General features: G+C 36.4%; 47 protein-coding genes (1 of these 47 running past the window's edge). 37 read left to right on the forward strand and 10 right to left on the reverse strand.

Annotation, left to right across the window (positions count from 1 at the left end; translation table 11 throughout):
- Positions 1-357: 357 nt before the first annotated feature.
- From U8D43_RS06700 to U8D43_RS06720, 5 genes are all read left to right on the forward strand, one after another.
- Positions 358-621 carry a hypothetical protein gene (locus U8D43_RS06700; protein ID WP_335870405.1) on the forward strand — a complete coding sequence of 88 codons (264 nt, stop codon included), beginning with the start codon at positions 358-360 and terminating at the stop codon, positions 619-621.
- Positions 622-680: 59 nt separating this feature from the next.
- Complete coding sequence (locus U8D43_RS06705) at positions 681-815, forward strand: hypothetical protein (RefSeq protein ID WP_335870406.1); 135 nt, start codon at positions 681-683, stop codon at positions 813-815.
- A gap of 236 nt (positions 816-1,051) precedes the next feature.
- A complete protein-coding gene (locus U8D43_RS06710) occupies positions 1,052-1,318 on the forward strand; it encodes a phosphocarrier protein HPr (RefSeq protein WP_335870407.1) in 267 nt (88 codons plus the stop codon).
- The gene (ptsP, locus tag U8D43_RS06715; RefSeq protein WP_335870408.1) at positions 1,318-3,039 is read left to right on the forward strand and encodes a phosphoenolpyruvate--protein phosphotransferase; all 1,722 of its coding nucleotides are present in this window, start codon (positions 1,318-1,320) and stop codon (positions 3,037-3,039) included. Before U8D43_RS06710 ends, ptsP begins: the two co-directional genes overlap by 1 nt.
- Positions 3,040-3,549: 510 nt before the next feature.
- A complete protein-coding gene (locus U8D43_RS06720) occupies positions 3,550-4,419 on the forward strand; it encodes an NAD(P)-dependent oxidoreductase (RefSeq protein WP_335870409.1) in 870 nt (289 codons plus the stop codon).
- A gap of 187 nt (positions 4,420-4,606) precedes the next feature.
- Here U8D43_RS06720 and U8D43_RS06725 read toward each other — a convergent pair whose 3' ends face one another.
- A complete protein-coding gene (locus U8D43_RS06725) occupies positions 4,607-5,761 on the reverse strand; it encodes an aminotransferase A (RefSeq protein ID WP_335870410.1) in 1,155 nt (384 codons plus the stop codon).
- 109 nt (positions 5,762-5,870) lie between these two features.
- On the opposite strand from U8D43_RS06725, the gene corA reads away from it, so the two are divergent.
- Together corA and U8D43_RS06735 are read left to right on the forward strand one after the other, a co-directional pair.
- Complete coding sequence (corA, locus tag U8D43_RS06730; RefSeq protein WP_335870411.1) at positions 5,871-6,860, forward strand: magnesium/cobalt transporter CorA; 990 nt, start codon at positions 5,871-5,873, stop codon at positions 6,858-6,860.
- A 303-nt stretch (positions 6,861-7,163) separates the two neighbouring features.
- Entirely contained in the window at positions 7,164-8,069 is a 906-nt protein-coding gene (locus U8D43_RS06735) for a chemotaxis protein (RefSeq protein WP_335870412.1), read from the forward strand.
- 324 nt (positions 8,070-8,393) lie between these two features.
- Here the strand turns inward: U8D43_RS06735 and U8D43_RS06740 are convergent, their stop codons facing one another.
- Positions 8,394-8,813, reverse strand: coding sequence for a YkyB family protein (locus U8D43_RS06740; RefSeq protein WP_335870560.1), 420 nt, complete (start codon positions 8,811-8,813; stop codon positions 8,394-8,396).
- Between the two features lie 451 nt (positions 8,814-9,264).
- On the opposite strand from U8D43_RS06740, the gene U8D43_RS06745 reads away from it, so the two are divergent.
- Complete coding sequence (locus tag U8D43_RS06745; protein ID WP_335870413.1) at positions 9,265-10,782, forward strand: Ppx/GppA phosphatase family protein; 1,518 nt, start codon at positions 9,265-9,267, stop codon at positions 10,780-10,782.
- Positions 10,783-10,835: 53 nt separating this feature from the next.
- Entirely contained in the window at positions 10,836-12,962 is a 2,127-nt protein-coding gene (locus U8D43_RS06750; protein ID WP_335870414.1) for an RNA degradosome polyphosphate kinase, read from the forward strand.
- A 119-nt stretch (positions 12,963-13,081) separates the two neighbouring features.
- Here U8D43_RS06750 and U8D43_RS06755 read toward each other — a convergent pair whose 3' ends face one another.
- Positions 13,082-13,315, reverse strand: coding sequence for a hypothetical protein (locus U8D43_RS06755; RefSeq protein ID WP_335870415.1), 234 nt, complete (start codon positions 13,313-13,315; stop codon positions 13,082-13,084).
- Positions 13,316-13,883: 568 nt separating this feature from the next.
- Here U8D43_RS06755 and U8D43_RS06760 point away from each other — a divergent pair.
- The 4 genes from U8D43_RS06760 (at position 13,884) to U8D43_RS06775 (ending at position 17,921) form a co-directional block, all read left to right on the forward strand.
- Entirely contained in the window at positions 13,884-15,980 is a 2,097-nt protein-coding gene (locus tag U8D43_RS06760) for a sensor domain-containing protein (RefSeq protein ID WP_335870416.1), read from the forward strand.
- Positions 15,981-16,376: 396 nt separating this feature from the next.
- Positions 16,377-16,592 (forward strand): hypothetical protein, encoded by a 216-nt coding sequence (locus tag U8D43_RS06765; protein ID WP_335870417.1) that lies wholly within the window; start codon positions 16,377-16,379, stop codon positions 16,590-16,592.
- Positions 16,593-16,829: 237 nt separating this feature from the next.
- The gene (gene fadH / locus U8D43_RS06770) at positions 16,830-17,594 is read left to right on the forward strand and encodes a 2,4-dienoyl-CoA reductase (protein WP_335870418.1); all 765 of its coding nucleotides are present in this window, start codon (positions 16,830-16,832) and stop codon (positions 17,592-17,594) included.
- Positions 17,595-17,675: 81 nt separating this feature from the next.
- Complete coding sequence (locus tag U8D43_RS06775) at positions 17,676-17,921, forward strand: hypothetical protein (RefSeq protein ID WP_335870419.1); 246 nt, start codon at positions 17,676-17,678, stop codon at positions 17,919-17,921.
- 387 nt (positions 17,922-18,308) lie between these two features.
- Here the strand turns inward: U8D43_RS06775 and U8D43_RS06780 are convergent, their stop codons facing one another.
- Positions 18,309-18,548, reverse strand: a complete 240-nt coding sequence (locus U8D43_RS06780; protein WP_335870420.1) for a glutaredoxin family protein — start codon at positions 18,546-18,548, stop codon at positions 18,309-18,311.
- 435 nt (positions 18,549-18,983) lie between these two features.
- On the opposite strand from U8D43_RS06780, the gene U8D43_RS06785 reads away from it, so the two are divergent.
- The 13 genes from U8D43_RS06785 to U8D43_RS06845 all read left to right on the forward strand — a co-directional run bounded on the left by U8D43_RS06785 (position 18,984) and on the right by U8D43_RS06845 (position 36,455).
- Positions 18,984-19,232 (forward strand): YkuJ family protein, encoded by a 249-nt coding sequence (locus U8D43_RS06785; RefSeq protein WP_335870421.1) that lies wholly within the window; start codon positions 18,984-18,986, stop codon positions 19,230-19,232.
- Positions 19,233-20,026: 794 nt separating this feature from the next.
- Positions 20,027-20,470, forward strand: coding sequence for a cyclic-di-AMP-binding protein CbpB (cbpB, locus tag U8D43_RS06790; RefSeq protein ID WP_335870422.1), 444 nt, complete (start codon positions 20,027-20,029; stop codon positions 20,468-20,470).
- A gap of 537 nt (positions 20,471-21,007) precedes the next feature.
- Positions 21,008-21,895: a transcriptional regulator CcpC gene (gene ccpC, locus U8D43_RS06795; protein WP_335870423.1), complete on the forward strand. Its 888-nt coding sequence runs from the start codon at positions 21,008-21,010 to the stop codon at positions 21,893-21,895.
- 82 nt (positions 21,896-21,977) lie between these two features.
- A complete protein-coding gene (gene dapD / locus U8D43_RS06800; protein WP_335870424.1) occupies positions 21,978-22,688 on the forward strand; it encodes a 2,3,4,5-tetrahydropyridine-2,6-dicarboxylate N-acetyltransferase in 711 nt (236 codons plus the stop codon).
- 207 nt (positions 22,689-22,895) lie between these two features.
- On the forward strand, positions 22,896-24,011 hold the full coding sequence (locus tag U8D43_RS06805) for an N-acetyldiaminopimelate deacetylase (protein WP_335870425.1): 1,116 nt from the start codon (positions 22,896-22,898) through the stop codon (positions 24,009-24,011).
- Positions 24,012-24,235: 224 nt separating this feature from the next.
- Positions 24,236-26,653: a DUF8725 domain-containing protein gene (locus tag U8D43_RS06810; RefSeq protein ID WP_335870426.1), complete on the forward strand. Its 2,418-nt coding sequence runs from the start codon at positions 24,236-24,238 to the stop codon at positions 26,651-26,653.
- Positions 26,653-27,588: an ABC transporter ATP-binding protein gene (locus U8D43_RS06815; RefSeq protein WP_335870427.1), complete on the forward strand. Its 936-nt coding sequence runs from the start codon at positions 26,653-26,655 to the stop codon at positions 27,586-27,588. The genes U8D43_RS06810 and U8D43_RS06815 overlap by 1 nt, the downstream gene beginning before the upstream one ends.
- A complete protein-coding gene (locus U8D43_RS06820) occupies positions 27,585-28,415 on the forward strand; it encodes an ABC transporter permease (RefSeq protein ID WP_335870428.1) in 831 nt (276 codons plus the stop codon). Before U8D43_RS06815 ends, U8D43_RS06820 begins: the two co-directional genes overlap by 4 nt.
- Positions 28,416-28,538: 123 nt before the next feature.
- On the forward strand, positions 28,539-30,065 hold the full coding sequence (locus U8D43_RS06825) for a DUF8809 domain-containing protein (protein ID WP_335870429.1): 1,527 nt from the start codon (positions 28,539-28,541) through the stop codon (positions 30,063-30,065).
- Between the two features lie 4 nt (positions 30,066-30,069).
- Complete coding sequence (locus U8D43_RS06830) at positions 30,070-31,068, forward strand: AAA family ATPase (protein WP_335870430.1); 999 nt, start codon at positions 30,070-30,072, stop codon at positions 31,066-31,068.
- A complete protein-coding gene (locus U8D43_RS06835; RefSeq protein WP_335870431.1) occupies positions 31,065-31,928 on the forward strand; it encodes a DUF58 domain-containing protein in 864 nt (287 codons plus the stop codon). The genes U8D43_RS06830 and U8D43_RS06835 overlap by 4 nt, the downstream gene beginning before the upstream one ends.
- Before the next feature lie 14 nt (positions 31,929-31,942).
- Positions 31,943-33,700 (forward strand): vWA domain-containing protein, encoded by a 1,758-nt coding sequence (locus U8D43_RS06840; RefSeq protein ID WP_335870432.1) that lies wholly within the window; start codon positions 31,943-31,945, stop codon positions 33,698-33,700.
- A complete protein-coding gene (locus tag U8D43_RS06845; protein ID WP_335870433.1) occupies positions 33,690-36,455 on the forward strand; it encodes a VWA domain-containing protein in 2,766 nt (921 codons plus the stop codon). The genes U8D43_RS06840 and U8D43_RS06845 overlap by 11 nt, the downstream gene beginning before the upstream one ends.
- A 50-nt stretch (positions 36,456-36,505) precedes the next feature.
- Here U8D43_RS06845 and U8D43_RS06850 read toward each other — a convergent pair whose 3' ends face one another.
- Positions 36,506-37,345, reverse strand: coding sequence for a mechanosensitive ion channel family protein (locus tag U8D43_RS06850; RefSeq protein ID WP_335870434.1), 840 nt, complete (start codon positions 37,343-37,345; stop codon positions 36,506-36,508).
- 552 nt (positions 37,346-37,897) lie between these two features.
- Here U8D43_RS06850 and U8D43_RS06855 point away from each other — a divergent pair.
- Positions 37,898-38,440 carry a peroxiredoxin gene (locus U8D43_RS06855; RefSeq protein ID WP_335870435.1) on the forward strand — a complete coding sequence of 181 codons (543 nt, stop codon included), beginning with the start codon at positions 37,898-37,900 and terminating at the stop codon, positions 38,438-38,440.
- Positions 38,441-38,645: 205 nt separating this feature from the next.
- The gene (locus tag U8D43_RS06860) at positions 38,646-39,101 is read left to right on the forward strand and encodes a TlpA family protein disulfide reductase (protein WP_335870436.1); all 456 of its coding nucleotides are present in this window, start codon (positions 38,646-38,648) and stop codon (positions 39,099-39,101) included.
- 135 nt (positions 39,102-39,236) lie between these two features.
- On the opposite strand, the gene U8D43_RS06865 is transcribed toward U8D43_RS06860, so the two are convergent.
- Together U8D43_RS06865 and U8D43_RS06870 are read right to left on the reverse strand one after the other, a co-directional pair.
- Positions 39,237-39,428, reverse strand: a complete 192-nt coding sequence (locus U8D43_RS06865) for a hypothetical protein (protein WP_335870437.1) — start codon at positions 39,426-39,428, stop codon at positions 39,237-39,239.
- A 176-nt stretch (positions 39,429-39,604) separates the two neighbouring features.
- Positions 39,605-41,269 (reverse strand): DUF3981 domain-containing protein, encoded by a 1,665-nt coding sequence (locus tag U8D43_RS06870; RefSeq protein WP_335870438.1) that lies wholly within the window; start codon positions 41,267-41,269, stop codon positions 39,605-39,607.
- Between the two features lie 489 nt (positions 41,270-41,758).
- Here U8D43_RS06870 and U8D43_RS06875 point away from each other — a divergent pair, with 489 nt between their 5' ends.
- The 5 genes from U8D43_RS06875 (at position 41,759) to U8D43_RS06895 (ending at position 49,222) form a co-directional block, all read left to right on the forward strand.
- The gene (locus U8D43_RS06875) at positions 41,759-43,513 is read left to right on the forward strand and encodes an ABC transporter ATP-binding protein (RefSeq protein ID WP_335870439.1); all 1,755 of its coding nucleotides are present in this window, start codon (positions 41,759-41,761) and stop codon (positions 43,511-43,513) included.
- A gap of 4 nt (positions 43,514-43,517) precedes the next feature.
- Positions 43,518-45,338, forward strand: a complete 1,821-nt coding sequence (locus tag U8D43_RS06880; protein WP_335870440.1) for an ABC transporter ATP-binding protein — start codon at positions 43,518-43,520, stop codon at positions 45,336-45,338.
- Between the two features lie 756 nt (positions 45,339-46,094).
- Complete coding sequence (locus U8D43_RS06885; RefSeq protein ID WP_335870441.1) at positions 46,095-47,426, forward strand: cytochrome ubiquinol oxidase subunit I; 1,332 nt, start codon at positions 46,095-46,097, stop codon at positions 47,424-47,426.
- Positions 47,427-47,478: 52 nt separating this feature from the next.
- Positions 47,479-48,492 carry a cytochrome d ubiquinol oxidase subunit II gene (locus tag U8D43_RS06890; RefSeq protein WP_335870442.1) on the forward strand — a complete coding sequence of 338 codons (1,014 nt, stop codon included), beginning with the start codon at positions 47,479-47,481 and terminating at the stop codon, positions 48,490-48,492.
- Between the two features lie 73 nt (positions 48,493-48,565).
- The gene (locus U8D43_RS06895; RefSeq protein WP_335870443.1) at positions 48,566-49,222 is read left to right on the forward strand and encodes a potassium channel family protein; all 657 of its coding nucleotides are present in this window, start codon (positions 48,566-48,568) and stop codon (positions 49,220-49,222) included.
- Between the two features lie 499 nt (positions 49,223-49,721).
- Here U8D43_RS06895 and rnjA read toward each other — a convergent pair whose 3' ends face one another.
- A complete protein-coding gene (rnjA, locus tag U8D43_RS06900) occupies positions 49,722-51,389 on the reverse strand; it encodes a ribonuclease J1 (RefSeq protein ID WP_335870444.1) in 1,668 nt (555 codons plus the stop codon).
- Between the two features lie 7 nt (positions 51,390-51,396).
- Positions 51,397-51,603, reverse strand: coding sequence for a DNA-dependent RNA polymerase subunit epsilon (locus tag U8D43_RS06905; RefSeq protein ID WP_335870445.1), 207 nt, complete (start codon positions 51,601-51,603; stop codon positions 51,397-51,399).
- A 501-nt stretch (positions 51,604-52,104) separates the two neighbouring features.
- On the opposite strand from U8D43_RS06905, the gene U8D43_RS06910 reads away from it, so the two are divergent.
- The gene (locus U8D43_RS06910) at positions 52,105-52,878 is read left to right on the forward strand and encodes a Cof-type HAD-IIB family hydrolase (RefSeq protein ID WP_335870446.1); all 774 of its coding nucleotides are present in this window, start codon (positions 52,105-52,107) and stop codon (positions 52,876-52,878) included.
- Between the two features lie 525 nt (positions 52,879-53,403).
- Here the strand turns inward: U8D43_RS06910 and def are convergent.
- Positions 53,404-53,958 carry a peptide deformylase gene (gene def / locus U8D43_RS06915; protein WP_335870447.1) on the reverse strand — a complete coding sequence of 185 codons (555 nt, stop codon included), beginning with the start codon at positions 53,956-53,958 and terminating at the stop codon, positions 53,404-53,406.
- 853 nt (positions 53,959-54,811) lie between these two features.
- On the opposite strand from def, the gene U8D43_RS06920 reads away from it, so the two are divergent.
- The 3 genes from U8D43_RS06920 to U8D43_RS06930 form a co-directional block, all read left to right on the forward strand.
- Positions 54,812-55,468, forward strand: a complete 657-nt coding sequence (locus tag U8D43_RS06920) for a YkyA family protein (protein WP_335870448.1) — start codon at positions 54,812-54,814, stop codon at positions 55,466-55,468.
- Between the two features lie 652 nt (positions 55,469-56,120).
- Positions 56,121-57,236 (forward strand): pyruvate dehydrogenase (acetyl-transferring) E1 component subunit alpha, encoded by a 1,116-nt coding sequence (gene pdhA, locus U8D43_RS06925; protein WP_335870449.1) that lies wholly within the window; start codon positions 56,121-56,123, stop codon positions 57,234-57,236.
- Positions 57,237-57,239: 3 nt separating this feature from the next.
- On the forward strand, positions 57,240-57,671 hold the beginning of the coding sequence (locus U8D43_RS06930; RefSeq protein WP_335870450.1) for an alpha-ketoacid dehydrogenase subunit beta. Its footprint extends 546 nt past the window's final position; only the first 432 of its 978 coding nucleotides appear in the window; it begins with the start codon at positions 57,240-57,242; its stop codon lies off the right edge, out of view.

Below are 57,671 nucleotides of genomic sequence, written 5' to 3' on the forward strand. Positions count from 1 at the left end.
GCATTCAAATAAAAAGAATGAGTAACAGTGCGGAGCCATACTTCGCTCACAACTGAACTCATTCCCTTGTCCGGTTTTTAGGTTTTGAGAAAAAGAGAGTTGGATTTTCTCTATATAATCACTGTAAATGACGAGGAGCCAAAATTTATCGACCGTCGTTGGATGAATATCACGAGTTTATTTACGTGTTGGCATGATTCTAGTGTCTAATGATGGTAGAGTTTCAATCGTTTCTCAATGACTCTCTTCAATGTTCATTAACAAGAGAGTCACGGAAAAATAGTTCCCCTTTTTGTTCTACTCTAGTAATTCCACTCATATTAATTACTAGATAAAAGAAAGCAAGGGGTGGAAGAAGTGAAGAGTGAGATTGAACAGGCTTTAAGAATAAAAAGCTCAGCCCTAGATGTGATCGAAGTACTTGTAAAAGAAGACCATCCTGCAACACAAGAACAATTAAAGTATGCACTTGAGCTGATGTCGCGATGTTTGTGTGATTTAGTCAATGTATACACGCATGTAAGTGAAGATCATCATGCGGTATTAAAAGGAGCTATCACCAAATCAAAAATTTGCTCCAATCTTATCAACCTCAATTTGAAGGTAACAAAAAAGGTGTAGCGAATGCGCTATACTTTTTTGTAAAGATAAGAAAGTATAAAAATTTTGGAGTTAGATGAGTGTCTAGCTCCAGGCGCCATCAGCTCTACGGTCATAAGCCAATCCGCCCAAAAGGTCAAAGGGCGACCTTTCAGTCGGCTCGTCTTATGCTTGTCGCTGATAAGCGGGCGCCTTGCGCTTTTCTTATTGAGTAGTCAAATATATGGGGAATAGAAAAGTAAGCGATTACAAAAGTGAAATATGTAAACATAAGATGACAACTTTGCGAAATACTAAAAAAAAGCGGGTTTTCTAATTGAATAACAGATAAAAGCATGATATTGTTTTTAATTGAAAAGTACTTCACAAAGTCAGATTAATGAAGAGAGTGTAGAGTCGCTTTTTTAATTTACATGACGTAGTGAAGGATAAAAAAGGAGAGATATTTAATATGACTCAAAAACAATTTACAATTACAGCTGATACAGGCATTCATGCACGTCCCGCAACACTATTAGTTCAAACTGCAAGTAAGTTTGATTCTGAAGTTCACTTAGAGTATAAAGGCAAAAAAGTAAACTTGAAATCCATTATGGGTGTTATGTCTCTTGGGGTTGGAAAAGGCGGAGAAATCACAATTATTACTGAAGGAAATGATGAGCAGGAGGCATTAAATAGTCTAGATGAGACGTTGCGCAAAGAAGGTTTGGCAGAGTAATGTCAACAGTTTTAAAAGGAATTGCCGCTTCTAGCGGGATAGCAATAGCTAAAGCATATCGTCTAGTCGAGCCAAATCTATCTTTTGAAAAAAAGACAGTTGAAAACCCAACAAATGAGGTTGCTCGATTTCAAGAAGCTATATCCACCTCAAAATCAGAGCTAGAAGCCATCAAAGAGGCTGCTAGAATTGATCTTGGAGAGGATAAAGCAGCAATCTTTGAAGCACACTTGCTCGTCTTAAGTGACCCAGAGTTGATTGGACCGATTGAAGATCAAATTAAAAGCCAAAGTATGAACGCGGAAAGTTCATTGAAGGAAACAGCAGATATGTTTATATCTATGTTTGAAAGCATGGATAATGAATACATGAAAGAACGTGCTGCAGATATTCGTGATGTGACGAAGCGTGTTCTCTCTCACTTATTGGGCGTTCAGATTGTCAATCCAAGCATGATTTCCGAAGAAGTGATTGTTGTTGCACAAGATTTAACACCATCGGATACCGCTCAATTAAACAAAAAATTTGTAAAAGGGTTTACAACGGATATCGGTGGACGAACATCTCACTCTGCTATCATGGCTCGTTCATTGGAAATTCCAGCCGTAGTTGGAACAAAAAACGCAACCTCTGAAATCCAAAATGGAGACATCATTATCATCGATGGTTTAAATGGGGAAGTACATATCAACCCGACGGCTGAAATTGTTTCAAAATATGAAGAGATGAACGAAGTATATGAAGGACAAAAAGCAGAGTGGGCGAAGCTGGTCAATGAAAAGACTATTACTGCTGACGGTCATCATGTTGAACTTGCAGCAAATATTGGTACACCGAATGACTTAGAAGGAGTTCAAAACAACGGTGGAGAAGCTGTTGGTTTGTATAGAACTGAATTTCTCTACATGGGTCGTGAAGAGCTACCAACAGAAGACGAACAATTTGAATCCTACAAGGCTGTTCTCGAAGGCATGGCAGGAAAACCGGTTGTGGTCAGAACGTTAGATATTGGTGGAGATAAAGAACTCTCTTATCTAAATTTACCACATGAGATGAATCCTTTCTTAGGCTATCGTGCCATTCGTTTATGTTTAGATCAACAAGATATATTCCGTACACAGCTAAGAGCTTTGTTACGCGCAAGTATTTATGGGAATCTTAAAATCATGTTCCCAATGATTTCAAACTTAGATGAATTTAGACAAGCAAAAGGAATTCTGCAAGAGGAACAACAAAAATTGGTATCTGAAGGGGTTCAAGTTGCAGAAGCAATCGAAGTAGGCATTATGGTAGAAATACCATCTACTGCTGTAATGGCAGATCTCTTTGCTAAAGAAGTCGATTTTTTCAGCATAGGTACCAATGATTTAATCCAATACACGATGGCTGCTGACCGAATGAATGAGCGTATATCTTATTTATATCAACCATACAACCCAGCTATTCTTCGTTTAGTGAAAATGGTCATTGACGCTGCTCATAAAGAGGGGAAATGGACTGGAATGTGTGGAGAAATGGCTGGCGATGAAATTGCCATACCACTTCTACTTGGTCTCGGATTAGATGAATTCTCTATGAGTGCAACTTCTATTTTAAAAGCTCGCTCACAACTACGTGATCTTTCTAAAGTGGAAATGGAAGCTTTGGCTCAGAATGCGTTACAAATGCATACTAATGACGAAGTGATTGCTGAAGTTAAACGTGTGCTTGAAATGGTGTAATAATAACCTAAATATTCGATTAGGAATATTAAGAGCTGAACATGGAAAGTTAAGGCCGAATGGACTAGATCCAGTCGGTCTTACTTTTTGGGCCTTTACCGAAACTTTGTTGCTTTTACCACAAGGTTCTTTTCGTATACATTGTGGCTCTTTCATCTGATTTTTGACTAAGTCTTTCATTCACTGTTGATTTCCATCAAAAACAGACGAAATGATTTTCGGAGCTTTGAGTAAAGCGGGATATAAAGATCCTAGACATAAAAGAAATAATTAATGATTTATTCGGTTTAGGAAGAGAAAAAGAGGGTATTCTATAATTAAGCATAAAATTGGAGATTTTCACGAATCCCCCCTTTTTCCTTCTGTTGAACCTGAGATATCAGGTTCTTTTTTGGTGTATAATAAAGCAGAATAAACGACTAAGATAAGGTCTATATAGCGGTCGAACATTTGCCTGCCACAACTTAGTATTATGCTTTGTCATTTCATTAGTCAGGAAGGATTGTTTTTATGAAGGTGAAAATTGGGTTTATTGGTCTTGGTGTGATGGGAACAAGTATGGCTAGGAATTTATTAAAAGCGGATTATTCAGTGACCGTATTTACTCGAACAAAAGTGAAAGCTGTTCATATTCTAGAAGAGGGAGCGGAATGGGCTGAAACTCCCAATCAAGTGGTTGAAGTGGCCGATGTTGTTATTACGATGCTTGGATTCCCTACGGATGTGCGCGAAATCTATTTAAGTGAAAATGGTCTCATTCCTAATGGTAGAAGGGGTCAAGTGTTTATTGATATGACCACATCAGAGCCTGCCCTTGCTAAAAAGCTTTATACAGAAGGTGAAAAGTATGGGATACATATAGTAGATGCTCCTGTTTCGGGTGGAGATATAGGAGCTAGAAAAGGGACACTCTCTATTATGGTTGGTGGAGAGGAAGAGGTATTTCGCCAAATTTTACCCATTCTTACTGAAATGGGAGAAAAGATTATCTATCAAGGTTCGGCTGGTGCTGGTCAACACACGAAAATGTGTAACCAAATTGCTATTTGTACTAATATGATAGGTGTTTGCGAGGCATTAGTGTACGGAAACAAAGCGGGTTTAGACTTAGATAGAGTGCTTGAAAGTATCTCTACGGGTGCAGCTGGAAGTTGGTCATTATCGAATTTAGCCCCAAGAATACTGAATCAGGATTTTGAACCAGGATTTTATATTAAACATTTTTTGAAAGATTTGCGAATCGCTCTGTATGAAATCAAAATGATGGATATTGAACTGCCAGGATTATCATTAGCAATCGAACTTTATGAAGACCTTTCGAATCAGGGAGAAGAAAATAGTGGAACTCAGGCTCTCTATAAATTTTGGGGAAAAGAATGATTGATAATCCGTAATATAAATGATCCAATTAGTGGAAATGTATTCCTCTAATGAAAATGAGATGAATTATTATCATGAAATTTTTGTTATTACTACTCTGATGGTGTCTAGAATACCAAATGTTTCTATCGAATAGTAAAAATAAACGCAAGAGTGAGATGGTAAATTAAAGCAGTGAGGTATATACTCACTGCTTTAATTTGTTTAAGAAGTCGTGTAGCCGGTTGAGACCTTCTTCTAAGGATTCCATTGAACAAGCAAAACTTAAACGGAAATATCCCTCCCCGTACTGAGGAAAGGCACTTCCCGGGACAACGGCAACTTTTGCCTCCCGAGCAAGTTGTAATGAAAACTGCAATGAGTTTAGTTCAAGGAAGGCTGGTATTTTTACGAAAAAATAAAAAGCACCATCGGGTAATATCGTCTCAAGTTCCATGTCAATTAATCGCTGATAAACATAATCACGACGCAAGCGATACGTGTTTCGCATCTGGTGACTGTCAGCTTGATTTGAGGATAAAGCCTTCAATGCTGCTTTTTGAGAAATTGATGACGCACACGAAACATTGTACTGATGAACTTTTAGAATATGTTTAGTGATCTTTTCTGGTGCTAAAACGAAACCAATTCGCCAACCGGTCATACTATGTGATTTTGATAACCCATTAATGACAATGGTCTGTTCCTTCAAAAACGAAGCAATGGATACATGAGCAGTATCATAAGATAGCGTACTATATATTTCATCTGCCAAAATAAAGATATCACGCCCTTTCAATAAGTCTGCTATGTCTATTAATTCTTGTCTAGATAGACTCACTCCGGTTGGGTTAGAAGGATAAGGAAGAACTACACAGCGAGTTTTCTCTGTTAAGGATTTTTCAATTAATGATGCTGTTAATTTAAATGAATGTTTACTTGTATCTACGTAAACAGGCGTTGCTTCGCATAATCGGATTAAAGGCTCATAACCTGGATAGACGGGTCCTGGGAGAACCACTTCCGTACCAGGCGACAAAATTGTTCGAAAACTAGCGTCTATTGCTTGTGAGGCTCCTGATGTGACAATGATTTCATCAGGAGAATAGTTAAGCTGGTATTTGTCACAAAAATAATCAACTGCTTTATTTCTTAAGTCTAAGTATCCAGCGTTATGCGTATAGGTAGTATCATTATTTTGAATGGCAGAAATTCCAGCGGCCTTCACTTCTTCAGGTGTGGGGAAGTCTGGTTGTCCAATTGAAAAAGAGATCATACCCTCCATATTTGCAACGAGATTAAAGAATTGGCGAATACCGGAAAGTTCGATTGATTGAACTTGTGAGTTGATAAGGTGTTCCATTAAATTCATCCTTTCAAAGATCATTAGTACTATTTTAACGTAAACAGGGTTAAGAGGAGAAGAGATGGGATAAATATAATTAACCTTCCATTAAGGAGATAAATAAAAAATGATTAGAACTTGTGTAATCAAAAAGAACGGTAAGGCAATAAAGGAGGTCCCGTTACATGCCGTCAATGATGAGGATGTAGCATGGTATTGGGTTGATTTTACCTCTCCTACAACTCAAGAGATAAAAGAATTGTCTCGCTTTTTTCAATTTCACCCTTTAGCGATTGAAGACTGTATCGAAGATTTTAGTCCACGACCGAAAATCGATTTTTACGATCAGTATAATTTCTTATTGCTACATGGAGTGAATCAATCAACATTAGGTGCATTTGAAGTGAATATATTTGTTAACGAACGATTTATCGTCACATTTCATAAAAAGCCAGTAAATGAAGTAAGCAATCTATGGAATCAATTAGAACATGAAGTTTACAAATACTCTCCATATAACATTATGCATTCAATCATTGATAAGTTGGTAGATGATTATTTTTCGCCTGTTTACAAAATAGAGGATCGTCTAAATGCGATAGAAGATCATACTGATGAAAATGCCTCATATGACTTAATGGATGATTTATTTGATGTACGTCATGAAATGTCTAAGCTTCGCCGCTCCCTTATTCCGATGAGAGATTTAGTTTACCGAATATTAAATTCTGAACGTCTTCGTTTTTTAAAAGATGAAGAATTATATTTTAATGATGTTTATGATCACCTTATCAAACTGGTGGAGATGGTAGAATCCTATCGAGAATTTTCTTCGGATATTCGTGATAACTATTTATCAATTAATTCAGACAAAATGAACAATATTATGATGACTTTAACTGTTATGACGACCATTTTTATGCCTCTTACTTTTATTGTAGGGGTTTATGGGATGAACTTTGTCTATATGCCTGAATTAAATACACGGTATGGGTATTTTTTTGTTTGGGGCTTAATGATAGGAATTGCCATTTTAATGTTTAGTTTATTTATGAAAGTGGGCTGGCTACGATTTGGTCGCTCAAGGAAACAAAAAAGAAGGTCTATTAAGCTTTAATGTAAAAAAAGTGATTGTGAAAACTGGTTGTTTTCACAAATGATGTTGCTTTAGTTGCTGAATAAGTACTGTGAAAAAGAAGGGTTTAAGGTGTTTTTCATATTTGAGTGGGCGAATTCAACGGCTGACTCTTTCCTTTTTTGCACAAATTTAAGTGCATTTTTAAGACCAGTAATAACACACTTCTTCAGGGAAGAAACAGATCTGATTGTTTGTTTTTTTTATTAATACCAGAAAAGATGTCTATAGTGCTGTCAATACGTGCTATATTATAAGAAATTAGAGAGAAAGTAGGGAAAATAAATGTCTCATGATAAAGGAATTCTCCTAGAATCTGGCACGAACGAATTAGAAATTGTTGAATTTGAAGTGAATGATAATAAATTTGGTATCAATGTTATTAAAGTGAAAGAAATTATCCAGCCGTTGCCGGTAACAAAAATTCCTCATTCACATTCGTACGTTGAAGGAATTATACAATTGCGAGGCGAGGTTCTTCCGGTCATTGATATGGAAAAGGTTCTTGGGTTAGAGAGAGCTGAAAAGCAAGAACAACAAAAATATATTGTTGCACAATTCAATCAACAAAAAGTGGTGTTTCATGTTCATAATGTCACTCAAATCCATCGAATTTCTTGGAAAGATATTGAGAAACCATCTGATATGTACCATGCTGGAAATACGAAAATAATTGGTGTAGTCAATCAAAATGAGGAGATGATTCTGTTATTAGATTTTGAAAGTATTTTAGTAGAAATCAATCCTGAGTCAGGTATACATATAAATCAAGTGAAAAAACTAGGATCTCGTGAACGATCAAATAAAAAATTGGTAATAGCTGAAGATTCCCCTTTGCTAAGGAAATTACTTCACGACACTCTTAATGAAGCGGGATATATGAATCTTGAGTTTTTTGAAAACGGTCAAGATGCACTCAATTATTTAGAATCTCGTACTTCAGAACCTGGAGATATTGCTGAGAAAGTCCAAATTGTCATTACAGATATCGAAATGCCGCAAATGGATGGTCATCATTTGACAAAGAGAATAAAAGAAAATAATGATTTAGCAAAATTACCAATCATCATTTTTTCATCATTAATTACAGAGGACCTTCGCCACAAAGGGGAAATAGTGGGGGCGCAAGAACAAATCAGTAAACCAGAGATCGAGAGATTAGTCTTGAAAATTGATGAATTAATATTGTAAATAAACGTGATTTCGTATCCCTTTTGCTGGTAATGCTTAAAATATGAGATAATCACGATATTCAGGATTAAGAGATAGGTGTGGGATGGAAAAATGTACAGAAATCTATTCAATCACTAGGTTGAATAGCAATTCGAAAAGTAAATTAAATAAAAAAGGAGTGTACATAGTTTTTTACTTGCACACTCCTTTTATTATTTGGCGGTTTTCGCAAAGGAGTAAATTCCTTTGCTGATATGACATCGTGCCCCTGTTCTAGCGAGAAAACCTTACTGCTAGTTTATTCTTTGTGACAGAATCAACAAAGCTAATAAAAAGAACTTTTTAAAAAAAGCTATCGCCTAATTTTTTGAAAATAGGTTTTTCGTAACCTTTGTTCGCCCGTGGAATATGAGTGGTTTCTTCCTTCAATCCTGTATAATTTTGTAGGGTCTTTTTAGCATCAGTTAGACTCATACGACATTTTGGATTTCGAGTGTGCTCATCAAGATGGCCTAAATGAGGCAATGAATTGAAATCTTCTTTAGAAGGAGGAATGTGAAAAGTATACTCGCCACATCTTACTAAAACATCAGATTGTTGGCGACTGAATTTAGGGTTCTGAGAGAAGTGGAGACCAATTTTCGAGGCGCAGCCTTCTTTAAGCATTTTATGAATAGCTTGTTTTTTTAATGCATATAAAAATTTAGGATTAGGAGCGGTTTTTGCATGTCGATTGACCGTGAAAATAGACTGTGCAATCATTAGTTTTGTTTGTGATTTAGTATGGGGAATTAAATCAGAATTTTTCAAATTGTTGACTCCTTTCTCAAATTATCATTACCTATTATACCATTTTTCTGATAATAAAAAAAGATTCGTGGAAAAGCCTTTTTTAATCCTCGGAAATCGGGGTATAGTAAAAGTAAACATCGGTTTGTAAAGCCATTTTGAAAACTTAATGGCTACAGCATCTTTACAGCTAAAGCGTGGTCTATCTTTGGTAGAAAACGCATTTTAGTTTTTATGAAAGTCTCTATTGTGATACTTTGTGGCTGTGTCCTGAAGAAAGAATAGAATTTCTCTTTTTTTCACTCATCGTGTGTAAAAAATGATTTTGAAGGGAACCCGGAAGTCTACCCATAACGAGATTTATGGACAGATGCGAAAACAACCTGAAGAAAAGATGGAAAATACAAAAATAGGATGATGAGAGTTGAATAAATCAGCAATTGTAGATATTGGGTCAAATACTATCAGATTAGTGATTTATGAATATAGTCCAAATGGCAGCCTAAAAGAAAAAGAGAATGTGAAAGCTGTGGCTCGCCTCAGAACCTACTTAGACGAACAAAACAACTTAACGGAAAAAGGGAAATCGGTTCTCATATCTATTTTATTCAGTTTTAAGGATGTCATTCAATTTCATGGAGTAGAAACAGTCCGTTGTGTGGCTACTGCAACTATACGTCAAGCCGTGAACGCTGATGAAATTGTGAAAGAAATAAGAAGGAAGACGGGTTTCACTATTGAAATTCTTTCAGAGGAAGAGGAGGCTTATTTTGGATTTAAAGCAGCCGTCCATTCTACTTCTATGGTCGAGGGAATTAGTATTGACATTGGTGGAGGGAGTACTGAAATTACATATTTTAAAGACAAAGTGCTCGTTCATACACATAGTTATCCCTTTGGGGTTGTTTCATTAAAACATCAGTTTATTAAAGGTAACCAGATTGGGCACTCAGAAAGAGAATGTCTTCAAGATTTTTTGATTTCACAATTTAATCAACTTCCATGGTTGAGGGACGCTAATGTGAAAATAGTGGCCATCGGTGGAAGTGCTAGAAATGTAGCCCAAATTGATCAGCAAAAAAAGAATTATCCCATTGCTGGTGTACATCAATACGAGATGAATCTTGAAGATATTGGAACGATTAGAGATGAGATATGCTCGCTCACTTATGACGAAATTGAAAAAATAGAAGGTTTGACAAGAGATCGAGCAGACATTATTATTCCAGCCATTGAAGTTTTTTATCAACTTTTTTCATATAGTAGCGCAACCAGTTTTTTATTCAGTCGAAACGGACTTCGTGATGGACTATTAATTGAAGAAAATGAAGACAATATTTCAAATGATAAAATCGAGGAATCTAGTATAAAGGAGCTGGCATATGAATATAGTTTAGATTACAAACACGGTGAGCAAATGGTTTTTTTAACAAGAAAACTGTGGGAAGAACTTGCAAAAGAAGGATATTGGGACTGGGATGAAGAAGACAGTAACATCCTTCAAAGAGCAGCATTTTTATATTACTTAGGCGAGTATATTGATTCTGATTCAAGCTCACAGCATACTTTCTATATCTTAGCCAATAGAAGCATTAACGGTTTTTCTCATAAAAAAAGAGTACAACTTGCATTATTATCCTCTTTTAAAAATAAGTCCACTTTAAAACAATATTTAGAGCCGTTTGAAAAATGGTTTGAGAAAGATGAAATAAAAAAATTAAAAGGGTATGGACCTATATTAAAAACAGCTTATAGTTTAAATGCCACCAAACGAAATGTTGTTAAGGACTTGTGTATCAAGAAAACACTGGAAGGCGACATGCTTTTAACCATTTACACCAAGGGGGATTTATTGGCGGAAAAATACCAATTCGAAAAACAAAAACGTCATTTAGAGAAGTTTCTGAAATGTAGTATTACTCTCGATGTTATCACTACTTAGCATTCTTGGAATATCAATGGAGTTAATCCCAATTTGATAAAGAAGGTGAAAAAATGGAAACGGAAAAACTTACTCCTATCAATCTATATGATTTTTCTTTACCAGAATATTATAATAATAGAGAATTAAGTTGGCTTGCTTTTAATGAAAGAGTGTTGGAGGAAGCATTAGACGAGCATAATCCCCTTCTTGAAAAAATGAAGTTTTTAGCCATTTTTAGTAGTAATTTAGATGAGTTTTTTATGGTTAGAGTGGCTGGTCTCAAAGATCAAGTCAAGGCAAATTTTTATAAACCCGAAAATAAAGCAGGCTTGACACCGAAACAACAACTCGAAACAATCAGTGAAAAGAATCATGAGTTAGTTCAATTGCAAAATGAAACGTTTACTATGGAAATTATGTCTTCATTGCAAAAAGAGGGCGTCTTTTTAATAAAGAAAGAAGAGTTAAACGGTCGTCAAAAAGAGTATGTGAGAACATATTTTGAAGAACAAATCTATCCGGTTCTTACACCAATGGCAGTTGATGCTTATCGACCTTTTCCTATGCTTTTAAATAAAAGCTTAAATATTGTGGTTATTTTAAAAGACAAAAATGCCAATCATGTTGAAAAGCTCCCTCAGTCAAAGGTAGCGATTGTTCAAGTACCTTCTGTATTGAAACGATATGTTCGTCTCCCTTCAGAGGATGGAAGAAACTTTTACATTTTGCTTGAGGATGTGATACAAGAACAAATTTCACTTGTTTTTAACGGCTTTGAGGTTCTGTCTACCTGCCCTTTCCGTATTACACGGAATGCAGATATGACGATACATGAAGAAGGAGCTCGTGATCTTTTATTAGAGATTGAAAAAGAACTTAAAAAAAGAAAATGGGGCTCTGCTGTTCGACTAGAAGTGAGCGAGGAGATTGACTCAAAGGTTCTTGGCTATTTACTTGAAGAATTAGAGGTACACAAAGATGATGTATATGAAATTAATGGTCCGCTAGACTTAACGTTCTTGTTTTCCTTTCTAAAAGAACTAATGCCTCAGAGGGAACATTTAGCCTACCAAGCGTTTATTCCACAACCTCCTATGGATTTGTCTTCACATGAAGACTTATTCGAAAAATGTTTACTCGAAGATTTACTCTTTCACCACCCCTATGAATCGTTTGAACCAATAGTAGATTTTGTTGCAGATGCAGCAAATGATCCTGATGTATTGGCGATTAAACAAACCTTATACAGAGTAAGTGGTGATTCTCCTGTTATTGAAGCACTGAAGAGAGCGGCTGAAAATGGCAAACAAGTGACCGTACTGGTTGAATTAAAAGCTCGATTTGATGAAGAAAATAATGTTCAATGGGCGAAAGAACTAGAAAAAGCAGGATGTCATGTAATTTATGGTATGACGTATCTAAAAACACATAGTAAAATCACTTTAGTAGTAAGAAGAAAAAACGGACATATTGAACGATTCGTTCACCTAGGTACAGGTAATTATAATGATCAAACGGCAAAACTATATACAGATATTGGTTTGATTACTTCGAAGAGGAAATTCGGTATCGATGCTACAAATTTTTTTAATTACTTAAGCGGGTTTAGTGAAAAGCCGTCTTTCCATCACTTGGTTGTCGCTCCTTTTGACATTCGAAATGAATTTATCAATTTAATTGACGCAGAAATTGAAGTTCATCATAAGTATGGAAATGGTCGGATTGTGTGTAAAATGAATTCACTAACGGATAAAGTGCTTATTATGAAACTATATGAAGCATCCTCAGTTGGTGTAAAGGTTGATTTAATAATAAGAGGTATTTGTTGTTTGCGTCCAGGTATCACCAATGTTAGTGAAAATATCCGGGTCATAAGTATTGTCGGTCGATTTCTAGAACACAGTAGAATTTATTACTTTCACCATAATGGTGAAGGGAAAATGTATTTATCCTCAGCCGATATGATGACACGAAATATGGTAAAACGAGTTGAAATTTTATTTCCTATATTTGATGGAAGATTAAAAAAACGACTAAAAAACTTATTAGAATTAGAACTGAGAAATAATGTGAAATCAAGAGAGCAAGACGCAACTGGTAAATATTATTACGTGAAACGAAGCAAAGGCGAAGAAGCTGTCGATAGCCAATTTGAAACATCAAAGGAATCGTATCAATTATTGGAAGATGAAGAATAAGGAAAGTGAAGTACACCGAAAGCTTGACATGAAAACCTCTAAAAAATTCAAGATTTCTTACGTTTATTAAAAGGGCTCTCGTTGGAGGGCCCTTTTTAAATTCAAAAACAAAGAGGTTACTATGGTCTACCACCGTAGGGAGACGGGTAGTAGGGAGGTGGGTAGTAAGGAGGGTAAGGAGGTGGATAGTATGGATAGGGAGGGCAACATGGTCGATTGAATAAAAATGGACTAACAGCTAATCCACCTAAAAATCCTAGAGCACCAAATGCTAACGGGAAAAACCTTTGATCATTAGGATGGGGCCCGGGCTGACGATAGTGAACTGGATAATTTGGAAAGCGACGATACATAAAAGCAGACTACCTCCTTTCTTTATAGTAACAGTGTATGGCTGGCAAACGTGCTTGCGCCTGTCCGAGATCATGATGGGCAAAGATTCAAGTTATTCAATCTAATCCTCGCTGGTACTACATTCTAGTAGGGACAAAATAAATTTGTAGACGAAAAGGTGACCTAAATCCATCCTTTATATGAAAAAAACTACTGCGAAAATCCACAAACTATGCGAAAACAACCTTATGGAAACAGTTATAATAGCAGAAAAGCATTCTGAAACGTCTGCCTATGTTCTCTATTCAGGGGGAATAAAGCGAAAATAAAATAAATGAATATAAATAAATTTGTGAAAGGATCTAGAGGAAATGTGTAGGGTGTTATAAAAAATAGAAAAGAGTAGATGAATTAATGAAGAATAATCAAAAATGATGTCGGTATTTGCCAGAAAAACACACAATGCATAAATGATTTTTGGTAAAATAGAAGATAAGAAAGAATAATTTAAATTTTGCATAGTTATCATTGATCAATGGTTTTAATATAAAATTGATTTTATTTTTAGAAAGGTAATGGTTTTAGCTTATGGATGAACAACTGCTAGAAAAAAAAGAAACAACTTTTACATCATCGCACCTTGAAAGCATCCTTTACCAAATGATTAACGATCATATATCTGATATGGTTTTTATTATGAAAGTAGAGTCTGGACCTACATATCGGTATGTGTATGCGAACACAAGGGGTTTACAAGCGGCTGGAATTGATGAGACCGCTTTAGGTCAGTTGATGAATAAACAATTATCTAGTGAATTATATGAAATCCTTCACAAAATGTATGATAATGTTCTTCATAGCAAGAAGAAAAGGGTATTTTTTGATGAAGTATACAGCCATGAAAAGGACCAAATAACTTACAATGAATCCGTTCTGACTCCAATATTTACCGATAAAGGTAAGGTTGATTACATTGTTTCAATTACAAGAGACTTCACGGCTCTTGTGCAAGAAAAGCAAAAACTTGAAGAAAGTAACCAAAAATTCCATTCTTTAATCGAACATAACTTGGATGCTATTATTTCTCTAGACCAAGTTGGAGTAGTAATAAGTGCAAATTCTTCAGCTATTCAACTGTTTGAATCTTCACCAAAAAAGATGTCTGAAATGAACATTTTTGATTTTTTTCAAAAGCAAGATAGATCGTTAGTTCTAAAAACAATCTCTGAGACGTTAAAAGGCAAGGCAAGGGAGATTAAATCGTGCACAATATTAAATAGGCGAGGTATCAGCATGACCATTCATGCAAAGTTCATTCCTATTATTATTGAAGATGATGTTTGTGGTATTTATATGATTGCGCGTGACTTGACACAGCAATGGGAAAACCTTGAGAAAATAAAATACCTATCTGTTCATGACCAATTAACTGGTTTATGGAATCGGCGAGCTCTTCTTGAGCATATCGATGTATCTATTTTGGAGAATAAAGATGAAAAAAGTGAGTTATCAGTGTTGTATATTGACCTAGATCGTTTCAAATTTTTTAATGATACACTAGGTCATCACTCAGGTGATCTAATTCTAGTCAGCCTTGCAGAACGCTTGAGCTCGCTAACAAGTGGCAGTGCTCAGCTTTATCGTCAAGGTGGTGATGAATTTATCTTCTTTTTGAAAAATCACACAAAGCAAGAGACGGACCGATTTGCTCAGAAAATAGTGAATCTCTTTAATCATCCTCTGTTAATAAAGGGGCAAGAATACTATATGACGCCATCGATTGGCATCAGTATGTACCCCACTAATGGATTAAATGCAGAAAGTTTAATAAAAAATGCAGATCAAGCTCTATTTCAAGTGAAGGAAAGAGGTCGTGCCCACTATCGTTTTTATCAAAGTAAGATGCATGATGTTTTTCCAAATAATATCTTAATGGAAGCCCATTTAAAAAGAGCGATTGAAAAAAATGAATTGAAACTACATTATCAACCTCAAATAAATCTTATAACAGGGGAAATAAATAGTTTGGAAGGGTTATTGCGTTGGAATAATCAAAAATTTGGTGTAGTATCACCAGGTTTGTTCATTCAATTAGCAGAAGAAACGGGCCTTATTTTACCAATTGGAGAATGGGTCATTAACCATGCATGTGCTCAACTCGGACACTGGATAAAGAAAGGGATAAACAATCTCCGAGTTGCGATTAATATTTCCCCGAAGCAGTTTGGGCAAGAGCAATTACCAGAAATTATTCAAAAAGCTTTATTGGAAAATAACGTTCCAGCTCACTGTCTTGAAATTGAAATTACTGAAGGCGCTTTGTTTGACCCTCGTGAAACCCTGTCAATGCTGCAAAGGTTAAAAGAGTTAGGTATTATCATATCGGTCGATGATTTTGGAACAGGTTATTCATCATTAAATTATTTGAAAAGGTTCCCGATTGACATATTGAAGATTGATCAATCTTTTGTAAAAGACATGATTCATGGTTCCAAGGACGCAGCTATTGCACAAACCATCATCAAACTTGCTCATAGTTTAGGAATGGAAGTTGTAGCAGAAGGTGTAGAACATGAGGAGCAAGCGAATTTGCTAAAAGAGTCGCATTGTGAGAAAGCACAAGGTTTTTTATATAGCCAAGCTGTTAGTGCAGAGGAAATCGAGAAATATTTACTTGTAAGGTGATCAGAAAATCGTTTCTTCAGAAAGACAACTCTTTTGTTTAGAGAGTTGTCTTTTAAAGAAGGCTGTATTCGCAAAGTTTGTGGCTTTTCATATCCATTAAAAATCTAGGATATAACTTTGTTTAGGGCGTCATATCGTATGTTTTGACTGAAATAAACAGGGTAATGGAATATTTAGTCAAAAAAACCAGGTGAATTAGCTACAATGTATACCAAAAAAGCCTAAAAGAAAGAGGTATGAAGGATGTCAAGTATAATATTTCTTCAACTAGTAGCAAATTAGACAAAAGTAAATGAAATTGTAATATACCATTCTTTATAGTATGATTAATTTCAATTTCATAAATAAAATAAATTGGAATATAGATATAATCATAATGTAATAAGGGGGGAGAACGTGAAGAATAATCATTTTGAAATGGTCATCCTTCCAACAGATTACGGTGATATTAAAGTGTTTATTTATGGTTTCCAGCCGTTTGGAGCATGGGGCCATGTTGTAGCGCAATATAAAGGAAGCACCGTTACTTCAAAGGGATACAATCGCAGACGGACTATAATTAGATCATTATCGATGCTGCATCATTCCCTTGTGAATGAAGGCGAAGTTTGAACACCTGTTTTCAAAAGGTGTTTTTTATTTTGTCTGAAACGTAGATGTAATTCTTTTTTGGACTTAAAAGAAGGACGAATCCGTCATTCAATAGACAAAGATTCTAGTTTTATTGAACCTAAAATTTTAGTAATAGAAAAAAATAAATAAGTTTCGATAGAAGGAGTGTTGTATGCAGGAAATCTGTGGTAAAATAATGACTGAATATTCATTCATTAATTCAGGAGGAGATTTTTGATGGAGGATAAAGTTGTTATTGTTACAGGTGGATCAAGTGGAATGGGAAAGTATATGGCCAAGAAATTTGCTGATGAAAATTGGAATGTATTAATTACGGGTCGAAACAAAGAAAGATTAGAAGAAGCAAGGAATGAAATTCAAAAAGATAAAGGCAGAATAGAAGTGTTTCAAATGGATGTGCGCGAAGAAGAACATATTGATGGAATGGTCCAATACGCTCACGAAACTTTCGGGCGAATTGATTCTTTAGTGAATAATGCAGCTGGAAACTTTATTTGTCCAGCAGATAAATTATCATTTAATGGTTGGAATTCTGTCATCAATATCGTTTTGAATGGTACTTTTTATTGTTCAAGTAAGGTAGGACAATACTGGATTGAGAAAGGAATTAAAGGCAGTATCATCAATATGGTGGCAACTTACGCATGGAATGCAGGAGCGGGAGTGGCACATTCTGCAGCTGCAAAAGCAGGTGTATTGTCTTTGACAAGAACACTTGCAGTGGAGTGGGGTCATCAGTATGGAATACGAGTCAATGCTATCGCTCCTGGGCCGATCGAAAAAACAGGTGGGGCAGAAAAACTATGGGTATCAGAAGAAGCTGCCAAAAGAACGATTGATAGTGTCCCACTAAAACGACTTGGTCAACCGGAAGAAATTGCAGAACTAGCCTTTTTTCTTTTATCTGATAAAGCGGGTTATATTAATGGTGACTGTATTACTATGGACGGGGGTCAATGGTTAAATCGCTTTCCATTTTAAGCTGATTACTTAGATTAATCGGAGATATTGGATTGAATGTATAACCTTTTGTTTTATGAGGCATCGTAAGAGAAACCGGATTTGAAAGGTGATATGATGAGTACGTTTATAATGGTTCTTTCACTTATTGTGGTCGTTCTTTTATTGGTTTCACTTGGGTATACTTTTTTTGTTGCGAAAACACAAAAAGAGTTAAAAGGGGAACAGGATATCTCAATCTCTGATGAAGTAAAGAGGCACCCTTATATGGGAAATCCAATATTTTTAGCCATGGGGATTGCTGCTATCCTAATTGTTCTCTACATTATTTATATGATGGTTCAATAAGGACTCCTAACTGTGGAGTCCTTTTTGTAAGGTTGATTTCGCACAGTTTGTGACTTTTTTTCAGTTTATTATCTATGATAAAGCTTTGTTTTGGGGCATAATTTCTCTATTTTTGATGGAAACCAACATCGAGATGAAGGGAATAATCAAAACTTAATTGAAATTACCTCAATGTAAACGTAAGGTTGATTTCGCCAAGTTTGTTGCTTTTCGAACCAGTCTATAAACGCTGATATTGCTTTGTTTCGAGAATAATTTCGTCTATTTTTGATAGAAATCAACAGTGAAATGGGCGATTTCCATCGAAAATCAGATGAAATAGCCACAATGTATACGTAAAGAGCCGTAAAAGAGAGCTTGAAATAAAAAAATAGAAAGGAAAAAATTTTATTCTTCAAGTTCAAGTGCTGTGTTAAGTGCGTCCAAGTTAAAACCAGTGATTGTAGTTTGGTTCACGATTACAGTAGGTGTCGAATATGATTGATATTTTTCGATTAATTCTTTTTTTGCGTTAGCATCTTTTTTTATGTTTTTTTCAATATAGGTAATATTTCTATCTTGTAAAAAAAGTTTCACGATTTCACATGGAGGGCAATCAGGCTGTGTGTAGAGAATAATTTGATTCAATTCTTTTCCCTTCTTTCCGATTTTCTATGGGTGAATACAGGTGAAATAACCGAAGCTGTGCTATTATTATAAAGGGAGATTTCTTATTTGAGAAGTGCATTGCTTTTACAATTGGTCTCTTTTCGTAACCTTTATGGCTAGTTACATTAAAAATGTGAGATAATTGTCGATTTAGTCGTACTCTGCACGTGAAATGCTTATGAAAAACTACAAAGTCTATCTTTATCACCAACTACGGAGTAATGCAATCAGCGACATTTTTTACGAAAACAGCCTACTTTTAGAAGAATCAAAACATTTCTTATTAAGAGGAAGCCCTGTTATAAACAATGAAGGTATGATATAGTGTCTAAGGCTTATCTATTGTTTAAAGGATAAAAAAAACGTAAACGTAAATGCTAAAATAAGATTTAAGAAACGAAAGGAGATAGGATTATGTCTCAATTAATGGGAATTATTCAAAGATTAAAAACGATGCAAGAAACACAAGAAAACGGTGAAGTTCCTCAACGTTTCTTCGAAATCAATGGTAAAAAACTATGTCAAGTGAAGTATTTCCCAACAACGGATACTTTTGAATTAGAAGTCTACTTAGCAGATAAGAAATCTAATAAGTATCCATTTGATGATATCGATATTACGGCAATAGAAATTTTTGAACTTTTACAAGAAGAAAGTAGCTAAAGAGCCTTGGGCTCTTTAGCTATTTTTTACATGGGAAGAGATTTTTGGGGAGTTAGAAATGTGTCCAGCTGCAGGCACCATCGGCACGAGGTCATAAGCCAATCCGTCCAAAAGGTCAAAGAGCAACCTTTCCGCCGGCTCGTCTTATGCATGTTGCCGATGAACGGTGCCTTCCGCCTTTCATGTGTCCAGCTGCAGGCACCACCGGCACGAGGTCATAAGCCAATCCGTCCAAAAGGTCAAAGAGCAACCTTTCCGCCGGCTCGTCTTATGCATGTTGCCGATGAACGGTGCCTTCCGCCTTTCTTTAAAGTGCTTGATGGCATCCAGTATCTTCAGGAAAACATAAACAGAATTCTGCTGAGCACAGTATAGTAGTGAATGAAGATTGGTAAAATAAAAAGGCTATCTTCGCAAAGTTTGTTGCTTTTCCTATCAATTCTTCACCTATTATATAGCTTTGTTTCGGGCATCATTTCTTCTATATTTGATAGAAATCAACATTAAAATGGAGAATTTAGTCAAAAATAAGATGAAATAGCCTCAAGGTATACGAAAAAAAATAAAAAAAATCTCGAAATCAGAAATTAAGAATGATAATGTTCCCCCTTAACCTAGTTGTTTTACTTTTCCATATTGTCGTAATAAAGTAGGTCTCGAAAAAAAGAGAGATTTCATGTCAGGAATTCGACAATAATTAAAAAATAATCAAAACCATCCTATGATACAAAGTAAACAATCGTATGCTACAATTAGGGAGGAATATGAATTATTTGGAATAGGGAGAATGAAAAATGATTTCATTACAAAACAAAGAGTTATTGGAAACATCTATTGAAAAGTTTATTATTTCTTCTCAAAAAGTTGCTCATGTTCAGCTCGGAAACTCGATAGAACACGCGTTATTAATTTTAACCAAAAGTGGTTATTCCGCAATTCCTGTATTAGATGCACGCTTTCATTTTCATGGGTTAATTAGTTCTGCACTCATTACGGACAGTATTTTAGGCTTAGAAAGAATTGAATTTGAAAAACTTAATGAAAAAAAAGTAGAAGATGTAATGAAAAGTGAAGTTCCCACTATTAAAATCCACACGAAATTTGAGCAAGCTCTAACCCTATTGATTGATCATCCTTTTCTGTGCGTAATAGATCAAGAAGGTTACTTCGAAGGGATTTTAACAAGAAGAAGTATGTTAAAAGAATTAACGAGACATGTTCATTTTTACAAAAGGTAGCCTATAAAGCAGTTAGTAATCAGGTTTAAAAAGTAGTGATATCAGCTCCCTTTTGGGGGCTTTCCTTTTGATTAAAATAATTCCGCAAATACACTCGATCGAAAAAATGGGAGAAGACCTTTTTAACATGTGGAACAACTAAAGTTTGTTACAGTATTATTAATGAAGGCTGTTTCGCAGAGATTGGTGCTTTTCGAACCAGTCTATAAATTGTTAGATAGCTTTGCATCAGGTATCCTTTCCTCTATTTTTGATGAATATACACGACAAAAATGAAGGATTGAATCTAAATTTAGGTGAAATATCAGCAATGTATACGAAAAGAGCCATAATGAAAGTATAACTTTTTACAATGCTTTTGTGGTTAGCTTCAAGCGCCATTGGTACGAGGTGATCAGCCAAGCTCTGTTATAAAGTAACGAGCGCCTCAGGCTAGTTATCGTCTTATGCAAGCCGCCGATAAGCGGATGAATGGTGCATTCTTTGTGACAAAAGAACTTGGCGCTAAACTAGAAAAATAGATCAAAGGAGATCGTTATGGCATTTTCAGAATATCAACTACTTACGGTGTTAGCTCAAGAGATGAATATGAGAAAAGCTGCTGAACGGCTGTTTGTGTCACAACCTGCCTTATCGCAAAGACTACAAACGATTGAAAAGGATTGGGGAACCAAGCTGTTTCTCCGTTCTCAAAAAGGGTTAACTTTAACGCCGTCTGGAGAATTAGTCATTTCACTCGCTAGTGAGATGCTTGAAAGAGAAGAGCGCGTACGCGAAGAAATACAAGCATTAGATTCAAAAATACATGGTACCTTAAAGATAGCTTGTGCATCCATCGTTGGCCAAAACTGGTTGCCGCAAGTATTAAAAAAATACGTAGAAAAATACCCTGAAGCAAAAATCTCTTTAATGACGGGATGGAGCTCAGAAATTCTCAAAGCAATCTACGAAAATGACGTCCATATTGGAATTATTCGGGGAACTCCTGATTGGAAAGGTCCAAAAATCCACCTCTTTAAAGACCAATTATTCCTGGTCGACAAGGAAATTAACGAAGTGAATCAAGTCTTGAAAACAGAACGACCATTTATTCAATTCAAAAGTGACTCAAACTACTATCAGGAAATCCAAGATTGGTGGCACAGACAATTTAAAACGACCCCAAAGCGCACAATTATTGTGGATCAAATTGAAACATGCAAACAAATGACTTTCAATGGTATTGGCTATGCTATTTTACCTGCTATTACAGTGAATTCCACTCAAGAAGATATCTTTAAAATACCGTTGACAGATGAACAAAACAGGCCGATTCAACGCAATACATGGTTATTAGGATATGATTCAGCTTTCGAATTAAGACAAGTTAATGCATTTGTTGAGATCGTTCAAGAGTACATCGAATGCGATCCAACCCTTCAATAATACCTTGTTCATTTTGCTTTGTTTTGATAAAGTGAATTTAAACATTTTAAATAGTGTAATTATACTAAGGAGGTCTTTCATTATGACCATGATGAATGCAAATGAAATTATTTCTTTCATTCAAAATAGCAAAAAAGCGACGCCAGTCAAAGTGTACCTAAAAGGAGACTTGGAAAGTATTTGCTTTGATAAAGATGTTCAGGCTTTTATTAATAAAGATAATGGGGTCGTGTTCGGAGAATGGACATCCATTCAACAGACACTCGCAGAAAACAAAGAGAAAATTGAAGATTTTGTCGTCGAGGCTGATCGTCGAAATTCTGCCATTCCACTTCTGGATATGAAAAACGTTAAAGCCCGTATAGAGCCAGGAGCTATTATTAGGGATCAAGTCGAAATTGGTGATAATGCTGTCATAATGATGGGGGCGATGATAAACATCGGTTCTGTTATTGGCTCTGGTACAATGATCGATATGAATGTTGTACTTGGGGGGCGCGCTACTGTTGGTAAGAACTGTCATATCGGAGCAGGAGCGGTTTTAGCTGGAGTGATTGAACCACCTTCTGCCCAACCTGTTGTCGTGGAAGATGAAGTGGTTATTGGAGCTAATGCGGTTATCCTTGAAGGGGTTACTATAGGGAAAGGCTCTGTTGTCGCAGCTGGGGCAGTAGTGGTTGAAAATGTACCACCCTATACCGTGGTTGCTGGAACGCCTGCAAAGGTCATTAAGAAAATTGATGAAAAAACAAAATCCAAGACCGAAATAAAACATGAATTACGTCAATTATAGGATGTGTTGCGCGGGGAATATTTCCTGCGTTTTCCTTTTAGTTTTAGGCTTTTTCGTATATTTTGTTGCAAGATTATCTGATTTTAGGATCAGTCCTTCATTTTATTGTTGATCTTCATCAAAAATAGAAATTACATTATTTTTTTAACAAAATATATCAAGAAAATAACTATGATTTTCCTACTTAGAATGGGGATGTTAATGGATATGAATAGCCAATTTATTCATATTAGAAGAGACTTGCATAAAATTCCAGAAAAGGGATTTCGAGAATATAAAACACAAGCTTATTTGTTAAACTATTTAGGCTCGTTGCCACAAGAACGAATAGAAATCAAAAAGTGGAAAACCGGACTTTTAGTCAAAGTGAGAGGTAGTGAAGGGGCTAAATCGATCGGCTATCGAGCTGACATGGATGGATTGCCAATTGAAGAGGCTACGAACCTAGATTTTCAATCCGATCATCCAGGATATATGCACGCTTGTGGTCATGATTTTCATATGAGCATAGCCTTAGGTGTTTTAACACATTTTGTGAATTTTCCTATCCATCATCATATGATATTTCTCTTTCAACCGGCTGAAGAAGGACCAGGTGGAGCAGAGCCGCTTTTGAATAGTGAAGAATTTAAAGAATGGATGCCTGATATCATTATGGCACTTCATATTGCCCCGGAGTATCCAGTTGGAACTGTTGCAGTCAGAGAAGGCTTACTTTTTGCAAATACGTCAGAGCTTTTTATTGATTTTAAAGGAAAAGGGGGACATGCGGCATACCCTCACCAAACAAAAGATATGATTTTAGCCTCCTCAACTTTAGTAACTCAACTCCAATCCATCGTTTCAAGAAATATTGATCCATTGGAAAGTGTTGTAGTAACAATTGGAAAAATGACAGCTGGAACTGTTCAAAATGTGATTGCTGAAAATGCAAGGCTAGAAGGAACTATTCGTACTCTAGCACCTCATACGATGACGAAAGTTAAAAATAGAATTGAATCCCTTGTTAAAGGAATCGAGCTTGCTTTTGAATGCAGTGTATCCATCGATTACGGAAGTAATTATTATCAAGTATTTAACGAAGAGAAGAACACAAGTCACTTTATGGAGTTTGTTGAATCCTACAAAGAGGCTTCGTTAGTCATTTGCCAAGAAGCTATGACGGGTGAAGACTTCGGCTACATGCTGAAAGAAATTCCAGGATTCATGTTTTGGCTAGGTGTAGATACACCATATGGACTTCATCATTCTAGATTAAATCCCAAAGAAGAAGCCATTGATTTTGCTATTGGCCTTCTAACTGAATATATTGAATCTATATAAGTAATTAAAAAATTAAGTCTATTTAAAGACTTAATTTTTTTGTGCTTTTTTTCTTTTTGATGGCAACCTCGGATGAAGTGAAATTCCTTTTTTTATACCATTTTAAAAAATCAGAAAAATGAATTGATTTTATGGTAAGTTAGTGTAAAAATACACATAGTGAGTTCCTTTTATTGTTAGAACTTACAAAAGAATACTTGTAGTAAATACAGGGAGGACAAACAATGAAGAAACTGGGATTGGTTATGAAAATTCTATTGCTTATGATTGCATTAGGTGTGATGAGTACAAATACGATTCATGCAAAGAGTGCTTTAAAAGTAAAAATAGAGAGTGGGATCGATGGGAAAGTCCAAATGGGAAAAGGCTTTCCAATCCAAGTAACGATTGAAAATACCGGAAAAAATTATATTGGGGATCTGGTGATTGATTTTTCGCCAGATTATCAAGCTGCAGGAGGAAAAGCCTTTTCCTTGAATGTACCGGCAAACAGTACGAAAACGTATCAATTTTCACTCCCTGGTTTTTCTGATTCATCGAATATGAGTTTTCAAGGAAACAAGAAAAAACAAATGGTCTATTTATTTGATGGAGATTGGGAAAAGGGGAAAGAAGTTGATTTTAGTGGTGATAAGATCCTTACTCCTCATATGGTCAATCCTAACCAATCCATCACAGGGATACTAAGCGAAAATCCCGATGACCTTGAGCAAATCAAAATAAGTAAATTACAAACTGGAGCTTACATAGAAACCGTCATTTTAACAGAAAAAAACATGCCCTCAGAAGCTGCTGGGTTAGAAGTCATCGACCTACTTGTTATCGACGACTTCTCCTTAACAACTCTAAGTTTGGATCAACAAGAGGCTGTCCTTGAATGGACGGAACAAGGTGGAAAGATCTTAATTGGTGCTATGGAAAATAGTGACCAAAAGTTAGGCTCATTGGCAGCATTCCTTCCAATGAATATGAGCAAAGAAGAAAAGATTAGTAGTCTGGAATTTTTGAAGAAAAACAAGGAAAGTGCTTTGGATTTCTCCACCTTACCGATTTTGACAGGAGAACAAAAAGAAGGAACGACTACTATTATTGAAGTTGAAGGGTTTCCGGTGGTGACGAAAAACACCATAAGACAAGGAGAAGTATGGCAAACCGCCTTTTCGTATGGAGCTGAACCACTGGCATCTTGGAAGGATTTCAATCTATGGTTCTCGTGGTTGATCGAAGAAATGGAATTGCCTCAAGGGTATGGTACTAGCTCGAAATACGGAACAAGAATGTATGAGCAAATGTATTATGAGTTTGCAAATACTAGCAATTTATTTAAAGCAAGTGAAGTGTCGACTTCAGTACTTATTGGCATTTTAGTTCTGTATTTATTGCTCGTAGCTCCCCTATTATATTTCGTTTTGAAAAAATGGGATAAACGAGAATATGCTTGGGGGATCATACCTCTCATTGCGATATTGGCTTCAGTTGGAATTTTTATTACAGGGGCTAAGGATCGTCTCGGAAAGCCCCAAACATCATCAATGGAAGTTTATGAAGTTCAAGAGGATCAAAGTTTAATAGGGGTGAAAGCACAATCACTATTATCTAATACAGGTGGTGATTTTACACTCTCCTATAAAACGAATGAATTTAATGCTTTTCCTGCCATGAATGCTTACGATAATACAGCAAACTTTTATCAGTATGCCACGATAGAGGATCAGAATAACCAATCTACGGCCACTTTTTCAGGTGTAGAATTTTGGTCAACTCGGACAGTTTTTGGGTACGCAAAAAAAGATTCGGTAGGAAAGTTTGAGCAAAATTTAACTTTAAGGGATAAACAATTACAAGGGACAATCACAAATCATTTCCCATTCGATTTTCAGGAGCTTTATGTCTGGTCTGCTTCACAAGAATATAAATTAGGACCAATAAAAGCTGGAGAAACGATTGAAGTACAAGTAAACATAAAAGGAAATCATTTAAGCTCACCTTCAAAGGGCAGTTCAAAGAGTTTTTCTTCGTATCCACAAGATCAAGATATCGCGAAATTGAAGCAGCAACAAATGGAAAGCATGGTTGGAACCTTATTCACTGTGAAGAAAAATGGAAATAATCCAGTCATAGCAGGATACTCGGACCAGGCTGTAGTAGAGGCAATGATTCATGAAAAGGAAGAGAAGTTGAATAATTACTCTTTGATTTACCAGCCATTCAAGATTGAGAGTAATTTCAAGGGTACGTTTAAACTAAAAAGTGACGATCTTTTAGCAGAATTAAAGGTGATCGATGGCTTTATTATGGAAGAATTGAGAGAGCAGAGTTTCACTGAGTATGTTGTAGAGGCAGGTAGCTATGAACTAGTCCTGACGCTTCCCCAACCACTGAATAGTTCGAATGCTAATTTTAATGAAATAAAGGCTGCAGCGATTAATATGTCTCCTGGATTCAATTACTATATTAAGAATGCCAAAAATGGAGATAAGCAGTTACTCACACCCTCCTCTTCAGGCGTTATAACCTTGAGTGAGAATGTGAATGAATTTATTACGTCAACTGGAGAAATCAGGTTTACTATTGAAACGAATAACTCAAACTCTGATTTTTTCAGACTTCCTGATTTCACGGTTAAAGGAGAGGTGAAATGATGATTCATATTCAAAATTTAACAAAGAAATATGGAAGCTTTACTGCTCTTGATTCGCTAAACTTAACACTTGAAAAAGGAACCGTTTTTGGTTTTGTCGGACAAAATGGTGCTGGGAAGTCAACGACGTTCTCTATTTTAGCCACCCTGCTTTCACCGACCTCGGGTACAGCCTATATCAATGGCTTTAATATTGCGAAAGAACCAGAAAAAGTTAGAAGGCAAATTGGCTATATGCCCGATTTTTTTGGCGTGTATGACCAGTTAAAAGCAGATGAGTATCTAGATTTTTATGGAGCCAGCTATGGGATTTCTACTGAGGAGAGAAAAAAGTTAATACCTCAGCTTCTAGAACTCGTTAATTTATCACACAAGAGTGATTCATATGTTGACTTTCTTTCACGGGGTATGAAACAAAGACTTTGTTTAGCAAGGTCCTTAATTCATGATCCAGAAGTGTTAATCCTAGATGAACCTGCTTCAGGACTTGATCCACGTGCTCGTGTAGAAATGAGGGAGATTTTAAAAGAGCTCAAAAATATGGGCAAGACCATCATGATCTCTTCACATATTCTTCCTGAGCTGGCTGAAATGTGTGATGAAATCGGTGTGATTAATGAAGGTCAGCTTGTCGCTCACGGGTCTGTAGCGGAAATCCAATTTAAATTACAAGCAGATAAAATGATTATTACAAAGGTGAGAGGCCTAATAGAGAGTGCTATTTCTTATTTTGAAGATGACCCGCTTATCAGTGGAATTGAAAGTGACGCTGAAACTAAAACCATCTCCTTCTTATATAAAGGCGGGGAAGCAGATCAAGTTGAACTCCTTCGTAAAGCGGTTCAAAATAATATTCCGATTCTGTCATTCAAAGAAGTTGAGACGAATTTGGAAGATATCTTTATGGAAATTACGAAAGGAGTGGAACTTACATGAAGAACGTTTTCATCAATCCTGTCTTAAATAAAGAATTTAAATTGCGCTTTCGTTCATTGAAAACGTTTATGGGCTTAATGTTCTATCTGCTTGCAATTGGGGTTATTGTGATTGGCTTTATTTTACTGACTTCTTGGCAATCAGGAGCAACCTATTTCCGTCCAGAAGAAAGCAGAGGTATGTTTATGATGCTTTCGTTTATTCAGTTATCAATGGTTCTGTTTATTACTCCCGGATTGACTGCAGGTGTAATTAGTGGAGAGCGAGAGAAGCAAACTTTGAATATATTACTGACAACGATTCAAAGTTCTACAAGTATTATATTAGGAAAACTCTTTTCATCCGTTTCCTATTTAATTTTATTAATTATCGCAAGTTTGCCAATTTATAGCTTTGTGTTTTTGTTTGGAGGAGTTTCACCAATGAAACTTCTTCAAATAATGAGTTTCTATCTATTTACAGTATTTGCTTTTGGCTCAATTGGCATTATGTTTTCCACGCTGTTCCGAAAAACGATTATATCCATGGTCACTACGTACGGAATCTCCCTGTTTTTAACAGCGGGTACATTTTTCTTCTTTACGATTGCGATGCAATTTAGCTATGGAAACTCGGGAGGGCAAAGTCCATTCACCTACTATATGGCGATGCTAAATCCACTATTTGTGCTATTTAGTCTACTAGAGCCTTTTCCAATGGAGGAAATTAAGCAAATGACTGGAATTGAATTTCCGCTTTTGCTGTCGTATATGATTGCGTATAGCATCCTAATTATTTTGTGTATAGGTGTGAGTATCAGGAAGTTAAGGCCTAGAATGAAAAAATAATGGAAGGTTTTCAATAGCTTGAGGTTATTGAAAATCTTCTTGTTTACTACACAGGGAATCCCATAGTGTTTAAAATGGCAAAGTGACATTACTAATCGAAATGATGGCAAAGGGTGTGGGTAGATGCAGGAGCAAAAACAATTTCTATCGTTACTAAAATCGGTCAAATCTAATCTACGTCAGCAAATGATTGTTAAAGGAATACAGCACTTTATTTTAATCGGCTCTCTTTTCCTTGTTGGCTTTATTGTGGTGGTAAGGATGGTTGTTTTTCCCTATTGGTCAGTTTACGCAACGCTCATCTTACTCCTAACGGCGGTAATCTTTTTTGTCTTTTACTGGAAAAAAAGACCCACTAACCATTCAGCTGCACATGTTTTTGATGAATTCATCAAAGAGGATCGTGCTAAAACAGCACTGTCATATTTACATAGTCAACATCCTTTTGCCGCCCTACAATTGAATGAAACCATTTATAGTATGAAGCAAAATGAGGAGAGAGTGCGTAAGAGAAAAAAGAATTGGTTGTTTCCACAGTATTTCGTTCCAAGCATCCTTTTTACAGGGATGATTCTTTTACTATTGCTGTCACCAAACGAAAAAATGAAGGAAGCAGAAAGAATTCAAGAAGAAAAAGAAATAGTGAACGATATTCAGGATAAAGTGGAAAAGTTAGCAGAAAAAAATACGGGTGAAGCGAAAAAAGAAATCGATGAAACAAAAAATGCGTTAAAAGAAGTGAAAAGTGCAGAAGAAGCGCTTGAAGCCATTTTAAAGAAGCAGAAAGAGATCTCCCTTACACAAGAACCCTTAAAGGAGAAAAAGGAAGAATTAAACAATATACAAAGTGGATTAAATGAAAAAGGGATGAATGAATTGTCCAATGCATTAAATGAAGAAAACAAAGAAAAGATATCAGTTTCTTTAAATAAACTCCAAAATCAGAAGCTTACTGATGAAATGAAAAAAACACTAGGATTAAATGAGGAAATACCAGAGTTATCAGACGAAGTTCTAAAAGAATTAGAGAAAAAATTTAGTGACCTAGTAGACAATACCCTCATCCTTTCGCAATTAAATGTCCTTCAACAAGGACTTTCTCAGCAAAGTACAGCCCTACAGAATTATCTTCAAAAGAACCAATTATCAATCAGTGAAGACTTAGCGGCACTAATAAAGAGTTCATCTGATGGAGTACAACAAAAGGATTCAAACATAAGCAACACGGAGTCTGGAAATGATCCAACTAAAGAGGGGGATGACACCGAGGAGCAAGGACAGGGGCAAGGACAAGGACAAGGACAAGGACAAGGACAAGGACAAGGACAAGGACAAGGAGGAAGTAGTTCTTCGGGTTCAGAGGGGAGTGGAGCAGGATTTGGATCAGGACCAATGGAACTTACAATTCCCAAATATTTAGACAGCGAAGGGAATCTACAAATTGAAAACGGTCCCTTATCAGGTGAGTCAGGAGGAGAAAGAACGGAAAGTGAAGGCCCAATCCTACAAGGTCAGTTAAGGTCCTACGAAGAGGTATATAGCCAATATGAACAAAGTTATCGCAAAAGTGTAGATCGTTACCAACTTCCTCAAACACTAGAAAGTCTAGTAGGGCGATATTTTACTGAAATTGATCCAAATGGAGAGTGATGACATGAATCAGACTGCAGTTGAGTATGAAGAAGTTGTTCAAAAGCTTCGTGATGTGAAGAATGAAATCTCTAGATATATAGTAGGTCAAGAACAGGTGATTGAGGAATTACTATGGAGTATTTTCTCGGGAGGTCATGCTATCCTCGAAGGATTACCAGGACTCGGGAAAACAGCCCTCATTAAAACCGTTGCACAAGTATTAGATCTATCTTTTTCCCGAATTCAATTTACTCCAGATCTGATGCCGTCAGATATTACAGGGACACTGATGCTTCAACCTGATGAACTTGGAAAACAACAGTTTCATTTTTTTCATGGACCTATCTTTTCTCAAATCGTATTAGCCGATGAAATTAATCGGGCTACCCCGAAAACGCAAAGTGCCTTACTCGAAGCAATGGCGGAGAAAACGGTGACGATTATGGGGGACACCAGGCAAGTTGAAACACCGTTTTTTGTGTTAGCCACACAAAATCCGATTGACTTGGAAGGGACCTACCCTTTACCAGAAGCACAAATGGATCGTTTTTTAAGTAAAATTATCGTTCACTATCCGACGAAAGCAGAATTAATGGAGATTGTGAAGCGAACGGAGGGAGAGGAACCTCTGCTTAACAAAATCATGTCTTCAGGAGATGTGTTAAAGGCTCAATCTATGATGAAGGACATTATGATTGCTGATGAAGTGTTAGAAACAGCTGTCCAATTGATTTCGATGACTCACCCTGAAAATGAAGAGTCGCCGGAGGATGTGAAGAAGTATATTCATTATGGTAGTGGTCCGCGTGGATTACAAGCTCTGATTAGACTAGCGAAAACGAGAGCATTAATGAACGGTCGCTTTCATGTCTCTGTCGGAGATATAAAAAAAGTTGCCCCTTGTGTCTTACGTCATCGCCTTTTTCTTAATTTTGAAGGAGAAGCCGCAGGGATAAAATCGGATGATCTTCTCTCGGTCATCATATCTGAAGTGAAGCATGGGAGAGAAGTTAACCGATGATTATGCCTTCAGTTCTACTACGATTATCCCGTTATCGGTTGTCCACTCCGAAAACCTACAATGGTATTCATCAAGGGTCCCGTCAGTCATTGAAAAAAGGTCATTCATTGGAGTTTTCTGACCATAAAATGTACCAAGCTGGAGATGACCTTCGACAAATCGATTGGAATATCTATGCTCGTACAAACCGGCATTACGTAAAGACGTTTCTTGATGAACAATCGATTCATATAAGCATTTATTTAGATTCGTCTCCTTCCATGACGGTTTGGAAGGAAAAATGGGAAAAAGCAAAAGACCTTGCCGCAGCTTTTGCCTTTATCTCCCTAAACAATGGTGATTCAATTACGTGCATTCCTGTAGGCACGAATGAATTTGTTCCTATAAAAAGAAAAGGAATCACAATGAATAACCAAACGGTTATGGATATTTGTAGGCTTCCACATCCAAAGTCTGCTTTTCCTTTTTCAAAGGGATTTTCAACTCAAGTTCAAAAGAAATCCCATATATCTATACTGATTTCGGATGGACTAGAACCATTATCCCACTACAAGGAAGTATTAAAACGTGTTCGTTTGAAAAGCAGAAAGGTTTTATTCTTGCAACTCTTAAGTGAAAAAGAAGATAATCCTCATCTTGGGAAAGATGTTAAGTGGATTGATAGTGAGACAAGGGAGGAAATGAATGTTACGTTAGCTAAGAAAACGGTAGAATTATATGGGGAAACCTTGCAACGGCATTGTTCTTCTCTTCAGTCAATCAGTAAAAATCTTCAATGTTTTTATGTAAGGAGTTCTGTAGAGAAGTCGCTTGAGGAAATCATCCTTGGTGAGTGTAGGAAGGTCGGTTGGGTTTCATGAGGGAGGAATAAGTTGTGACGGTTTTATCTCCGGTGTATGGGTGGTTTAGTGCTCTTTTAATCGCTACCATCTTGTTGTATTTTTTTCGAAAACAATATGAAGAGCAGCTCTATTCCTCGACCTTTTTATGGAAACAGGCGATGAAGGAAGTTGAAGCTTCTACGTGGTTACATAAGCTACAGAATCATCTGTTATTATGGTTACAGTTGCTAATTATGACACTATTAATTTTATCTTTAATGAAACCTATTTTCTTCACTCAAGAAATAGAGGGAGATCATGTTATTTTTATAATTGATACTTCTGCGTCAATGGCTGTTACAAAAGAAGGAATGAATCGTTTACAGCTAGCTAGAAAGCAAATAAATGGCAAATTAGATGAGCTGAAAAATCAAAAGATCACGATTATTGAAGCATCTGAAGCTACAAATATACTAGTAAAAGCTGAAAAAGACGTAAGAAAAGCAAAAGATGTTATTGAAGAGTTAGAATTATCATACAAACATGAAGACTTAGATCAAGCGATAAGTCTAGCTATCGCAATGGCAAAAAAAGAGTCTTCCTCCATTTATGTTTATTCACATGCCCTCAATGAGGAACGTGTGCCGCTTTTACCAGACAACAGTACATTTCATGCAGTTAATCTTCACGAAAATCCGGAAAATGTTTCAATCACCTCATTCGGTTTGCAAGAAAGGGATAGCATAATGACAGCGGTTGCGGTGATAAAAAACGAAGCAAATAGTGAGAAAACAGTGCCCTTTCAAATTACCGCCAATGGAGAAGTAGTATATGAGGAAACGATTACGATAGCAGCTCAAAAAGAGAAAATACTAAATATACCTTCTTTGCCTACTGCAGATTATTATGTTGCTATTATTGACATTCCAGATGAATATGATTTAGATCAATTTCTATATACTGTAGCAACATCTTCAAATCCTCCGATTTATGCAATTGGAGAGGTCTCTCCTTTCTGGATTAAAGGTTTTACAGCAATTGGTGCAGAAGTAATTCAAGTTTCTTCAAGCGAGGAACTGAACAACCAGGAAGCGAAAATTGTGTTAGTTGACCGCGAGCAAGCTGCGGACTATAAAAATGTTCCGCTTTTTGTGATAGCAGATAGTGTAGAGGTTCAATCACTAGGAGCACCTATCACTTCTTCTAACGATAAACTCATTCAATATGTTGATATGAGTGAAATCTTTGTAGCTGGGACGGGTACCTTTTATGATGCTGATTTTGATAGTCTTGTAAACAGTGGTTCGACTGCATTGATACAAAAATCAAGTGGAGTGACACCGGTTATTTCTGTGAATTTTCCTTTGCATCAAAGCGATTGGCCACTACATCCAAGCTTCCCGATTTTTCTTTATCAAACCTATCAATGGTTAGGGGAACAGACTAGATTTTTAGGAGCCTTTCATTCAGGTGAACAAACTTATCTTAATGTAAGCAATGAAGGAAATACGCTATGGGATATTTTTAATATAGAGAATAAACTAATTTCAACATGGGATAGCTCGAAAGAATTTCTAGCTCCCGCCCTTCCTGGAGTATATAGGATTGTACAAAATAACTACTCACTCTTTTTATCTGTAACCTTAGACAAGGGGGAACGAGATATAGCGGGTCAACCCTCATTTATGATAAATGGTACACAAACAAATGAGCTAAATAGTAGTGGAAATAGGGATGTCGGAGTGTGGCTTGTTTTATTTTCCATTCTCATTTTAGTCTTTGAATGGGAGGTTTTTAGGCGTGGAAATTGAGTTACAGCAATCTCTAAACCTGTTCTTAATTATCCCTGTGGGGTTCATTCTCATTTATTGGGTAAGACAATCGAAAGAAAAGAAGTTACCCATCATTTTTCGTTCCATCACGATAGTCCTATTAGTATTTTCCTTAGCAATGCCAACTCTTTTACAGGCTGAATCTGGAGAAAATGTGATTTTTCTAGTTGATCAATCCGCGAGTATGAAAAATTCACATGATAAAGTAATAGACTTTCTTCACAAAAGCATTGAAAACAAAGGGTCGGATGATTCCTATTCCATAATTAAATTCGGGAAATCTTCAGTGCTCGATGTAAGTGAAACAAAGGATGCAAAGTTTGTACTGAATAGTCAATCTGAAAATATTCGCCATCAAACGAATTTAGAAGATGGTCTTCATTTTGCGTCTTCGTTATTGGGGAATAAGCAAACAGGCAGAATTGTGGTGTTGTCAGATGACAAAGAGACTACGGGGCATAGTCAAAATAAGATTCCGCTCTTGATTGAACAAAATACTAGTGTAGATTATTTCCTCTACGAAAATAATCAAGTTGAAGACAGTGGACTTGGAACCGTTTCGCATCCTCGAACGGCACTACTTGGTGAAACGGTTGAACTAAACGTCCCTATTGAGAGCACAATTTCACAAAATGTCGAAATAACAGTGCAAGCTAATAATCAAATCGTATTATCGGAAAAGGTAATGGTGAAAGAAGGAGTGAACGCCCAGTCTTTTCAGCATGTCCCGCTTGAGGAAGGACAAATTCACTATAAAGTGTCAATCAATCCCGAACGAGACGAGATTATTGAAAACAATCAAAGTGAGTCAATTATTACCGTCAAAGGGGAACCTAACATACTAGTAGTTTCTGGTGAAAAGGAAATGCAACTAACAAATTTGTTAGAGAAAAATCAATTTTTGGTTAATCAACTTCAACCACAACAGTTTCCTACAAAATTATCTTCACTATTAAGCTATGATAGCATTGTATTCGATAATGTTACAGGTACATATTTTTCGCAAGCTCAAATGGAATTGGTAGAAAGAGCGGTAAAGGATTTTGGTGTAGGGTTCTTGATGATTGGCGGGAAAGATAGCTTTGGATTAGGAGGTTATTTTAAAACACCTATTGAAAAAATATTGCCAGTTGATATGGACATTAAAGGAGAGAAAGAGCTTCCATCACTGGGGTTAGTTATTGTCGTTGATCGATCAGGTTCGATGTCTGGCAACAAACTCAGTCTTGCAAAAGAAGCAGCTGCAAGGTCAGTCGAGCTACTTCGTGAGAAAGATACGCTTGGGTTTATCGCCTTCGATGATAAACCATGGGAAATTGTTGAAACAAGTCCAATTAAAGACAAAGCTGCAGTAATTGAAAAAATTCGCTCCGTCACATCAGGTGGAGGAACAGAAATCTACTCCTCCTTAGAGCTTGCATATGAAAAGTTAACTGAACAAAATCTTCAACGAAAACATATTATTTTGTTAACTGATGGACAATCAGCTACTCATTCAGATTATGATTCTTTAATTGAAGAAGGTTATGAAAACAAGATCACACTCTCAACGGTATCTATTGGGACAGATGCTGATAAACAACTGTTAGAGAACTTAGCTTTGGTTGGAGAAGGACGGTATTATGATGTAACAGAAGCTTCGGTTATTCCGAGCATTCTTTCCCGAGAAACAGTCATGGCGACGAGAACGTATATAGAAGATACACCCTTTTATCCGAGCGTAACTCGTGATTCCATGATAGAAAACTTGTTTGGTGAAGGAATTCCTGAAATGAATGCATATATTGCTACAACACCTAAACAGGCTAGTAGAACCTCTATATTGAGCGAAAAAGAGGATCCTATTTTATCCTATTGGCAATACGGTTTAGGTACGACGTTTGCTTTTACTTCTGATTCTGCCGGAGAATGGGCTGGGGATTGGGCACGCTGGAAGAATTGGCCACGATTTTGGAATAATGTCATGACAGCATCATTTCCGTCTTATGAAGAAAAATCATTCGGGTTAGTGGTTGGACAAGAAGGAGAAAAGACGAAAGTAAAAGTGTCGTTGGAGAATGAAGGCGTGACGACCTTAACACCGAAAATCATTGCAGAAAATGGAGAAGAAATTCTTACAGACTCTAAAATTAGCGCTCCTGGGGAGTATGAGATAGAGCTAGAAGCTGAACCAGGGCTGTATTATTTCCAAATGAGAGAGGGCGATCAATTACATTATCAGACTGGTTTTTCAGTTCCATACTCAGAAGAATATCGTCTATTTCCAGATGAATTGGGGAATCTAGCAAAATTAGCATCGGCTACAGGTGGGAAGAAACTGATTGATACCGAAGACGTTTTTCGGGATCTTGAGACCCCTTCTTTTGAGGAAAAACCTATTAGCTCTTGGTTTGTTTTAATGGCGATGCTCTTGTTTTTTTTAGAGATTGTCTATCGAAGAGTAGGGTTTTCATTTCTGAAAAAACTAAGGTTTAGGGAGAAAAAACTTGTTGATTCTAAAAATACAGAACAGGTGGAGCAACTTATGCTTCGTAAATCGACAGTTGAGAAAAGGGTTAAGAACAAATCTCCCCGAGAATCTTTAATTAATAGAAAATTAGAGAAGGAGCCCTTTATAGTTCCGTCAGAAGGTGTAAAAAAGGAAGTCGATACAGGATCAATTGAGAGAGTAAAGGAAGAAAAGGACGATCGGATTCGTCGGTTACTCATAGCAAAACAACGAAGAAAGAAGTAGGAAGCAAAAAAGAAGCTACTCATTTGAGTAGCTTCTTAGCGGTTTTTGAGTTATTTCTTCTCGATATATGTTTGGTGAGGGAAAGGAATTTCGATGCCATGATCGTCTAGTGTATTTTTCAGACGTTTCTTTAACTCACGTTCAACACTCCATTGCTCCATATTCTTTGTTTTTGCAAGAATACGAATGACCACATCAGAAGAAGCTAAATCTTGAACTCCTAGTACATTTGGTCCCTCAACGATATTTTCATTTTCTTTAGCGAAAGTATTACAAGCATCTTGAATGATCGAAATAGCGTGATCAATATTATCATCATAGGAGATACCAATGTCAACAAGCGCTCGCATATTCCCCCGAGAATGGTTGCTAACCGATGTAATTTCACGATTAGGCACGTAATGAAGTGTTCCATCGAAACCACGAATTTGCGTAGTTCTTAACCCAACTTGCTCTACAATACCAGAGAAGCTTCCGGTAGTGACATAGTCACCAACATCTAGTTGTTTTTCTAAGAGAATAAAAAATCCTGTTACTACATCACTTACTAAGCCTTGTGCACCAAACCCAATCGCTAATCCAACGACACCGGCACCAGCGAGGATTGCAGTTACTTCGATTCCAAAAATCTGTAGGATTGTGACGAAAAACACAAAAATTAGTATGTAGTTTAAAATGTTTTTCATAAGCCCTCTAAGCGTGAGGGATCGACCTTTTGAAATCGTATTGGACTGTTCATATTTAGTAAATAACCGATCGATTAATTTATTGCCAATTCCTTTAATAATTAGAAAACCAATAATTAAGGCGAAAAATTGGAGAACCCCAATCCCTATTGTCATAAGTAAGCTTTCCCAGTCATAATCTTCCCAAAAATTTATTTCATTCATCTACTACTCAATCCTTTCTCTCTTTCGCTAGTCCTCTTTTGTAACCTTTTGATTCTCCTCATTAATTTATCTAAGGCTCTTTTCGTTTGCATTGTTACTTTTAACTTTAATAATCCATGAAATTCTCCATTTTTGTATGAATTTCGTTCAAAATAGACGAAAAGATGACCCGAAACAAAACTATATCATAGATTAACCACTGACTAGAAGAGTCACAAACTTTGTAAAACATCTATTAATTTCAAACTTTCTCATACCCTCCAATGGATGTAAAGGTTGCGAATAGATGCATTATATTTTATTCCCAATCGAAAGAATGATAAACTTACTCTTAGTGATTGGAAAAAACTAATTGAGAGTAATTTATTCAGCAATTGGGAAAAACAAAGTAGGAGAGTATTTGTTATTCAATAATCATTTTTTATTTATATTTATTTTAAATAAGAGTTGACGTGAATAGCTAGTTATTTTATAATTATTCTTGTTGAAAAGAAAGTAAATGAGAAATGAGTATCTATTTTCTCATTTTAACTTATTTGGAGGGATTACACTATGGCAGAACGTATGGTAGGAAAACAAGCTCCACGATTTGAAATGGATGCAGTACTTGCAAACAAAGAATTTGGCAATGTAAGTTTGGAAGAAAATATGAAAAATGACAAATGGACAGTATTATTCTTCTATCCAATGGACTTCACTTTCGTATGTCCAACAGAGATTACTGCAATGTCTGATCGTTATGACGAATTTGAGGACTTGGATGCAGAAATCGTAGGTGTGTCGACAGATACGATTCACACTCATTTGGCTTGGATTAACACAGATCGTAAAGAAAACGGATTAGGTGAATTAAGATATCCGCTTGCTGCTGATACGAATCATGTTGTTTCACGTGACTATGGTGTGTTAATTGAAGAAGAGGGTGTAGCTCTTCGTGGATTATTCATTATTAATCCTGAAGGTGAACTACAGTATCAAACGGTTTTCCATAACAACATCGGTCGTGATGTAGAAGAAACACTTCGTGTTCTTCAAGCTCTTCAAACAGGTGGACTTTGCCCAGCCAACTGGAAACCAGGACAAGCTACACTTTAATTTATCTATCTGAAGACCTAGCGATTCGTTAGGTCTTTTTTAAAAGGAAACGGTGGCCGTAGGGACACCGGATGAAGTTTTTCGTATATATTTTACTAATTATTCAAAATAAAACATCCTATACGAAATGATCACTATATTATAGAAGTCAAGTTTATCCGTCCTTGTAAATAACAGTCTAGGATAATTTAGAGGAGGAATATTCATGAGATTAAGAACCCCGATGCCAGAATTAACTGGTGCAACAGAATGGTTGAATGGTGAAGTAAGTAAAGCAGAGGTTGTCGGCGAAAAACCAACATTGATTCATTTTTGGTCCATTAGCTGTCATTTATGCAAAGAGGCAATGCCACAAGTGAATGAGTTTCGTGATAAATATAAAGATAGATTAAATGTAGTTGCCGTACATATGCCTCGTTCAGAAGAGGATACAAATCTTGAGAAAATTAAAGAGGTCGCAAGTGAACATGATATATCTCAACCCATCTTCATTGATAACGAGCATAAGCTAACTGATGCCTTTGAAAATCAATATGTTCCTGCTTATTATGTGTTTGATAAAGAGGGTAGCTTGCGTCATTTTCAGGCCGGTGGAAGTGGTATGAAGATGTTAGAAAAACGAGTCAATCGTGTATTGGCTGAAATGGAGTCAGCAGATTAATTTGATCTACATTGGTGTCACTATATTACTCTGAGGTTTTTTGAAGAAAAAAGAAGCATGGGATGTTTTCTCTCCATGCTTCTTTTTGTTTGGCTCTTTTCGAATACATTGTGGCTATAACATCTGGTTTTTGATTTAACCGCACATTTCACAGTTGATTTCCATCAAAAATAAACGGATCCAGCTGCAGTGGCTAGGGACTCGGGCATTTGTCAGCCGTCCCTGGGAAGCCACTTCCGCCTTTTTTTGTCCAGCTACAGTGGCTTGCGGCTCGGGGTCAAATGAATAACGCTCCAGCGATGCAGGCATCACCTCCGAGTTCTTCATTTGCCTGACGCCGCAGGGCAGCCACTTCCGCCTTTCGTAAATGATGCCCGAAACAAGGCTACATCAACGATCATTGACTGGTTCGAAAAGCAACAAACTTTGCGAAAGCAGCCTTTTGTTTCACTATTAGATCATACTAACCAAGGAACAGTATGGTAGTTAGGCACTTTCGTTTCTCATTCTAAACTTTTATTGGAAAATTCCGTAACTGAAAGAATTTGTTCTCCAGTATCGGAATAAGTGAAAAGTACAGTATCCCCAACTTCAGTGAATATACTGTAAGGGAAATCCACGGAGGAAATCATATACACGCGATTATCATTTTCAAGAAGTACAAAAACGATTGTAAGCTCTTCGCCAGTTTCTTTGTATACACGTTGAACATTTCCTTGGATTTCTTTTGATTCACTCTGTGAACTTGGGCGCTTCGTTAAGTCTCCTCTCGAAAGGACGGTCTTGTATTTATTGAATGCTTCTCGTTGTGTAGATCCAGTGGCAAATACTTTGGCATTTGAAGCTAACATCACAGCATAGCTCCGGACAAGGCCACCATCATCAGTCACTGGCACTACCCAGCTTGGTTTGCCATATACATTGTAAATAACGGGCATGGTGCCATGCCATTTTTCTTTTTTAAAGGAATTGTCGACGACTTCATTTGCTCCAGAGCCATCCATAATGCCCTTTACTAAATCACCGTTATAGTAATACAAAACACCGGTTCTCGCATCGATTAAAGAGTATCCTAGAGCAGAATCAACTCCTTCTTTAGGAGAAGTAAAGTCCGTAAAATAATACATTTTACCATCTTTACTAAAAATAGGTGTGACTCCTTCATAAGTTCCCCAATCAGTCGGGATTTTTACATCACTCTGAGAGAAGACATTGTTCCAAAATCCGTGAACATAATAACCAAAATAGTCATTCTCTAAGGAAGCTGATTCATGGTTCAAAACACCGTCAATAAACGATGGAGCATCTTTTATTGTATAGGTATTGGTGATTCCCGTTTGTGGATCAACTACAACAACTCCTTCTACCATAAACCCTGAGCGTAAAGATATTTTCTTACCATAGGTCATCGTATAGTATGGATTTCCTTGATCATCTATTTCAAATTTGGCTTCTCCGTTAAAAATTAAATCGGGTTCTGCTTGGCGAACAATTCGCTCCAAATTTTTTCCGAAATACATGCTTGGTACATATTCCATTTCATATCCTACAATTAGTTTAGCTTCAGCATCAGGATTTGTTCCGGACATCGTAATATACCCGGGAATAAAACCTGCTCTTCTAGCTTTAAAGAATCCCGAAGCTTCAATAGGAGCAACATACAGAGATTCACCGTCTACAATTTGGGGAGTGAGTTCACCTAATTCAAAGTAAGATACTTTATCAAGGTTTCCGAATACCTTTTTCATTTTGTTTTTAGCTGTCTCGGGAGGAACCGAGAAAGGGGTATCGTCCTCTGTGAACATTTCAGATAAATCTTTTTCAATCTTTTCAACCGATGAATACTTGTCTTTCGCAATCACGAGTGAATGGATAAAGCTGCTATAAATAAATCCTCCAAGTAGTAATAAAGAAATCGCCATTTTCCCTAAGGTCAACATGTTCTTATGTTTGGTTTGAAGAGATAAGCTTACGAAAATAAAAACTGAAGCAATTACCGCGTAAGAAGTGAAAATGGATGATATATTATTATCGAAAAGTATAAAATACTCTCCTAAACCAATTACAATCCAAAATAAAATGGGCAAAATCATGCTTTTATTAAGAGACTTTGGCTTTTCCCAAGGAACCATAAAGGTTGTTAGTAATAGAAGAAAAATAAATTTCATTGTATAAGTACTCCTCTCAAATGCGATTTCTTTACTATACGAATGAGAAGATAAAAGGTTTCATTAGACATAAAAAGGAGAAAAGATTAACTATTTGAAATTAGAAAAAATTCAAACAAATAACTGGTAATTTGTTTCGGGATTCGATATATTTATTACTATGTTCTTTTTTGATGCCTGTTTCATAATATCTGTTAATCATTTTTCCATAAATATGGTTGAATTATGGATTGAAAAAACCAAAAGCAGATTTATTCTAAGGGCTATCCGTAGACAATATTATGTTTTTCTCCCATCATTTTTTAGGTTTACCGTTTTTGTATGGATCACGTTCAAGAATAGACAAAATAATGCCCCGAAACGGATTATTTAAAATGATAAAAACCTGCAGCGGATATGCAACATTCTGTGCGAAACAGCCTTTCTAAACAAGAGCAACTAATTTTTAGAAATAAGTCATTTTGTTACAACATGAGAGGGGGATGGAATATGGAAGTATTCAAAAAATTAAAAGAATTCTACTGGCCGTATAAACGGTATTTTTTTACTTCAATGATTTTTCTATTATTTGTAACCGTCATCACAGTCGTCTATCCGATTATTTTACAGATGACTATAGATGAAGCGGTCCTAAAAGGCAACTATGAAATAATTCCTTATTTGGCATTAGGATTTGTAGGAATTATGGTGTTAAAAGGATTCGCCACATTTCTTCAGCAGTATAATGGGGATATGTTTGGAATCTCTTCGGTCTATCGTTTGCGAAATGTGTTATATGAAAAACTACAATTTCTCCCGTTTTCCTACTATGATAATGCCAAAACAGGTGATTTAATGTCGAGATTGACGGCAGATGTGGAAGCATTCCGTTTTTTCTTGTCGTTCGGTTTTACGGAATTGATTCGTTTTTTACTTCTAATATCAATTAGCTTTAGTGTCATGATGTATTATTCGGTGTCACTTACATTTGTTACGCTGATCACACTTCCTTTTTTGGCGATTGTCGTCTATAAATTTGATAAAGCGGTTCATCCTGCGTTCAGGGGTATCCGTAAATCATTTGGAAAACTAAATACCAATGTACAAGAAAACATTAGTGGAATTAATACGGTAAAAAGTCTATCAAGAGAAGAACACCAAATCTCAAAGTTTAATTCTTCAAATGGAAATTATAAAGAAAATTATATTTTCACATCCAATATATGGGCTAAATTTTTTCCTTTAATGGAATTTTTGGGGAATATAAGTGTGGTCACACTCCTAGGATATGGAGGATATTTAGTCATCAATGGTTCGTTGAGACCTGGAGAGCTTGTCGCATTTTATAGCTTAGTTTGGTATATCATATGGCCGATTATGAATCTTGGTTTTACGATCAATCTTTTTTCTCAGTCAAAGGCTTCTGGGGAGCGTTTATTAGAAATTCTTGAGGTAGATGAAGTGATTAAAGACCAAGATTCTCCTCTTCATGTAGATCGATTTTTAGGAGACGTGGACTTCGATAACGTCACGTTAAAATATACAAACGAAGAAGATGCGGCCTTAAAAGAGATTTCGTTTAAAGCTCAGCCGGGATCAGTGATAGGACTGATTGGCGAAACCGGATCCGGTAAAACAAGTATTCCTCAGCTTATGACACGCTTTTATGAACCAGTTGAGGGAATCGTAAAGATTGATGGAGAAGATGTGAAAGAATATTCGCTAAAATCTCTTCGGCAAAATGTAGGTTTCGTACTCCAGGAATCCTTTTTATTTTCTTCAACAATCGCCGCAAATATTTCCTATGGACGGCCAGAAGTGACAATGGAAAGAGTAATTGAGGCAGCTAAAAGTGCGCAAGCTCATGAATTTATTTGTGAACTTCCTGATGGCTATGAAACGGTTCTGGGGGAAAGAGGATTAGGTTTATCTGGTGGGCAAAAGCAACGCATCGCCATCGCACGTGCTATTTGTACCGATCCTTCAATTTTAATACTGGATGATGCGACAAGTGCGGTTGATATGGAAACAGAGTTCCAAATTCAAAAAGAATTAAAAGACGTCATGAAAAATAGGACGACGTTTATTATTGCTCACCGAATCTCTTCTCTAAAACATGCAGATGAAATATTAGTTTTAGAAAATGGTAGGATTGTTGAGCGTGGAAAGCACGAGAAATTATTAAGAAATAACGGACCGTATCAGCGAATTTATGAGATTCAATATAAAGATCAGAAGCGAATACTTCAGGGACAGAAGGGGTGATTGAATGAGTCAAAGTAAACTACATAATCGAATTCAAAAGCGATTTCATTACTCGACTGATCAAATAATCGATAAGTCATTTAACTGGAGGCAGCTGTGGCGATTACTTGCCTACGTAAAGCCCTACACTAAAAATTTAGTGCCATTGTCTATCTTAATGGTTATTATTACAACGGCAGTTCGGCTCTCAATCCCAATCCTAATAGGTGTGTATACATTAGATAGAGCCATTCAAAATCGAGATATGAATTTATTGACAATACTAGTTATGGTCATTGTTTCGCTTTATATCCTTAATTACGTCGCTAATGTATTAAGAATAAGGTGGATGAATATGCTTGGTCAAAGTGTAATCTATGATTTGAGAAAGCATCTATTTTCACACGTCCAGTGGTTATCGCATCGCTTCTTCGATCAACGCTCAGCGGGATCAATTCTCGTTCGTATTATGAATGATATTAATTCACTCCAGGAATTGTTTACAAATGGCGTAATAAATTTATTGATGGACCTTATATTGCTTTTGGGAATTGTGGTTATTCTATTTACTCTAAGCCCACAACTTACACTCGCTGTGTTAGTAATTCTGCCGATAATGTTTTTAATCTCGACAACATTGAGGAAGAAAATCCGCAGATCTTGGCAAGATGTTCGAACTAAACAAGCGAAATTGAATTCACACTTAAATGAGAGCATTCAAGGGGTTCGCGTCACGCAATCCTTTACTCAAGAACAAGAAAATATGATGTTCTTCGACGGAGTGAATACAGAAAGTTTTGATAGCTGGAGAACAGCGACTAGAAAGAATGCGATGTTTCGCCCCTTAGTAGAACTTACGAACGCTGTCGGGACAGCTGTACTTATTTGGTATGGTGCACATTTAATCAATGCAGGTAGTTTGCAATTAGGAGAATTTGTTTCCTTTGCCTTTTATCTAGGGATGTTTTGGGAGCCTATATCTCGTCTTGGTATGGTCTACAATCAGCTTTTAATCGGCATGGCTTCTTCTGAACGAATATTTGAATTTTTAGATGAAAAACCAATTGTGTCAGAGGCTGAAAAAGCGATTGAATTAAAAGATATTCAAGGAGAAATTGTGTTTCGTTCTGTCGAGTTTTCATACGATGGTAAACGTAAGGCATTAAACGGAATTGATTTGAAAATGAACAAAGGAAATACCGTTGCACTTGTAGGGCATACGGGATCAGGAAAAACGACAATTGCAAACTTGATTACTCGTTTTTACGACCCAACTGCTGGAAATGTGTTTGTTGATGGCTATGATTTAAAAGATATATCGATTTCAAGCCTTCGAAATCAGATTAGTATCGTGCTTCAAGATACATTTATTTTTTCTGGTACAATCAAAGAGAATATTCGATTTGGACGCCCAGATGCAACCGATGAGGATGTAATTCACGCTGCCAAAGCGATTGGAGCACATGAGTTTATAACTAAAATGCCTAAGGGATATGAAACAGAAGTTGAGGAAAGAGGGAATGTCCTTTCTGTTGGGCAATGTCAATTATTGTCGTTTGCAAGAGCATTATTAGCTGACCCACGTATCATTATTTTAGATGAGGCAACCGCTTCAATCGATACCGAAACGGAAGTCAAAATACAAGCAGCTTTAAATCGTTTGTTACATGGACGAACCGCGATTATTATCGCTCATAGACTTTCAACTATCCGGGAAGCCGATCATATTTTTGTGCTTGATCACGGGGATATAAAAGAACAAGGAAATCATGAGGACCTTATGGATCAAGAAGGTGTTTACTATGAGCTAGTGAAAACGCAGTTCAAAATGTTGGAAGCTATGTAAATGAAAGGACTGATGATCATCAGTCCTTTTTTTCGAGAGATAAGAAAGCAAAAAAATCTGAGCTATCATATCTTTTTGGTTATGTTTTTCCTATTTTGGAGACAAATAATATGAAGCGAATCTCCTTTTGAGCATCATGTTCAGTGAGTGACATTCAAGCAGAAACAATGGGCAATTATCCGTCCAACCATCATGGGCGTGATGAAAATTCAAACTTATTTTTGCGCAATGAATATACCACGACTTGATCATTCATTATCTTGAAAACTCCATCAATTCTTATGGAAAATAGCGAGGAACAGATAAAAATAAGAGTAATGCGGTCGTTTCCGTAATGGGGGCAGTTATAAAAAAGTCTAATTTTAAGATTCATGATAAGAGTACAAACGATCGGATTAAACTAAAACGGACTGGGCATGGTTTTCGCCCGGTTTTTCTTGTTATAAGATAGATGTCTTGCCATTTTTTATAAGAAGCCATAGACATTGAATTTGAAAATGTAAACCAAGCAGTGATTGGGGTAGCCTGGGTCTTATAACTCTCGAAAAAATTCAAAAGATAGGAGCATATTTTTTAGTCCGGTCTAAAAAAATTCTTATCTATGAAGTTCAGAGAAACTAAAATATTAAGATGGGAACATACATTTGTGATAAATGTCACAGAAAATTCATGTTCATCTCTTCACAATGTAAAGTAAAGGCTTTACAATGAGTATAGAGTGTTATGTATTAAAGTATGGGGTAAGGAGGCTATTATATGGAATTTGATAGTGTCATATTAAGTAGAATGTTGACATCAACAACGCTTGCATTTCATATTATTTTTGCAACTATAGGTGTAGGTGTACCTGTGATGATTGCCATTGCAGAGTTCATGGGAATAAAAAATAACGACCGCCATTATTTATTGTTAGCTAGAAGATGGGCACGAGGATTCACGATTACTGTGGCAGTAGGTGTTGTAACCGGAACGGCTATTGGCTTGCAGCTATCTTTATTATGGCCAAGTTTTATGCAAGTGGCCGGACAAGTGATTGCTCTTCCATTATTCATGGAAACCTTTGCCTTTTTCTTCGAAGCCATTTTTCTAGGAATATATTTATATTCATGGGATCGATTTAAGAATAAGTGGATCCACTGGATCTTGAATATTCCTATTATGATTGGCTCATCTGCTTCGGCATTGTTTATCACAACCGTGAATGCCTTTATGAATACGCCACAGGGATTTGATTTAGTTGATGGGAAAGCGGTCAATATTGATCCAATCGCAGCAATGATTAATCCAGCAACGCCAACTAAAGTATTACATGTGTTAACAACTTCATATATGACAGCAGCCTTGATATTAGGAGCGTTAACAGCCTATGCAATCTTGAAAGGAAGTCGTAGTGAATACCATCGTAAAGCGCTTCGCTTAACCATGGTTGCCGGTTTTCTTTTTGCAATCGGTACAGCTCTGGCAGGGGACCTGTCGGCCAAATTTTTAGCTGAATACCAACCTGAAAAGCTAGCCGCTGCAGAATGGCATTTTGAAACAGAATCTAATGCAGATCTCATACTATTCGGTACGCTAGATGAAAACAATGAAATTCATAATGAAATTCGACTTCCAAGTTTCCTCAGCTTTTTGGCTGGAAACTCTTTTGATACTGAAGTAATTGGGCTAAATGATTTTCCACAGGATGAGCTTCCACCGCTATGGATTCATTATATGTTTGATTTAATGGTCTCTATTGGATTTTTCAGTTTATTTATTACCTTTCTCTTTATTCTTACATGGAAAATAAAGAAGTGGAATGAATGGTGGAAACCACTTTTATGGGGAATCGTAGTAAGTGGTCCATTAGCTATGCTTGCCATCGAGTTTGGTTGGATTTATGCGGAAGTAGGCAGACAACCTTGGATACTCCGAAATTACATGAAAGTAGCAGAAGCCGCCACAAAGGCTGATGGGGTTGGGTTGACCTTTATATTATTTGTGTTGTTATATATATTGCTGGCGATCATCACAGTGTTTGTACTGATAAAGATGTTTAAAAACAAGCCAGCAGATGTGGAATTAGAACAACGTTTTCCAATAAAGTAATGATGAGAGAGGCGAGAAAATCTCGCCCCGCTCTTAGATAGGAGGGGTTCGGTTGAGTCTTGAAGTATTAGGAATCACTGTCTTATGGATTTTCTTATATGGCTATCTCATTGTAGCATCAATTGATTTTGGAGCAGGATTTTTTGCCTTTTATGGGAAGGTAGTCGGAAAAGATCATATCTTAAATGGTCTAATTAGTCGATATCTATCTCCAGTTTGGGAAGTAACAAATGTCTTTTTTGTCTTCTTTTTTGTTGGATTGGTCGGTTTTTTCCCTGACACAGCTTACTATTATGGTACAGCATTATTAATACCAGGGAGCATAGCCATTATTCTCTTAGCTATTAGAGGATCGTTTTATGCGTTTGGAAATTATGGATCAAAGAATAATATTGTGTTTTTGTTTTTGTACGGTGCAACTGGCTTGTTAATTCCAGCATCACTCTCTACAGCACTTACGATGTCAGAAGGTGGCTTTCTACAAGTTTCAGAGGATAAAGTGAATTTCCTAGCAAAAGAGCTATTTTCCAGTCCATATTCATGGAGTGTTGTAGGTCTCTCGATTGTTTCTGTTCTGTTTATTTCTGCTTCATTTTTAACATTTTATGCGGACCGAGCAGGGGATCAGCAATCGAAGGCTGTTTTAAGGCAATTTGCATTATTTTGGAGTCCGCCTACGATAATTGCATCACTACTAGTATTTGTTGCATTACGCGAACATAATTTAGAACATTTTATGAACGCAATTGAGATTTGGTGGATGTTTGGATTAAGCTTGCTTTTCTTTGGCATCGCTTCTTATTTAATTTATAAGCAAAAAGCATATGGACTTGCATTTATTGCTGTCATGCTCCAATTCTTCTTCGCCTTTTTTGGGTATGGTGCTTCTCACTTACCTTATATCTTGTACCCATATATTACACTTGAATCTGGCGTTACAAACCCAACTATGGGCGCAGCGCTAGTAACCGTATTTATTGCAGGATTGTGTTTGCTAATCCCTTCTCTCATTTTACTCATGCGCTTATTTTTATTCGATGCAGATTATGTGAAAGGAAATAAGTAGGTTTGCCTTTTAATTTAGTATAAGTATGCTAAAATAGTGGAAAAGTGATCACTTCAATTGTGGGGGAATAGCTGTGAATAAAGAGTTTGTAGTCATAGGCTTAGGCCGTTTTGGTGGCAGCATCGTTCGTGAGTTAGCTGAACAAGGCATGGAAGTGATGGCAATAGATAAAGATGACGATAAAGTGAACGAATACTCTGCTATTGCGTCACATGCGGTAGTTGCTGATTCTACAGATGAATCGGTATTAAAAAGCTTAGGGTGCCGTAATTTTGATCACGTCATTGTGGCCATAGGTGATGATATTCAAGCAAGTATCTTAACAACGTTGATGTTGAAAGAAATTGGTGTTGAAAACATTACCGTAAAAGCACAAAATGATTATCATGAAAAGGTCCTTCGCAAGATCGGAGCGGACCACGTCGTTCATCCAGAACGAGACATGGGAAAACGGATTGCTCATAATATCGTTTCTAATAATGTATTAGATTACTTAGAGTTATCTGACGAACATTCAATCGTAGAAATTGTTGCCAATGCTCATTTAGCTGGTAATTCACTGATTGATTTAGATATTCGAGCGAAATATGGAATAAATATTGTTGCCTTTAAACGTGGAAATGAAGTGATTGTTTCACCTCAAGCTGAAGATGTAATTCGTGTGGGAGATGTGTTAATCGTCATTGGAGCAGATACTGATATAAATCGTTTTGAAAAAAAAGTTTTATAGAGATTTTTAGAGAAACCCTACCTGTATCATGCAGGTTTTTTTTATCGCAAGACTGACTTCTAGGTTGCTTATACAGAGAATGTAGTTTTCGAACAAGATGCGTTTCTTTATGATGTTGCCTTTTAGCTCTATTTTTGCAAGCTCTTTGTATAATAAAAGGAATATTTAGGCTAGGCTAAATCATAATTGGAATTTAAACGAAGTATTTTCACCTATGAAACAATTCATTTAATTGCCAGGATATCATTATAGGAGTTCGAACATCAGTTCTAAAGATTAGATTACCATTATGGTCGCCTACCATCAAATACCAACTCTATTTTGGAGTACTTCTTGTAGGGAATTTACAGTAGTTAATTTAAGGAGAACTCTTTGTTTCTCTCAGAGGAGATAAGTTAAGGATAGGCGTAAGAGGTTTGATTGATTAATTTCAATGAATACAAGGATTGACTAGACGAAAAAGCAAAAACACCTAGCTCACAAGCTAGGTGTTTTCTCGTTACACTTCCATAATGATTGGTAAAATCATTGGACGTCGTTTCGTTTTCTCATATAAGAAGGGAGCTAATGTATCTGTTACTTCATTTTTAATTTCAGACCATTGAGTGGTCTTTTTATCAAGTAATTTGTTCAAATGCTTAGAGATTAGGTTTTGTGCTTCGTTGATTAAATCTCCAGATTCTCTCATATAAACAAATCCTCGCGAGATTAGATCAGGTCCTGATGCTATTCTAAATTCATTCATGTTCATGCTAACGACCACAATCACTAAGCCTTCTTCGGAGAGAATACGACGATCACGTAATACAATGTTTCCGATATCGCCGATTCCACTTCCGTCAATATACACATTACCAGAAGGGATCTTCCCTGCTACACTAGCTTTATCAGCACTTAGTGCCAATACTTCTCCGTTATCCATAATGAAGCAATTCTCTTCTAATACACCACAGTCAATCGCGTGTCTTGAATGCATCTTTTGCATCCGGTATTCTCCGTGAATTGGCATAAAGAATTTTGGTTGCATTAAGCGAAGCATTAGCTTTTGCTCTTCTTGACCACCGTGGCCAGAAGTATGAATATCGCTAAGTGAGCCATGAATGACTTCTGCTCCGGCTCTGAACAATAGATTAATGGTACGGTTAACACTAATTGTATTTCCAGGAATCGGTGATGAAGAAAATACGACAGTGTCTCCTGGCTGAATTTGTATTTGTCGATGCGTACCATTCGCGATACGGGAAAGGGCAGCCATTGGTTCCCCTTGACTTCCAGTACATAGAATCGTGACTTCATTCGCTGGGAGGCGATTAATTTGGTTCGATTCTATAAATGTATCTTTCGGTGCCTGGATGTATCCTAGCTCTTGACCTATTCTAATCGCGGATTCCATACTTCTTCCGAAAACAGCGACTTTTCTTCCGTGTAGGACAGCCGCTTCGATTACTTGTTGAAGACGGTGAATATTGGATGCAAACGTAGCAAAAATAACGCGACCGTCTACTTTACGAAAGATATCATGAATGCTTTCACCAACACGTCGCTCTGACATGGTGAAATTAGGCACTTCACTGTTTGTGCTATCAGATAATAAGCATAATACGCCTTCTTTTCCGATTTCAGCCATTTTCGTTAAGTTAGCTGGTTCGCCCACAGGTGTAAAATCAAACTTGAAATCACCAGTATGAACCACGTTTCCAGGTGGAGTTTTCACAACAATTCCGTATGAATCAGGAATGCTGTGAGTCGTTCTGAAGAAGGTCACTGACGTTTTTCTGAACTTGATAACATCGTCTTCTTTAAACACATGCAATTCTGCTGTACGAAGAAGTCCATGTTCTTCTAGTTTGTTTTTAATTAACCCAATTGCTAGTTTCCCACCGTAAATTGGAATATTAAGTTGTTTTAATAGGTAGGGTATTCCACCAATATGATCCTCATGACCATGTGTAACAAATAAACCTTTGATTTTATCTGCGTTTTTGACTAAGTAAGTATAGTCAGGAATTACATAATCGATGCCAAGTAATTCGTCCTCAGGAAATTTTATCCCCGCATCAATTAAAATGATTTCGTCTTGAAATTGTACGCCGTAAGTATTTTTACCGATTTCGCCCATTCCGCCAAGGGCAAAAACTGCTGTTTGGTCGTTCTTTACAAATTTCATAAATTAATTAATTCTCCACTGCATAATTTGGGTTTTGTTTTTCATATTCAAGATAATCCTCTTGAACAGATTGAATAAACTCGATGTTGTAAGGACGGTCTTTTAGGCTTAGGCGTACATCGCGTTCTGAATCGGCTTCGACGTAAATGGTTTTAGTGTTTTCGCGAACAGGTGCTTCCTGTTTGCTTTCTTGGAAATAGACTTTAAATATCATTTCTTTCTCTCCTTATCCGTTTTCAATATAACTTTTTCTATTATATAAAAAGTAATCAACTTTTTCATGTATTATCAACATGATTTCATTAAATATTCTTTATATGTTGTTAAAAAAGGTATGTAAAATTCTAGTTACTTTGTGTTGCTAAGACTTATTTAAGTCAAAGGTGATCATAAATAAGAAGAAGCCCTCCTAAACGTTAAGGGCTTACACATTTAAGCAATTGTTTTTTTTCTGAGTAAGTCTTTCCACTGTTTAAGCAGCTTCTTACGCAGCTTTTTTAACATGGTAGATCACTCCTTAATAGTCATTTTAACTATTTTCTTCCTTAAAGTAAAGGTTTAGAAGGCTTCAATCGCTTTAGATGGTTATAGTATGTGCAGGATTCTAGATTCTATCAGGTTGTTAAAAGGTAACAGCTGGAGAAGAATTGACAATTCTCTTGATTAGGTTTACGGTAAGTCCTGAACAGGGGAAATTAGCTTAAAGGAGTTTAGAATGATGAGTAAGATTGTGTTTTTTGATATAGACGGTACTCTTTTGGATCACGAAAAAAATCTTCCGTCTACTACTAAAAAAGCCATAAAACAATTGCAACAAAATGGAACGTATGTAGCAATAGCGACAGGTAGATCACCCTTCATGTATGAAGCTCTGCGCAAAGAATTGGCTATAGAATCGTTCGTAAGCTTTAATGGGCAATATGTCGTTTTTGAAAACAAAGTTATTTATAAAAAACCGCTTCACCCAAACTCACTTGAGGCATTAGTTGGCGATGCACGAACAAAATCCCATCCAGTCGTTTTTTTAAATGAGAAAACAATGAGAGGAAATACCCCTCATCACCCATTTATTGAAGAAAGTATGGGAAGTTTAAAGTTTACTCATCCAGATTGTGATGAACAATTTTACCAGGACAAAGAAATATATCAATCATTACTATTTTGTGAAGCGGAAGAAGAGAAATTCTATCGACAAAAGTATAGAGACTTCCATTTTATTCGCTGGCATAATTATTCAGTAGATATTTTGCCAAGTGGCGGTTCAAAAGCAGAAGGAATTAAACAAATGATTTCCAAATTAGATTTTTCACTTGATGAAGTCTATGCATTTGGCGATGGATTGAATGATATCGAAATGATCCAATCGGTCGGTACAGGGGTAGTAATGGGGAATGCATCAGATGAATTGAAAAAATATGCAGATTTCATTACAAAAGATGTGTCAGATCAAGGAATTCCATATGCTTTGCAAGAGCTTGGATTAATTTAATTAGATTGTTATCACTGAGTTTATTGCTTGTCGTATCAGTCTAAAAATGGTGATATAGATATGTTTTTGGGTATTTCTTCGTCTATTTTAGGTGGAAATCAGCAGAAAGCTGGGTGGTTCCTTCTAAAATAAAATGAAACAATCATAAAGTATATGGCGATGCGCCTTTAACTGAAATGCAGTTAACTATATTGAAAGTAAAAGACTAGCAGACAGGCTTATAGTTTTTCCGAAGAGTTAGAATTCAGATGACTTAAAAAGATTTTGTGTCTCGTTCTAGGTGCTTTCAAATTGTTTTTAAAAGGCTGTTTTTGCAAAGTTTGTGGCTTTTCAAATCAGTTTACCATCTATGATATAGCTTTGTTTCGGGCATCATTTCGTTTATTTTTGAGGGAGATAAATTGTGAAGTGGAAGATTTAATCAAAAATATGATGAAATAGCCTCAGTGTATACGAAAAGAGCCTCAAAAAAATATTCTCTGAATTAGCAGGCATAGAAAAACGAGCGATTTTTCGCTCGTTTTTTTACCTCTCAACTGGTGTAGCATCATTTAAGGGTTGTAGTGGGTTGTTTTGGTCAATGAGGTCGTAAAACATAATGCCGTTGAGATGATCAATTTCATGTTGAAAAACAATAGCAGGTAGTCCTTTTAATCTCAACTTCACTTCATTTCCTTTAATATCATACCCTTTTACGGTTATTCGGGCATAGCGCGGGACATATCCTGGAACAGGTCTGTCAACAGATAAACAGCCTTCTCCACTTGTTAAGTACGCTTTTTCAATTGAATGACTGACAATTTTAGGGTTAAATAAGGCCTGCTCGTATTGATTTCCTTTCCCATCTGTTACAGAGACCGCAATCATTTGTTTTGAGATATTGATTTGTGGTGCAGCTAATCCAATACCTGGACGCAAACCGTATTTGTCAGCTTTCTCAGGGTCTTGGCTATTCTGTACATATTGCAATAAATCATGAAGAACCTGCTGGTCATCTTGAGAAGGAGGCAAAGGCACTTGGTCTGCAATTCTTCTAAGGGCGGGGTGACCTTCACGGATAATATCTTTCATGGTAATCATTTACTTCCCTCCAGGTTTTCAATACTTCTCAATTGTATAGTCTAACAAATTGGCATTGAAAAGTTAACTAATGTATATTAATGATTGAATTCGCACTAGTCCATAAATGTCGATAGGGAGAGACTTCAGATGATTTTTACGTATCAATTTTAGACACGTTGAATGGAATAAAGTGGGTTTCCGTTTATTTTAAGGACAACAGACGAAAGGTATCCTAAACCTCCATAGCGGGCGATCCACCACCGTCAAACATAAAAAAATATTTTTTCCCAATTATGGTTTAAGACTGTTTTTGGGGGATAAGTTTAATATTTAAGTGATTCCTGAATACTCCATTTTTTTCAAAGTAGGTCTCACAAAAATTGTGGATATTCGAATCGGTTTATCATCTATGATATAGCTTTGTTTATGTCATGGTATCGTCTATTTTTGTTGGAAATCAACAATGAAATGGAGGGTTTAATTAAAAATTGATGATACAGCGACGATAGAAACGCAAAGAGCCTTTTCAAAGAACTATATTAATGGCTGAATTCGCAAAGGAGGCTATATATCATAGATCTTAGCGAAATATTTTCACGTGAAAAAATCGCTTTTGGGGCATTTCTAGTGTTTTTTGAACGAAATCAAGGTAAAAATGATGGAATTCATTGATTATTAATTTAAATAGGATCAATGTAAACTAAAAGAGAACCAATAAAAGAAATGAATGCAGAGTCATAACCGACGTACTAATAAGATAAACTGAGAAAAAGACAATTAACTATTTTTAACGGCATCTGATAGGATTTATATTGTCATTTAATGGAGCTACCTTTATAGTTATTAGTGTAAAGAATAAGGGGGATTTTTTGTGAAAAAAGTGTATATGGGTGTATTATTTTTTCTATCTATTTTGATGCTGAGTGGGTGTTTTGGAGGCCAAACGGCTGAAGAAAAAATGTATGAAATTATGGAAGAGACGGTTCAGAAGGAACAACCTTTTCAAGAAGTTCAACAACCACTTGCTGAACTTGAAAAGAAGGAACAAGAAATCTTCGGAAATGTTATTTCATTAGGAATGAAAGAATATGATCAAATTGTAGAGCTTTCAGACGAAGCATTAATAAATATTGCTGAACGTACTGAAAAATTTGAAATCGAAAAAACCGCTTTAAAGGATGCCGAAGACCATTTTAATTCAATGAAAGATATTGTAGGAGACATTGAAGATGATGAGCTGAAAAAACAGGCAGAAGGATTGATGACCATAATGAATGACAGGTATGAGCATCATGACAAACTGGTAGCAGCTTATGAAAAAGGACTAGAACTGGATCGGACATTGTATGAAAATTTGAAAAAAGAAGACTTAACGATGGAAGAACTGGAAAAACAAATTACTGATGTAAATAAGTCCTATGAAGAAATTTTTAAAGCAAATGAAGCTTTTAACCAAGAAACTGAAAAATTTAATGATAAAAAACTATCTTTTTACGAATCAGCCAATATCGAAATTGTAGAAGAATAAAAAGAGGCTGGGGCAGAAGTATTTTAGCCAAAGAAAAACCCGAACTATCATGCGGAATTCTAATTTAGAGTTTCGTAATAGTTTGGGTTTTTTATTTATATCGCTGAATTAAATTTAAAATTATTCGGCTTTAAGAATGGTCAATTTAGATATGTCCCAGCCTCTTTTTATTTTTGCGGAAATAAGGAGAGAGTTAGATAAATCAGTTTGACATTTGTTTCTTTGTAGTGGGTTATTAGTAGACTGTTGACCTGCTGAATGGCAAACGTAACAGATTAAGGCTACATTTAGATTTAATACTAATACAGGTTGTATATGTCTAATAATACAGATGTAATATTTATCTAGTTAGTGAAAAGATAATTATTAAAAATAAGAAAGATATTCTTTAGTGTTTACTAATTGACTTTCTTGATTTTAATATTGTAAACTATGAATCGAGCACACATTATTGTATTAGTGGGTTTTTATGAATCAATGATACAGTTTTTAATTGTGAATTACTCATAGTATAGGTTTTCTTTTGCCTGTAATGTGGAAAAATAATAGAGATCGTCCGTTATGAATTGTGGTAATTCGTAAATTTTATGGGTATCCTATTTCTGTATGAAAATATTTAAATTTTAGTGTATGAAAGGAAGAGGTGAATTGCATGGCTTCTAAATCTAAGAAGGCAGAATTCGATGCAGTAAAAACGCTCGAACATATCGAAAAGCAATTTGAAATGTTTCAAATATTGAATGAAGAAGGCGAAATTGTTAATGAATCAGCAATGCCATCATTGTCTGATGACGAACTTCAAGAATTAATGAGACGTATGGTATATACGCGGATTTTAGATCAACGTTCTATCTCTTTAAATCGACAAGGACGTTTAGGATTCTACGCTCCAACAGCAGGACAAGAGGCTTCTCAAATCGCTTCTCACTTTGCGTTAGAAAGTGAGGATTATGTCCTACCAGGCTATCGAGATGTTCCACAAATTATCTGGCACGGTCTACCTCTTTATCAGGCGTTCTTGTTTTCTCGGGGACACTATCAAGGGAATCAAATTCCTGAAGGTGTTAATGTTCTCCCACCACAAATTATTATTGGGGCACAATGTGTTCAAACAGCAGGTGTTGCACTAGGCTTGAAAAAGCGTGGAAAACAAGCAGTAGCAGTTACATATACAGGTGACGGTGGATCTTCTCAAGGAGATTTCTATGAGGGGATTAACTTTGCGGGTGCATATAATGCTCCAGCTATTTTCTTCGTTCAGAACAACCAATTTGCGATTTCAACACCGCGTGATAAACAGACAAAAGGGAAGACAATTGCGCAAAAAGCTGTATCAGCAGGGATTCCAGGGATTTTAGTAGATGGAATGGACCCTCTTGCAGTTTATGCAGCAACTCGCGAAGCGCGTAATCGAGCGGTAAACGGAGAAGGTCCAACACTGATTGAAACAATGTGTTATCGATATGGACCACATACAATGGCTGGTGATGATCCAACTCGTTATCGCTCTTCAGACATGGACACAGAATGGGAGAAAAAAGATCCACTTGTTCGTTTCCGTAAATTCTTAGAGAAATCAAACCTTTGGAATGAAGACAAAGAGAATGAAGTAATTGAACAAGCAAAAGAAGACATTAAAAAAGCGATTAAAAAAGCTGATGATGCACCAAAACAAAAAGTGACGGATTTAATGTTAAATATGTATGAAGAAATGCCGTTTAACTTAAAAGAACAGTATGAAATCTTTAAGCAAAAGGAGTCGAAGTAAGCCATGGCGCAAATGACAATGATTCAAGCGATTACCGAAGCACTGCGTACGGAGCTGAAGAACGATGAGAACGTTCTTGTATTTGGTGAAGACGTAGGTTTAAACGGAGGAGTCTTCCGTGCGACTGAAGGTCTTCAAAAAGAGTTCGGCGAAGATCGTGTATTCGATACACCGCTTGCTGAGTCTGGTATTGGAGGATTAGCAATCGGGTTAGCTTTAGAAGGGTACCGCCCGGTTCCTGAAATTCAGTTCTTCGGTTTTGTATTTGAAGTAATGGATTCTGTAAGTGGACAAATTGCTCGTATGCGTTATCGTTCAGGTGGAAGCTATCACGCCCCAATTACCATTCGCTCTCCATTTGGAGGCGGTGTTCATACTCCAGAACTTCATGCGGACAGCTTGGAAGGACTAATGGCTCAACAACCAGGTTTAAAA

Source organism: Bacillus sp. 2205SS5-2, from assembly GCF_037024155.1.
Taxonomy (GTDB): Bacteria; Bacillota; Bacilli; order Bacillales; family Bacillaceae_K; genus Bacillus_CI.

Bases quoted from the DNA above. Each gene is read 5' to 3' on its own strand.
- U8D43_RS06905 (WP_335870445.1), bottom strand. From the start codon at position 51,603: ATGATATTTAAAGTCTATTTCCAAGAAAGCAAACAGGAAGCACCTGTT.
- ptsP (WP_335870408.1), top strand. From the start codon at position 1,318: ATGTCAACAGTTTTAAAAGGAATTGCCGCTTCTAGCGGGATAGCAATA.
- U8D43_RS06785 (WP_335870421.1), top strand. From the start codon at position 18,984: ATGTCTCAATTAATGGGAATTATTCAAAGATTAAAAACGATGCAAGAA.
- U8D43_RS06830 (WP_335870430.1), top strand. From the start codon at position 30,070: ATGAATCAGACTGCAGTTGAGTATGAAGAAGTTGTTCAAAAGCTTCGT.
- dapD (WP_335870424.1), top strand. From the start codon at position 21,978: ATGACCATGATGAATGCAAATGAAATTATTTCTTTCATTCAAAATAGC.
- U8D43_RS06860 (WP_335870436.1), top strand. From the start codon at position 38,646: ATGAGATTAAGAACCCCGATGCCAGAATTAACTGGTGCAACAGAATGG.
- U8D43_RS06725 (WP_335870410.1), bottom strand. From the start codon at position 5,761: ATGGAACACCTTATCAACTCACAAGTTCAATCAATCGAACTTTCCGGT.
- cbpB (WP_335870422.1), top strand. From the start codon at position 20,027: ATGATTTCATTACAAAACAAAGAGTTATTGGAAACATCTATTGAAAAG.
- rnjA (WP_335870444.1), bottom strand. From the start codon at position 51,389: ATGAAATTTGTAAAGAACGACCAAACAGCAGTTTTTGCCCTTGGCGGA.
- U8D43_RS06815 (WP_335870427.1), top strand. From the start codon at position 26,653: ATGATTCATATTCAAAATTTAACAAAGAAATATGGAAGCTTTACTGCT.
- U8D43_RS06735 (WP_335870412.1), top strand. From the start codon at position 7,164: ATGTCTCATGATAAAGGAATTCTCCTAGAATCTGGCACGAACGAATTA.
- U8D43_RS06750 (WP_335870414.1), top strand. From the start codon at position 10,836: ATGGAAACGGAAAAACTTACTCCTATCAATCTATATGATTTTTCTTTA.
- U8D43_RS06820 (WP_335870428.1), top strand. From the start codon at position 27,585: ATGAAGAACGTTTTCATCAATCCTGTCTTAAATAAAGAATTTAAATTG.
- U8D43_RS06710 (WP_335870407.1), top strand. From the start codon at position 1,052: ATGACTCAAAAACAATTTACAATTACAGCTGATACAGGCATTCATGCA.
- U8D43_RS06835 (WP_335870431.1), top strand. From the start codon at position 31,065: ATGATTATGCCTTCAGTTCTACTACGATTATCCCGTTATCGGTTGTCC.
- U8D43_RS06865 (WP_335870437.1), bottom strand. From the start codon at position 39,428: ATGAAGAACTCGGAGGTGATGCCTGCATCGCTGGAGCGTTATTCATTT.
- U8D43_RS06720 (WP_335870409.1), top strand. From the start codon at position 3,550: ATGAAGGTGAAAATTGGGTTTATTGGTCTTGGTGTGATGGGAACAAGT.
- corA (WP_335870411.1), top strand. From the start codon at position 5,871: ATGATTAGAACTTGTGTAATCAAAAAGAACGGTAAGGCAATAAAGGAG.
- U8D43_RS06910 (WP_335870446.1), top strand. From the start codon at position 52,105: ATGATGAGTAAGATTGTGTTTTTTGATATAGACGGTACTCTTTTGGAT.
- U8D43_RS06740 (WP_335870560.1), bottom strand. From the start codon at position 8,813: ATGATTGCACAGTCTATTTTCACGGTCAATCGACATGCAAAAACCGCT.
- U8D43_RS06760 (WP_335870416.1), top strand. From the start codon at position 13,884: ATGGATGAACAACTGCTAGAAAAAAAAGAAACAACTTTTACATCATCG.
- U8D43_RS06825 (WP_335870429.1), top strand. From the start codon at position 28,539: ATGCAGGAGCAAAAACAATTTCTATCGTTACTAAAATCGGTCAAATCT.
- pdhA (WP_335870449.1), top strand. From the start codon at position 56,121: ATGGCTTCTAAATCTAAGAAGGCAGAATTCGATGCAGTAAAAACGCTC.
- U8D43_RS06805 (WP_335870425.1), top strand. From the start codon at position 22,896: ATGAATAGCCAATTTATTCATATTAGAAGAGACTTGCATAAAATTCCA.
- U8D43_RS06755 (WP_335870415.1), bottom strand. From the start codon at position 13,315: ATGTATCGTCGCTTTCCAAATTATCCAGTTCACTATCGTCAGCCCGGG.
- U8D43_RS06885 (WP_335870441.1), top strand. From the start codon at position 46,095: ATGGAATTTGATAGTGTCATATTAAGTAGAATGTTGACATCAACAACG.
- U8D43_RS06855 (WP_335870435.1), top strand. From the start codon at position 37,898: ATGGCAGAACGTATGGTAGGAAAACAAGCTCCACGATTTGAAATGGAT.
- U8D43_RS06870 (WP_335870438.1), bottom strand. From the start codon at position 41,269: ATGAAATTTATTTTTCTTCTATTACTAACAACCTTTATGGTTCCTTGG.
- def (WP_335870447.1), bottom strand. From the start codon at position 53,958: ATGATTACCATGAAAGATATTATCCGTGAAGGTCACCCCGCCCTTAGA.
- U8D43_RS06875 (WP_335870439.1), top strand. From the start codon at position 41,759: ATGGAAGTATTCAAAAAATTAAAAGAATTCTACTGGCCGTATAAACGG.
- fadH (WP_335870418.1), top strand. From the start codon at position 16,830: ATGGAGGATAAAGTTGTTATTGTTACAGGTGGATCAAGTGGAATGGGA.
- U8D43_RS06880 (WP_335870440.1), top strand. From the start codon at position 43,518: ATGAGTCAAAGTAAACTACATAATCGAATTCAAAAGCGATTTCATTAC.
- U8D43_RS06850 (WP_335870434.1), bottom strand. From the start codon at position 37,345: ATGAATGAAATAAATTTTTGGGAAGATTATGACTGGGAAAGCTTACTT.
- U8D43_RS06810 (WP_335870426.1), top strand. From the start codon at position 24,236: ATGAAGAAACTGGGATTGGTTATGAAAATTCTATTGCTTATGATTGCA.
- ccpC (WP_335870423.1), top strand. From the start codon at position 21,008: ATGGCATTTTCAGAATATCAACTACTTACGGTGTTAGCTCAAGAGATG.